The sequence below is a fragment of the Oceanotoga sp. genome (genome assembly GCF_030445905.1).
GTDB classification, from domain to species: Bacteria; Thermotogota; Thermotogae; order Petrotogales; family Petrotogaceae; genus Oceanotoga; species Oceanotoga teriensis.
Genome location: NZ_JASUSU010000019.1, coordinates 1 through 49488 on the forward strand (window position 1 = coordinate 1; position 49488 = coordinate 49488).

45 protein-coding genes and 1 pseudogene are annotated in these 49488 nt (G+C 26.5%); 23 read left to right on the forward strand and 23 right to left on the reverse strand.

Going from position 1 to position 49488, the window contains the following annotated elements:
• Positions 1-423 precede the first annotated feature (423 nt).
• The 5 genes from PWP28_RS07110 (at position 424) to PWP28_RS07130 (ending at position 5323) form a co-directional block, all read left to right on the forward strand.
• On the forward strand, positions 424-1326 hold the full coding sequence (locus PWP28_RS07110) for an ABC transporter substrate-binding protein (RefSeq protein ID WP_308644466.1): 903 nt from the start codon (positions 424-426) through the stop codon (positions 1324-1326).
• A 24-nt stretch (positions 1327-1350) separates the two neighbouring features.
• A complete protein-coding gene (locus tag PWP28_RS07115) occupies positions 1351-2358 on the forward strand; it encodes an iron ABC transporter permease (protein ID WP_109604874.1) in 1008 nt (335 codons plus the stop codon).
• Positions 2351-3385: an iron ABC transporter permease gene (locus PWP28_RS07120; protein ID WP_308644467.1), complete on the forward strand. Its 1035-nt coding sequence runs from the start codon at positions 2351-2353 to the stop codon at positions 3383-3385. Before PWP28_RS07115 ends, PWP28_RS07120 begins: the two co-directional genes overlap by 8 nt.
• Positions 3386-3390: 5 nt before the next feature.
• The gene (locus PWP28_RS07125; RefSeq protein WP_109604876.1) at positions 3391-4170 is read left to right on the forward strand and encodes an ABC transporter ATP-binding protein; all 780 of its coding nucleotides are present in this window, start codon (positions 3391-3393) and stop codon (positions 4168-4170) included.
• Positions 4171-4237: 67 nt separating this feature from the next.
• Positions 4238-5323: a hypothetical protein gene (locus PWP28_RS07130; protein ID WP_308644468.1), complete on the forward strand. Its 1086-nt coding sequence runs from the start codon at positions 4238-4240 to the stop codon at positions 5321-5323.
• Between the two features lie 38 nt (positions 5324-5361).
• On the opposite strand, the gene PWP28_RS07135 is transcribed toward PWP28_RS07130, so the two are convergent.
• The gene (locus tag PWP28_RS07135) at positions 5362-5907 is read right to left on the reverse strand and encodes a rubrerythrin family protein (RefSeq protein WP_308644469.1); all 546 of its coding nucleotides are present in this window, start codon (positions 5905-5907) and stop codon (positions 5362-5364) included.
• Between the two features lie 151 nt (positions 5908-6058).
• Between PWP28_RS07135 and PWP28_RS07140 the strand changes: the two genes are divergently transcribed.
• The 4 genes from PWP28_RS07140 (at position 6059) to PWP28_RS07155 (ending at position 11248) form a co-directional block, all read left to right on the forward strand.
• A complete protein-coding gene (locus tag PWP28_RS07140) occupies positions 6059-7000 on the forward strand; it encodes an ROK family protein (RefSeq protein WP_308644470.1) in 942 nt (313 codons plus the stop codon).
• Positions 7001-7002: 2 nt separating this feature from the next.
• The gene (locus PWP28_RS07145) at positions 7003-8529 is read left to right on the forward strand and encodes an HD domain-containing protein (protein ID WP_308644471.1); all 1527 of its coding nucleotides are present in this window, start codon (positions 7003-7005) and stop codon (positions 8527-8529) included.
• Positions 8530-8539: 10 nt separating this feature from the next.
• Entirely contained in the window at positions 8540-10663 is a 2124-nt protein-coding gene (locus PWP28_RS07150; RefSeq protein ID WP_374045485.1) for an RNA degradosome polyphosphate kinase, read from the forward strand.
• A gap of 63 nt (positions 10664-10726) precedes the next feature.
• Entirely contained in the window at positions 10727-11248 is a 522-nt protein-coding gene (locus tag PWP28_RS07155; protein ID WP_264149560.1) for a ClbS/DfsB family four-helix bundle protein, read from the forward strand.
• A 17-nt stretch (positions 11249-11265) separates the two neighbouring features.
• On the opposite strand, the gene lpdA is transcribed toward PWP28_RS07155, so the two are convergent.
• The 6 genes from lpdA to PWP28_RS07185 are packed head-to-tail and all read right to left on the reverse strand — an operon-like array spanning position 11266 to position 17056.
• Positions 11266-12642 (reverse strand): dihydrolipoyl dehydrogenase, encoded by a 1377-nt coding sequence (gene lpdA, locus PWP28_RS07160; protein WP_264149561.1) that lies wholly within the window; start codon positions 12640-12642, stop codon positions 11266-11268.
• Between the two features lie 13 nt (positions 12643-12655).
• Positions 12656-13864 (reverse strand): dihydrolipoamide acetyltransferase family protein, encoded by a 1209-nt coding sequence (locus PWP28_RS07165; protein ID WP_308644473.1) that lies wholly within the window; start codon positions 13862-13864, stop codon positions 12656-12658.
• Between the two features lie 13 nt (positions 13865-13877).
• Positions 13878-14852, reverse strand: coding sequence for a pyruvate dehydrogenase complex E1 component subunit beta (locus tag PWP28_RS07170; RefSeq protein ID WP_308644474.1), 975 nt, complete (start codon positions 14850-14852; stop codon positions 13878-13880).
• A 12-nt stretch (positions 14853-14864) separates the two neighbouring features.
• Positions 14865-15836: a pyruvate dehydrogenase (acetyl-transferring) E1 component subunit alpha gene (pdhA, locus tag PWP28_RS07175; protein WP_264149564.1), complete on the reverse strand. Its 972-nt coding sequence runs from the start codon at positions 15834-15836 to the stop codon at positions 14865-14867.
• A gap of 1 nt (position 15837) precedes the next feature.
• A complete protein-coding gene (locus PWP28_RS07180; protein WP_264149565.1) occupies positions 15838-16284 on the reverse strand; it encodes a pyridoxamine 5'-phosphate oxidase family protein in 447 nt (148 codons plus the stop codon).
• Entirely contained in the window at positions 16277-17056 is a 780-nt protein-coding gene (locus PWP28_RS07185; protein ID WP_308644475.1) for a lipoate--protein ligase family protein, read from the reverse strand. Before PWP28_RS07185 ends, PWP28_RS07180 begins: the two co-directional genes overlap by 8 nt.
• A gap of 123 nt (positions 17057-17179) precedes the next feature.
• On the opposite strand from PWP28_RS07185, the gene PWP28_RS07190 reads away from it, so the two are divergent.
• Positions 17180-18043: a DMT family transporter gene (locus tag PWP28_RS07190; RefSeq protein ID WP_109604889.1), complete on the forward strand. Its 864-nt coding sequence runs from the start codon at positions 17180-17182 to the stop codon at positions 18041-18043.
• 239 nt (positions 18044-18282) lie between these two features.
• Here the strand turns inward: PWP28_RS07190 and PWP28_RS07195 are convergent, their stop codons facing one another.
• From PWP28_RS07195 to PWP28_RS07225, 7 genes are all read right to left on the reverse strand, one after another.
• A complete protein-coding gene (locus PWP28_RS07195) occupies positions 18283-19497 on the reverse strand; it encodes an ABC transporter substrate-binding protein (protein ID WP_109604890.1) in 1215 nt (404 codons plus the stop codon).
• 29 nt (positions 19498-19526) lie between these two features.
• Positions 19527-20228, reverse strand: coding sequence for an ABC transporter ATP-binding protein (locus tag PWP28_RS07200; RefSeq protein ID WP_206050559.1), 702 nt, complete (start codon positions 20226-20228; stop codon positions 19527-19529).
• Positions 20221-20979: an ABC transporter ATP-binding protein gene (locus tag PWP28_RS07205; protein ID WP_109604929.1), complete on the reverse strand. Its 759-nt coding sequence runs from the start codon at positions 20977-20979 to the stop codon at positions 20221-20223. The genes PWP28_RS07200 and PWP28_RS07205 overlap by 8 nt, the downstream gene beginning before the upstream one ends.
• Positions 20976-21938 carry a branched-chain amino acid ABC transporter permease gene (locus tag PWP28_RS07210; RefSeq protein WP_109604892.1) on the reverse strand — a complete coding sequence of 321 codons (963 nt, stop codon included), beginning with the start codon at positions 21936-21938 and terminating at the stop codon, positions 20976-20978. The genes PWP28_RS07205 and PWP28_RS07210 overlap by 4 nt, the downstream gene beginning before the upstream one ends.
• 11 nt (positions 21939-21949) lie before the next feature.
• Entirely contained in the window at positions 21950-22807 is an 858-nt protein-coding gene (locus tag PWP28_RS07215; protein ID WP_158274837.1) for a branched-chain amino acid ABC transporter permease, read from the reverse strand.
• Between the two features lie 381 nt (positions 22808-23188).
• Positions 23189-23932 carry a hypothetical protein gene (locus PWP28_RS07220; protein ID WP_109604894.1) on the reverse strand — a complete coding sequence of 248 codons (744 nt, stop codon included), beginning with the start codon at positions 23930-23932 and terminating at the stop codon, positions 23189-23191.
• Positions 23933-23993: 61 nt separating this feature from the next.
• Complete coding sequence (locus tag PWP28_RS07225; RefSeq protein ID WP_158274838.1) at positions 23994-24986, reverse strand: DUF2804 domain-containing protein; 993 nt, start codon at positions 24984-24986, stop codon at positions 23994-23996.
• Between the two features lie 182 nt (positions 24987-25168).
• Between PWP28_RS07225 and PWP28_RS07230 the strand changes: the two genes are divergently transcribed.
• The 6 genes and pseudogenes from PWP28_RS07230 to PWP28_RS07255 all read left to right on the forward strand — a co-directional run bounded on the left by PWP28_RS07230 (position 25169) and on the right by PWP28_RS07255 (position 33104).
• A complete protein-coding gene (locus PWP28_RS07230) occupies positions 25169-26128 on the forward strand; it encodes an AraC family transcriptional regulator (protein WP_308644476.1) in 960 nt (319 codons plus the stop codon).
• A 180-nt stretch (positions 26129-26308) separates the two neighbouring features.
• A complete protein-coding gene (locus PWP28_RS07235; RefSeq protein WP_369426120.1) occupies positions 26309-27625 on the forward strand; it encodes an MATE family efflux transporter in 1317 nt (438 codons plus the stop codon).
• 25 nt (positions 27626-27650) lie between these two features.
• Positions 27651-29408 (forward strand): ABC transporter ATP-binding protein, encoded by a 1758-nt coding sequence (locus PWP28_RS07240; RefSeq protein ID WP_109604897.1) that lies wholly within the window; start codon positions 27651-27653, stop codon positions 29406-29408.
• A 1-nt stretch (position 29409) separates the two neighbouring features.
• Positions 29410-31134: an ABC transporter ATP-binding protein gene (locus PWP28_RS07245; protein WP_308644477.1), complete on the forward strand. Its 1725-nt coding sequence runs from the start codon at positions 29410-29412 to the stop codon at positions 31132-31134.
• Positions 31135-31509: 375 nt separating this feature from the next.
• A pseudogene (locus tag PWP28_RS07250) lies at positions 31510-31892 on the forward strand (cache domain-containing protein); the annotation flags it as partial.
• A gap of 159 nt (positions 31893-32051) precedes the next feature.
• The gene (locus PWP28_RS07255; protein ID WP_308644479.1) at positions 32052-33104 is read left to right on the forward strand and encodes a methyl-accepting chemotaxis protein; all 1053 of its coding nucleotides are present in this window, start codon (positions 32052-32054) and stop codon (positions 33102-33104) included.
• A gap of 47 nt (positions 33105-33151) precedes the next feature.
• On the opposite strand, the gene arcC is transcribed toward PWP28_RS07255, so the two are convergent.
• From arcC to PWP28_RS07275, 4 genes are all read right to left on the reverse strand, one after another.
• A complete protein-coding gene (gene arcC / locus PWP28_RS07260; RefSeq protein ID WP_109604900.1) occupies positions 33152-34093 on the reverse strand; it encodes a carbamate kinase in 942 nt (313 codons plus the stop codon).
• A 15-nt stretch (positions 34094-34108) separates the two neighbouring features.
• Entirely contained in the window at positions 34109-35098 is a 990-nt protein-coding gene (argF, locus tag PWP28_RS07265) for an ornithine carbamoyltransferase (RefSeq protein WP_109604901.1), read from the reverse strand.
• A gap of 34 nt (positions 35099-35132) precedes the next feature.
• The gene (gene arcA / locus PWP28_RS07270) at positions 35133-36350 is read right to left on the reverse strand and encodes an arginine deiminase (protein WP_109604902.1); all 1218 of its coding nucleotides are present in this window, start codon (positions 36348-36350) and stop codon (positions 35133-35135) included.
• A 147-nt stretch (positions 36351-36497) separates the two neighbouring features.
• Positions 36498-38267 (reverse strand): aminopeptidase P family protein, encoded by a 1770-nt coding sequence (locus PWP28_RS07275; RefSeq protein WP_308644480.1) that lies wholly within the window; start codon positions 38265-38267, stop codon positions 36498-36500.
• A 455-nt stretch (positions 38268-38722) separates the two neighbouring features.
• Between PWP28_RS07275 and PWP28_RS07280 the strand changes: the two genes are divergently transcribed.
• The 5 genes from PWP28_RS07280 to tusB are packed head-to-tail and all read left to right on the forward strand — an operon-like array spanning position 38723 to position 41009.
• On the forward strand, positions 38723-38962 hold the full coding sequence (locus PWP28_RS07280) for a sulfurtransferase TusA family protein (RefSeq protein WP_109604904.1): 240 nt from the start codon (positions 38723-38725) through the stop codon (positions 38960-38962).
• A 32-nt stretch (positions 38963-38994) separates the two neighbouring features.
• Positions 38995-39987, forward strand: coding sequence for a YeeE/YedE family protein (locus PWP28_RS07285; RefSeq protein ID WP_109604905.1), 993 nt, complete (start codon positions 38995-38997; stop codon positions 39985-39987).
• 17 nt (positions 39988-40004) lie between these two features.
• A complete protein-coding gene (locus tag PWP28_RS07290; RefSeq protein ID WP_109604906.1) occupies positions 40005-40361 on the forward strand; it encodes a DsrE/DsrF/TusD sulfur relay family protein in 357 nt (118 codons plus the stop codon).
• A gap of 11 nt (positions 40362-40372) precedes the next feature.
• The gene (locus tag PWP28_RS07295) at positions 40373-40729 is read left to right on the forward strand and encodes an intracellular sulfur oxidation protein (protein WP_264149578.1); all 357 of its coding nucleotides are present in this window, start codon (positions 40373-40375) and stop codon (positions 40727-40729) included.
• Positions 40730-40739: 10 nt separating this feature from the next.
• Positions 40740-41009 (forward strand): sulfurtransferase complex subunit TusB, encoded by a 270-nt coding sequence (tusB, locus tag PWP28_RS07300; RefSeq protein ID WP_264149579.1) that lies wholly within the window; start codon positions 40740-40742, stop codon positions 41007-41009.
• 88 nt (positions 41010-41097) lie between these two features.
• Here tusB and PWP28_RS07305 read toward each other — a convergent pair whose 3' ends face one another.
• Complete coding sequence (locus PWP28_RS07305) at positions 41098-41955, reverse strand: PhzF family phenazine biosynthesis protein (protein ID WP_308644482.1); 858 nt, start codon at positions 41953-41955, stop codon at positions 41098-41100.
• Between the two features lie 118 nt (positions 41956-42073).
• On the opposite strand from PWP28_RS07305, the gene PWP28_RS07310 reads away from it, so the two are divergent.
• Positions 42074-42841, forward strand: coding sequence for an EFR1 family ferrodoxin (locus tag PWP28_RS07310; RefSeq protein WP_109604910.1), 768 nt, complete (start codon positions 42074-42076; stop codon positions 42839-42841).
• A gap of 28 nt (positions 42842-42869) precedes the next feature.
• On the opposite strand, the gene PWP28_RS07315 is transcribed toward PWP28_RS07310, so the two are convergent.
• The 3 genes from PWP28_RS07315 to PWP28_RS07325 all read right to left on the reverse strand — a co-directional run bounded on the left by PWP28_RS07315 (position 42870) and on the right by PWP28_RS07325 (position 47522).
• The gene (locus PWP28_RS07315; RefSeq protein ID WP_109604911.1) at positions 42870-44228 is read right to left on the reverse strand and encodes an MATE family efflux transporter; all 1359 of its coding nucleotides are present in this window, start codon (positions 44226-44228) and stop codon (positions 42870-42872) included.
• A 171-nt stretch (positions 44229-44399) separates the two neighbouring features.
• Positions 44400-45077, reverse strand: a complete 678-nt coding sequence (locus PWP28_RS07320; RefSeq protein WP_308644481.1) for a DNA alkylation repair protein — start codon at positions 45075-45077, stop codon at positions 44400-44402.
• 108 nt (positions 45078-45185) lie between these two features.
• On the reverse strand, positions 45186-47522 hold the full coding sequence (locus tag PWP28_RS07325) for a DUF3656 domain-containing protein (protein ID WP_109604913.1): 2337 nt from the start codon (positions 47520-47522) through the stop codon (positions 45186-45188).
• Between the two features lie 123 nt (positions 47523-47645).
• Between PWP28_RS07325 and PWP28_RS07330 the strand changes: the two genes are divergently transcribed.
• The gene (locus tag PWP28_RS07330; protein ID WP_305081846.1) at positions 47646-48584 is read left to right on the forward strand and encodes an MBL fold metallo-hydrolase; all 939 of its coding nucleotides are present in this window, start codon (positions 47646-47648) and stop codon (positions 48582-48584) included.
• Positions 48585-48590: 6 nt separating this feature from the next.
• Here the strand turns inward: PWP28_RS07330 and PWP28_RS07335 are convergent, their stop codons facing one another.
• Complete coding sequence (locus tag PWP28_RS07335) at positions 48591-49343, reverse strand: hypothetical protein (RefSeq protein WP_109604915.1); 753 nt, start codon at positions 49341-49343, stop codon at positions 48591-48593.
• Between the last annotated feature and the right edge of the window lie 145 nt (positions 49344-49488).

Sequence of the window (49488 nt, forward strand, 5' to 3'; positions counted from 1 at the left end):
TATAGAAGTATATGAACAATTACTTGAAAAAAGTAATTTATTAAATTTCACAGAAAAATACTTTTATCTTTTTTCAAAAACAGGATTTACAGAAGAAATTATAGAATTTTCAAGAAATAATTCCAAAATTAAATTAATTACAATTAACGAGATTCTTTAAAATGAAAAATTTTATTGAGAAATAGCAATTTAAAATTTACGAATGCTCGTTTATTAATAAATTGAATAATCATCATGAAGTAATTATATTGCTTCATGATGATTATTTTTTTAAACTGTACCTAATTTGGGAGTTTTTTTATCTATTTGTTAGGTATATCTAAAAAAATTAGATATGTTGACAATTTTTGTCTTAGATGATATCATTAATTTTAGTTCACAAATTTACTATATGTATAAAAGACTACAAAAAGGGGAGATTAGATGAAAAAGAATATTTTAATTTTCACAATGTTTTCGGTTTTATTTATAAATTTATTTGCTGATTATAAAACTATAGAATATCGTGGAGAAGAATATAAAATACCAAAAAAAGTTGAAAGACTTGTAATAACAGGTGCAGTTGAAGCTGTTGAGGATGCATTGGTTTTGGGCTATGAGCCTTATGGAGTTATGACAGTTGGAGGAGAGATTCCAAAGCTTTTTGAATCAATAACTAAAGATTCATATACTATTGGGGATAAAAGAAGTCCTAACTTTGAAAAGATTTTGATGTTGAATCCAGATTTGATAATTTCTACTACTAAGGCAGATGAAGTAACTTTGAATAAATTAGAAAAAATTCAGATTACAATACCAGTTTCTCATTATACAGCAGATTGGGAAGATAATTTGATTTTAATGGGTCAAATAACTGATAAAGAATTAAAAGCAGAAAAAATAATAAAAGATTATAAACTTAAACTTCAAGAGAATCAAAAGTATTTAAAAGAGGTATTTAAAAATAAAACAGCACTTTTGATAAGAATAAGATCGGGAAATATAATGATATATGGAAAAGATAGTTATTTTAATGAATCATTATACTCTGAATTGGGTTTGGAAGTTCCAGAGATAATAGAGAAAACTAAAAGACAAGAGATGATTTCGATGGAGAAATTGAGTGAAATAAATCCCAATTTTATATTTTTACAATTTGAAAAGAATGAAAATTTAGATAGCCCAGAAGCTCTTAAAGATTTACAAAAAAATCCAATTTGGAAAAATATAAAAGCAGTAAAAGATGATAAGGTTTTTGTGAATATAGTTAATCCAATGGCACAAGGTGGAACAGCATATAGTAAAATATCTTTTTTAGATGCAATAATTGAAATATTTAAAAAATAAAAAAGAAAGGAAAGAAATTTTTTTATGATTGAAAATAAAAGAAAAAATATAATTTTGATTTTACTATTAATTATAGGAATAATAATAATTTCATTTCTTTCTATAATTTTAGGTTCAAAGAATATAGATATAAAAGTTATAAAAGAATCTTTTTTCAACTTTAATCCTGATGATGTTGATCATCAAATTATTATGTATTCAAGAGTACCAAGAATAATAGGCTCCCTTATGATAGGGGCCTTTTTAGCTATTTCTGGATCTATGATGCAAGGAATGACAAGAAATATAATAGCTTCTCCATCTATATTGGGAATACTTGATGGCTCTACTTTTTTTGTCACTCTTTGTATAATACTTTTTCCAGCATCTTCAAATATTTTGTTGATAGTATTTTCATTGATGGGTTCAGCTTTTGGAGCTTTTATAGTTTTTTTTATGAGTTCTATAATTCCAAATGGAATGACTCCAGTTAGACTTACTATTATAGGGGCTATAACCGGAACTTTTTTGAGTAGTTTATCTGTAGGTCTTTCCATATATTTTAGAACTTCACAAGATATAAGTTTTTGGTATTATTCGAGAATTAATCAACTTACACCAAATATGATAAAGTGGATAATTCCATTTGCAATAATAGGAATAATAATGGCTTTGATTCTTTCAGAGTCTATAACTGTTTTATCATTAGGAGAAGAGATTGCTATAGGACTTGGACAGAATATTAAAAAAAATAAAATTTTAATATCTTTAACAGTTATAATTTTGAGTGGTATTTCTGTAGCTATGGCGGGAAAAATAAGTTTTATAGGATTAATGATACCTCATATAACGAAGTATTTTGTGGGTCATGATTATAAAAAAATAATACCAATTTCTGGGTTGATAGGTGCTTTTTTCTTATCCGGAGCAGATGTTTTGAGCAGATTTTTAAATTATCCTTTTGAAACTCCTGTTGGAGTTGTAACTGCATTATTTGGAGTTCCTTTTTTTCTGTATTTAGCTGGTAAAAAGGGAGAGAAAAATTATGCATGATTTTTTAATAGAAGAAAAAAGAATATTTAGAAGAAATTTTTTTATTATATTGATTTTGAGTATTTTTATGGTTTTGATCAGTATAAAAATAGGAACATTTGAAATGACTTTTAAAGATGTAATTGAAACAATATTTAGGATAAATCCAAGTAAGAGTAGAGATCTTGTAATATTTGAATTTAGAATGCCAAGAATAATATTGAGTGGATTTATAGGTTTTGGTCTTGGTATTGCTGGATCAGTAGTTCAAACTGTAACTAAAAATGAACTTGCAGATCCAGGGATTTTAGGAATTAATGCAGGTGCTGGAGCATCTGTTATAACTTTTATGTTTTTTTTCAAAGATATAATTAATTTTAAAAATTTGGTTGGGATAATGATTATGCCAATTTTTGGAATATTTGGAGGTTTATTTTCTGCAATATTAATATTTTATTTTTCTTCAAAAAGAGGTTTTTTAAACATTGAAAAACTTATTTTAATAGGAATTGCTTTATCATCTGGTTTTGGTGCGTATACTCTTTTTATAAGTTTGAAAATGAATCCTGATGATTATGAAATGGCTATGACATGGTTGTCTGGAAGTACATATAATGCTAATTGGAATTATATTTTAGGAATGATCCCTTGGTTTTTAATTTTTATACCATATATCATTAAAAAATCAGATGTTTTGGATATAATGCAACTTGAAGATGAGAATATAATATCACTTGGTGTGGAGCTCAATAAAGAAAGAAAAAAAGTTTTAATATCTTCAATTGCTATAGTAAGCACATGTGTAGCATTTTCTGGAAGTATAGGTTTTGTAGGACTTATTGCGCCTCATATTTCAAGACGTTTGGTCGGGATAAAACATAAATATATGTTAAAAATATCAGGAATGATAGGGATGTTTCTTGTCATAATATCGGATTTTGTGGCAAAAAATATTTCGCCTGTATCTGAAGTTCCAGTTGGTGTTGTAATTTCAATAATAGGAGTTCCTTATTTTTTATTTTTAATGTTTAAATCAAAAGGGAGATAATAAAAATGATCATAAAGACTGAAAATTTAAAGACATGTTATGATAAATATATTGTTTTTGAAGATTTGAATATAAGTATAGAAAGTGGAACAGTAACAACTATAATAGGTCCAAATGGTTGTGGTAAATCTACACTTTTAAAGACTATAGGAAGAATATTAAAACAAGATTCTGGGAAAGTCTTTTTAGAGAATGAAAATATGAGAAAAATGCAAAGTAAAAAAATATCAAAAAAAATAGCTTTATTGCCTCAAAATCCAAAAGCTCCTGGGCAATTAAAGGTTAGAGAATTAATTTCATATGGAAGATATCCACATAGAAATAAATTTTCAACTATGAACAAAAAAGATTTGGATATAATAAATTGGGCAATGGAAGTTACTAACATAAAAGATTTTCAATATAGAAATATAGATAGTTTATCTGGTGGACAAAGACAAAAAGTTTGGCTTGCAATGGCTTTAGCACAAGAGACTAAAATTTTATTGTTGGATGAACCAACTACATATCTTGATATGGCCCATCAACTTGATGTTTTAAAAATAGTTGACAGATTAAATAAAGATCATGAAAGAACTATAGTTATGGTACTTCATGATATAAACCATGCTTCAAAATTTTCAACTAATATAATAGCTATGAAAGATGGAGAAATAGTAAAATCGGGAACACCAAAAGAAGTAATAAATCATGAAAATTTGAAGAGAATTTTTAATATAGATTCTAATATAATAATAGATCAGAAAACAGATAAGCCATTATGTATAGATTATGATATGTTTTAAAAAATATTAACTTTAATAATATAATATTAATAAATAACCGCCCGATAATATTTTGGGAGGTGAAAAAATGAAAATAGATAATTACAAATTGAATATGCTTTCTAATAGGGAGTATATTTATAAGAAGACAGAAACAAAAAAGTCTTTGTTTTGGGTAGGAAATAAGCCATCCGAAAAATCCAATAATGATTTTGCTAAAGATTTGATGAGCTCTATAAAAGAGAGAATGCAGGATATAAAAAATATTTTGAATGATATAAAGAATATTTCAAAAGATGAAGATATAGATGATTTAAATATAGAAGATAAATCTAAGATAGAGTTAAAAATGTTGATAGAAATGGTTGAAAAATTTACTGGAAAAAAACTTAATAGTTTTAAGGTTATTGATTCTGATGAGTTGAAAAATAAATTAAAAGATCTTGAAAAAAATAATTCTGAATTGAAAAATGACTTGAATTTAAATAGATATCAGAATATTAATAATCGTGAATGGGGTTTTGAATATAATTATGATCTTGAAAGATATGAATATGAGAAACTAAATTTTTCTTCCAGTGGAATGGTGAAAACCAGTGATGGTAGAGAAATATCTTTTGATCTTGAAATGAGTATGGAAAGAGCCATGTTTGAAAAAGAAAGTTTTAATTTTACTGTTGGAAGTGTTCAAGATCCGCTTGTAATAAATTATGATACTATGATTTCTGATCTTGATCAAGAAAAATTTGAATTTGACTTAAATTCTGATGGTATAAAAGAAAGTATTTCATATTTAAAAGATGGAATGGGATTTTTAGCTTTTGATAAGAATGAAAATGGAAAAATAGATGATGGTTCTGAGCTTTTTGGACCTGAATCTGGAAATGGTTTTAGTGAATTGAGTGTTTATGATCAAGATAAAAATGGTTGGATAGATGAGAATGATGAAATATTTAATGATTTAAGAGTTTGGGCTAAAACCTCCAATGGTACAGATATGTTGTTTACACTTAAAGAAACAGGTGTTGGAGCTATATATCTTGGGAATAGTAAAAATGATTATTCGCTTAAAACTTCTATAGACAATACACTTGGAGTTATAAGAAATACTGGAATATTTTTGAAAGAAACTGGTGAAGTGGGAACGATACATAATATAGATTTTTCGGTATGATAATGATAAAACCATTGAAATATTATATTTCAATGGTTTTATTTTATTTTTACAAAATAAGATTTATCATGACCACATGCAGGACATATTTCAGGTGGATTAGTTCCTTCATAGATATAACCACATTTTAAACATTTCCAGAATATTTTTTCAGAAGAAGAAAAAAATTCTTGATTTATTATATTTTCTACAAGTTCTTTCAGGACTTTTATATGGTATTCATGAGCTTTTGCAATTGTTTTAAATTTCACGCAGGCTTTTTGATTTTTTTCTTCATCGGCTATTTTGGAATATTTTAAGTAAAGATCTATTATTTTTTCTTTTTCATCTATCATCATTTTTAAGTTTTCAAGTGTTGAAGCAATTGGAATATGATTATAATTAAAATTTTCTAAAGTATCGGATGTATTTATTAATCTTAAAAAGTTTTTAGCATGGGACCTTTCATGAAAAGAAAATTCTTGAAATATATTTTCTATAGATATATAACCATCTTTTTTAGCTCTTGATGAAAAATAATCAAATAAGTTCATGTTTTTTGATTCAATAAAAAAAGCTCTTATGAGATTTTGATTTGTGCTCATATATATCACCTCTTTAATTTTTTATATTTATAATTATATCAAAATGATAAGTATATTTTGTTAAAATAATTAAAGATAGATTAAAAATTAAAATGGTAATTAAAAGTTACGTGATATAATTAAATTATAAAACTTCTAAGGAGGGTTTTTTATGGGAAAAATATTATCTCTTGATATAGGCGGAACGAAGATACTTGGAGCTTTATTCGACGAAAAAGGTGAGATATTAAAAAGAGAGAAAAAATCTTCAAAATCGAATAAAGGTATTGAAAAGGTTAAAAATCAAATAAAAAAAGTTATAGATATATTGATAGAAGGTGAAACAGATATAGAGGCTATTGGTTGTGGAGTACCTGGAATAATAAAAGAAGGAAAAATATTATTTACTCCAAATATGCCATTAAGTGGTTTTTCTTTGAAAGAATTTTTAGAAGAAAATTATAAGGTTGATGTATATGTTGGTAATGATGCAAATGTAGCACTTTATGGAGAATATAATACGGAGAGTATATCAAAATATGATAATATAGTTGGATTTTTTATTGGAACTGGATTTGGTGGGGGAATAATAATTGATAGAAAAATTTATAAGGGTTCTATAGGGGCATCTGCTGAAATAGGTCATATAACTGTAAATCCAGATGGACCTTATTGTGGATGTGGGTCTAGAGGATGTGTTGAAAGTTTTGCTTCAAAAGTTGCAATTCAAAAGAGTCTTTCCAATCAAATAAGAAAAGGTAGAGATAGTTCTATAAAAGAGTATATACTTGATGATTCTATAATAAAAAGTTCAATTCTTTTAAAGGCTTATGAAGAAAATGATGAACTTGTAGTTGAAATTATGGATGAAGTTGCTAAGTATATTGGTATAGTTTCAGCAAATATTATGAATATATTTAATCCTCAAATAATAATTCTTGGTGGAGGGTTGATTGAAAGTTTTTCTGACAAATTATTGGATACTATTAATGAATATAGTAAAAAATATTCATTAAAACAAAATTATGAATCTACAGAGTTTAAGATTGCTTCTCTTGGCGATGATGCATGTATATTTGGTGCTTATCAGATGGCAAAAAATAGGGTGGATTGATCATGGATTATGAAACATCGGCGGTTATAAATATAGCATCTAAAGCTATAATTATGAAAATAGCTTATTTAGATAAAGAAGATAATATAATTGAGTTAGAAAAGTTAGAAAAGCCTTTAAATTTAGGTATAGAGAGTTTTAATACGGGTAGAATTTCATATGAGATAGTTGAAGAAATATGTTTTATACTCAAAAATTTTAGAAATAAATTAAAAGAATATGGTGTAAAAAAAGTAAAAGTAATAGCAACTACTGCTTTAAGAGAAGCAAAGAATTCTAAGTTTATAATTGAACAAATAAAGTCGAGAACTAAGTTTAATATAGATGTATTGGATGATAATGAAGAAAAAACAATAATTTATAAACAGATGATAAGAATTATAGAAAATGATAAGAATTTTAAAAATTCTAATATAATACTTAGTTATATAGGAACAGGTTCTCTTGGAATAATGTATTATTTAAATGGTGAGATAAAGTTTAACCATAATATAAAAGTTGGTACTATAAAATTAGCTCAGATATTGAAGGAATTGAATAATGAAACTATAAGTTTTTATAGTGTAGTGGATCAATATTTAAGAAGTTTTGGAGTTACACTTCAAAATTCTTTTAAGAATGAAAATGTAAATTATTTTTTTATAACTGGTAGAGAGATAAGATTGATTTCAAAACTGATTGATAAACATTATGAACAAATATCAATAAATGATTTTAACACTTTTATTGAAGATATTAAAAATAAAACAATTAATCAGATCAATGAAAAGTATAGTATTATAAATGAAAAACCTGAAAATATACTCGCAACATTAGCGATTTATAAAATGCTTTTGAGTATATCTAAGGTTAATAATATGAAGATTTTTAATATAGGTCTTATGGATTCTATCTTATATGAAATTTTAAAAAGAAATGAATATACGAGATATGAAGAAGATTTTGAAGAAAAAGTAATAAAATCTGCATATTATTTTGGAGAGAAATATCATTTTGATAAGATTCATGCTAAAAATGTTGAAAAATATGCATTAATTATTTTTAATGAAATTAATAATATTCATAAGTTGAAACAAAGAGATAGATTTTTATTAAGAATAGCTTCAATACTTCATGATATAGGTAAATTTATAAACTTAAAAAATCATGCATATTATTCTTATGAAATAATAAAGGCATCAGATCTTCCGGGTTTAAATATAAAAGATATAGAAGTGGTGTCAAATATAGCGAGACTTCATTCAAAAAATAATATAGATATAAATGAAGAAACTCTTAAGATTCTTACCAATAAAGAAAGAATAAGAATAGCTAAATTGCTTTCTATATTGAGAATTGCGGATGCTTTAGATAGATCTCATACAAAAAAAACTAAAGAAATAGATTTGAAAAATACTAAAAATAAAATAATTATAAATGTTTATACGACTGAAGATATGACACTTGAAGAATGGACATTTAACAAAAAAAGTGAATTTTTTCAAGAAGTTTTTGGTAAGAAGATAATTTTACAAAAAATTGTTAAATAAATATTGAGAGGTGATTTTATTGGAAAATAATATTTATTTTAACAGAGAGCTTAGTTGGATTGAATTTAATAATAGAGTTTTAGAAGAAGCTATGGATAAACAAAATCCAGTACTTGAAAGATTGAAATTTTTAGCTATAACCTCTTCAAATTTAGATGAATTTTTTATGATAAGGGTTGCCGGATTAAAAGAACAAGTTGAAGCTGGATATGAAAAAAGAGATATATCAGGTAGAACACCTATGGAACAGTTGAAAGAGATATCTATGAATATACATACTATGATAAAAAAACAGTATGATTGTCTTAATAGGTCTATATTACCAATATTAAAAAAAGAAAGAATAAGAATTTTGAATTATGATTTATTAAAAAAAGAGCAATTGAAAAAAGTAAAAAAATATTATGAAACTATTGTTTTCCCTGTTATAACACCTATGGCAATTGATCAGAGTAGACCCTTTCCAAAATTACCAAATAAAAGTTTGAATATAGCTGTTTCTTTGTTTAAAGAAAATGAAAATGAAAAAATAGCAATTTTACAAGTTCCATCTATAATACCAAGATTTTATGAAATAGAAATTAGTGATGGAACTAAAACTTATATATTGCTTGAAGATATAATAATGAATAATGCAGAAAATTTGTTTCCAGGATATGTTATAAAACATATGTCTCCATTTAGAATTACGAGAAATGCGGATCTTTCAATAGATGAGGAAGGTGCAGAAGATCTTTTACAAGAGATAGAAAAGTCTCTTGTACAAAGAAAATGGGGAATGCCTGTGAGACTTGAAGTGTTTAAAAAAATAGATAAAAAACTTTTAGATATTTTAAAAACAATGCTCAACCTTTCGAATTCAGATATATACATGATAAATGGTCCTTTAGATATTTCAGCTTTTATGAATATAGCATTATTGAATGATTTTGGTTGTTTGAAGTATGAGAATTTTAAACCATCACCACATAAAGATTTTTTTAATAAAGATATATTTAAAGTTATAAAAAATAAAGATATATTGCTTTTTCATCCTTATCAATCTTTTGAACATGTAGTGAATTTTATTGAAAGAGCAGCCGAAGATGAAAATGTACTAGCCATAAAACAAACATTATATAGAGTTAGTGGAGATTCTCCTATTGTAGAAGCACTTATAAAAGCTGCTAAAAATGGAAAACAAGTTACAGTTTTAGTTGAATTAAAGGCAAGATTTGATGAAAAGAATAATATAGAATGGGCAAAAAAACTTGAAAAAGCTGGATGTTATGTTGTTTATGGATTAGTTGGATTAAAAGTTCATAGTAAGATACTTTTGATTGTTAGAAAAGAATATGAAGGTATAAAAAGATATGTTCATTTGAGTACGGGAAATTATAATGATAAAACAGCAAAATTGTATACGGATATAGGATTTTTTACATCTAAGGAGTCTTTTGGTTGGGATGCTTCAGCTTTATTCAATGTTCTTACGGGTTATTCTCAACCTCCGGAATGGAAAAAATTTATGGTAGCTCCAATTGGATTACAAGAAAATATAATAAAATTAATAGAAAATGAAATTATGTATGCCGAAAATGGGTTTAAAGCCAGTATAATAATAAAAGTAAATTCATTACTTGAAACACCAATTATAGATGCTCTTTATAAAGCATCTCAAAAAAATGTGAAAATAAAATTGATAGTCAGAGGTATTTGTGCCCTTAAACCTGGTATAAAAAATTTGAGTGATAATATAGAAGTTATAAGTATAGTTGGAAGATTTTTAGAACATACAAGAATATATTATTTTAATAATGGAAATGATTTTAAAATATATCTTTCAAGTGCAGATTTGATGCCAAGGAACTTGCATAGAAGAGTTGAAATATTATTTTCTATAGAAGAAAAGGAATTAAAGGATGAATTATATGATATTTTAAAACTTACCCTTGAAGATACTGAAAAAGCAAGAATTCTTAATTCTGATGGAATTTATAGAAGAATTGATAAAAGAGGTAAAAAAAGATTAGAATCTCAAAAAGAATTTATAAATAAATATAAGATAAATTTTAAAGAATCTTTGAATAAGGATATGAAAGATATGTTAAAACCAAAAAAAGATTTAGAAAGAGATGATAAATATAATATATAAATATATTGCATGACATAATATGTCATATTGTATATTTTATAATTATATTAAAGGGGTGATTTTATGTCAAGGCCAACTACAAAACCTGATTTAATAGAAGCTGCAAATGAAAGATTTTCAAAACTTTGGAGTTTAATAGATACTATGACAGAAGAAGAGCAAAATTCTTTGTTTTTATTTGAAGATAGAGATAAAAATTTAAGGGATATTCTCGTTCATCTATATGAATGGCATCAAATGGTTAATAGATGGCATAGAATAGGAACAATTGAGGGAGGAATTCCAGAAGTTCCAGGAAAAGGATATACTTGGAGAACTCTTCCCGACTTGAATCTTGAAATATGGAAAAAATATCAAGATGTATCTTTAGATTCTTCTAAAAAAATGTTGAAAGAAAGTCATAAAATGGTTTTAGATTTGATAGAAAGCCATACAAATGATGAACTTTTTTCAAAAAAAGTTTATAAATGGACTAAAAGTACTACTTTAGGGGCTTATTTTGTGAGTGCTACTTCAAGTCATTATGATTGGGCTATGAAAAAAATAAAAAAACATATCAAATCTCAAAAAAATAAGCCAAGTTGATAAACTTGGCTTATTTTTTATATATGTATTGCCCATCCTTCAACGGCTCTCATAGATTCCATAACGGCTTCAGATATAGTAGGGTGAGCATGTATCATATTTGCTATATCTTCTGGCAATAATTCAGATGATTTTGCAAGTAATATTTCATGTATTATCTCAGTTGCATTATATCCAGCAATATGAGCTCCTAATATTTCATGAGTTTGAGGTTCATAGAGTATTTTTATAATCCCATCACTTTTTCCTATTGCAACAGTTTTTCCAGCACCATAGTATGGGAAATAAGCTTTTTCATATTTTTTGTCATTTTCTTTTAAAGCCTTTTCTGTATATCCAAAACTTGCTATTTCTGGTTCACAATAAACTGCTGAAGGTATGGCATTTAAATTTAATTTGTTTTTTTGTCCTTTTATATGTTCAACCGCAATTTCACCTTCTTTAGAAGCAACATGGGCTAATTGTGGTGTTTTAACTACATCTCCTATGGCATATATGTTGGATTCATCTGTCTGATAATAATCATTAACTTTTATAAATCCTTTTTCTATTTTAATTTTAGTATTTTCTAATCCTAAATCATCTATTATAGGGATTCTTCCAACTGCTACAAGTATTTTTTCAACTTTTATTTCTGATATTGAATTATCTTTTATATTTTCTAATTTAACTTTTAAAAGATCTTCATAGTTTTCATAGCTTTTTGCTATAGTTGAATTTAATATTTTTATACCATCTTTCTTAAAGGCATCTTTTAAAATTTTTGCTGTGTCTTCGTCTTCTAATGGAAGTATGTTATCGAGCATTTCTGCTATTGTGACATCTACACCAAAACTTTTCATGACATATGCAAATTCCATTCCAATTGCACCACTTCCAATTATTAATATGCTTTTAGGTAATTTTTCTTGCATTAAAATACCTGTTGAGGATAGTATTTTTTCTTCATCGAATTCAAATCCTTTTAATTCTCTTGGTTTAGAACCAGTTGCAATTATTATATTTTTTGCTGTTATACTTTTATTTTCATATTTTATAGTATTTTTATCTGTTATTTTTGCTTGAGAATTTATATAAGTTATATTGTTTTTTTCTAATAAATATTTGACACCATTTGAAAGTGTTTCAGATGCTTTTCTTGATTCATGAAATACTTTTTTATAATCAAAAGAAGTCAAGTCCATTTTAACTCCTTTATCTATAAATTCGAGCATATTTCTGTATTTTTCTGCTTGACTTATTAAACTTTTTGAAGGAATACATCCAATATTTAAACATACTCCACCAGGTTTATCTTTTTCGAATATTATTGTTTTAATTCCGAGTTGACTAGCCCTTATTGCTGATACATAACCTCCAGGACCAGCTCCTATTATAGCTAAATCAAAATCCATATTTAAAACCTCCTTAGTATAACATTTTAAATGGATTTTCAATTATATCTTTTAAATATTTTAAAAATTCAGCTCCAGAAGCTCCATCAATTAATCTATGATCACAGGATAAAGTCATTTTCATTATAGGTTTTATCTTGATTTCGCCATTTTCAACAATTGGTTTTTCGTTTATAGAACCAATTGCCAATATTGCCGAGCCTGGAGGATTTATTATAGCAGTGAATTCTTCTATTCCAAAACTTCCAAGATTAGATATTGTGAAAGTTGAATTTGTATATTCTTCAGGTTCTAAACTTCCATCTTTTGCCTTTTCTATTAATTGTTTTAATTCGGTATCTATATCTTTTATTCCTTTAAATTGAGTTTGTCTTATTATTGGAGTTATTAAACCATCTTTTTGGGCAACCGCAATTCCAATATCTATATTTGAGTATTCGATTATATTTTCATCATTCCATGAAGAATTTATTATTTTATGTTTTAAAATTGCTTGAGATGCAATTTTTATTAAATATGAGTTTAAAGAAACTTTTTCGCCTTTTTTGTTCATTTCTTTTCTCGTGTTTAATATATTTTCCATATTTACAGATACTTTTAAATAATAGTGTGGAGAAGTGAATTTAGATTCTGAAAGTCTTTCAGCTATTATTCTTCTCTTATCAGATATTTCTATAATTTTATCTTCACCAACATTTTTAAAGAAACTTGTTTTTTTGTCTTTAAATTCTTCAATATCTTTTTTTATTATTCTGCCATTAGGTCCAGACCCTTTTATTTTTTTTATGTCTATATTATTTAATTTTGCTATTTTTTTTGCAAGAGGTGATATCTTTATATGGGAACCATCTTCATTATTTTGTTTTGTGTTTATATTATTTGTATCTTTTTCTTCAATGATTTTTTCAGTTTTTGTTTTTTCAGATTTATTATTCTCTCTTATTTCATCTTTCAATTCATCTAAAATTTCCTGTATATTTTCATTTTCTTCTCCAACTATAGCAATTGTTTGACCAACTGAAGCACGTTCACCAGAGTTTACTATTATTTTTAATATAGTTCCCTCATTCATCGATTCATATTCCATAGTAGTTTTATCAGTTTCTACATCACAGATTATTTGACCTTCTTTTATAGTATCACCTTGGTTTACTCTCCATTTAGTTATTTTTCCCTTTTTCATAGTTGGGGAAAGAGCTATCATAAATATTTTTTCAGCCATTTTAAATCCCCCCTTAAATGTACATTACTTTTTTTACAGCATTTAATATCTTTTCAACAGTTGGTTGTGCATGTAATTCGAGTTTGTGATTATAAGGCATTGGAACATCTTCTGAAGTTACGAGTTCTACAGGAGCATCTAAGTAATCAAAGACATTTTTATGTATTAACCATCCAATATGAGAGGCAACACTTGCATTTGGCCATGATTCATCAACTATCACGACTCTGTTGGTTTTTTTTACAGATTCATAGATGGTTTCTTCGTCAAGAGGTCTTAGAGATCTTAAATCTATTATTTCTGCGTTTATATTTAATTCTTTTAATTTTTCATTTGTTTCTAATACTGTTTTCATAGGTTTTGAATAAGATATTATAGTTATATCAGAGCCTTCGGTTCTTTTTATAGCTTTACCAAAAGGAATGAGATATTCATTTTCCGGTACTTCTCCTTCCCAACTGTACATCATTTCACCTTCAAGGAAAATTACTGGATTATCATCTCTGATTGCGGTTTTTAACATGCCTTTTGCATCTTCTGGAGTAGATGGTGCCATGACTTTTAAACCTGGAGTATGAAAGAAAAATGTTTGTAAAGCTTGAGAATGCTGTGAACCCAAAAATTCTGCAGGACCATTAGGTCCTCTAAATACGATGGGAACTTTTAACTGTCCTCCAGACATGTAAAGCATTTTTGCAGCATTATTAATTATTTGATCCATTGCTTGTATAGAAAAATTAAATGTCATGAACTCTACAATAGGTCTTAAACCTGCCATTGCAGCACCTATTCCTATTCCTGCAAAGCCCTCTTCTGTTATAGGAGTATCTAATATTCTTTTGTCTGTGTATTTATCTAAAAGTCCTTGAGAAACTTTATAAGCTCCATTATATTGGCCAACTTCTTCACCCATAAGAATTATATTTGTATCTTTTTCCATTTCTTCATCGATAGCGGCTTTTATGGCTTCTCTCATAGTTATTTTCATATGTTATCCCCCCTAAATAAGAATATCTGTGTACAATTCATTTAAGTCAGGTTCATCACTTTTTTCTGCATAATCAGCTGCTTCTTTTGCAATTTTTTTACATTTTATATCTATATCCTCAAATTCTTCTTCTTTGAGCAGATTATTTTTTATCATTTCATTTTTTAATATCAAAATTGGATCTTGTGATTTGTATTTTTCTAATTCGTCTTTTGATCTATACTTAGCTGGATCACTTGCAGAATGGCCTTTGTATCTATAGGTTTTTGCTTCTAAAAGAACTGGAATGCCATTTTTTGCTTTTTCTATAGATTTTTTTACTGTATCATATACTTCGAGTATATTCATTCCATTGACTTGTTCACCATACATTCCGTAAGAACCTGCCATTATTGAGAAATCTTGTATCGAAGAAACACGTTTAAAATCTGTTCCCATACCATATTGATTATTTTCACATATGAAAATAACTGGAATCTCCCATATTTTAGCCATATTTAACGTTTCATGGAAGCTTCCTTGATGTATAGCACCATCTCCAAAAAAGCATAGTACTACTCCATCTTCTTTTAAATATTTTATTTTTAGTCCAACGCCTGCTGCAATTGGAATATGTGCCCCAACTATTCCATTACCACCATAAAAATGTTTTTTTTCATCGAAAAAATGCATGGATCCACCTTTTCCTTTTGAACAGCCAGTTATTTTTCCATATAATTCTGCCATCAAAGAATTTGGAGTCAAGCCGCATGCTAATGCATGACCATGGTCTCTATATGTTGTTAATACATAGTCTTTTGATAGATTTAAATTTTGTATGGCACCAACTGCAACGGCTTCTTCTCCTATATAAAGATGAAGAAAGCCACCTATTTTTCTTAATCCATAGCTTTGAGCAGCTTTTTCTTCAAATCTTCTTATTAAAACCATTTTTTCTAACATATCCATCAATAATTCTTTATCATATTTTTTTATATCTATCATATTATTCCCCCCTTAGATCGAGAATATCGTATGCACCTTTCATTGGCTTAAAGTATTTGAAATATAAAATTTCTGTTTCTAAGACAACCATATCTGAAACATCTTCATTTATTTTCCAAAAAACTCCAAGTCTGTCTCCCATTATTTCAAGAATTTCTTTTTTTATAGAAGGATTGTCTATAACATTTATTTTTCCTTTTATATTCATTATTTCTCTAAGATCCTTTTTTTGAAATAACCATTCTACTTTTTGTGAATTGTTTATCTGATGTGTTTTTGGGAATGAAGATGCTGTTATTGCATATATATACTCGCCTTTTCCTGGTAATAATATTGGACTCATCCATCTCGAAGTAGGATATCCTTTATCATCGATAGTACTCAAAAGTGCCGTTTTAGATTCTTCTATAATTTCTTCAAGTTTTTCCATAAATGCTTTTTTATACATTAATTTCCCCCCTCTTTTCTGAATTATTATAAATCCAGTTGAAATTTTTTAATAATTTTATTTTTTTAGACATATAATTATTCAAATTATTTTCTATAAGTGTATAAGATATAATTTTTCCATAATAAAATTTTGAATTTATTAATATTTGCTTTTTTATATTTGTTTCATCTATATCATCCGAGATATCTTTTAAATTAGTTGTTTTTGAGTAATTTGAATATATATTTTTTTTATTATGATTTATATTTTTTATATTGATTGAATTATTTAATTTGGAAAGATTAGTATTTAAGAGTAATGTTCCATGATGTAAAAATTTATTTTTGGATAGTCTAAAAGCACTTCCTGATACTTTTAAATTTTTATAAAATAAACTATTTTTATCATCTTTTGTAAGGGAAATATTGAAGTTTTTTATGGATTTCATCAAAATATCAAAATTTTTTTCTTTATCATTTAAGTCTAAATATCCTATAAAGCTGTAATTTAAATTGCCAAGATCTTGAAAAACAGTTCCCCCGCCAGATTCTCTCCTTGCAATTTTTATATTATTTTCTTTTGTATAGTTTATATTGCATTCTAAGAATAAATTTTGATGTTTTCCAATTACTAAACAATCTGTATTTTTATAAAAAATTATGGAAAAATCATCTTTTTTTATGGTTTCGAATATATAACTTTCAAAAGCAAGATTATAATATATGTCTGTGTTTATGACTTCATATACTTTTATCCCATAAAATTCACCCCTTTTAAAATATTCATACAATATTAGAATTAATTTATTAAATTATACTATATTTTAACTTAAATAAAAAGTATGTTTTAACTTGACTTTAAATTTAAAAGGGATATAATATCATTTAATATTATAGAATAGAGAGGATTTAGTATGAAGAATAAAGGAATTTTGATGACCATGTTTTCGGCAATTTTATTTGGATTTATGCCGATTTTTGCTAAAATAGCTTATTTGGGAGGGATAAATTATTATAGTTTAGTATTTTTGAGAAGTATGTTTGCACTTATATTTATATCTATATTTATATTAATAAAGAAAATATCTATAAAAATAAATTTTAAAGATTTTATAAATTTATTTTTTCTTTCTTTGATTGGATATACATTAACACAATTGACTCTTTTTGCTTCATATACCTATATAAGTACAGGTGTTGCCACTACACTTCATTTTATATATCCTGTTTGTATAATGACTGCAAATATTTTGTTTTTTAAAGAAAGAGTAAATAAAAATAAAGTTTTTGCTCTTATTTTAGCTATTATTGGAATAAGTATGCTTTCTATAAATAAAAATATTAAAATAGATATTCGTGGTGTTTTTATAGCTATTATCTCTGGAATTTTGTATTCTTATTATATGCTTGTGATTGAGCATACAAAGATAAAAAACATGAATAGTGTTGTTATGACTTTCTATTTGCTTTTGTTTTCGATGATTTTTTTGGGTTTTGGTAGTTTGAAATTTGAATTAAATTTTAATTTTAATTACTTGTCTTGGTTTATGGGTATGATAATAGCTTTATTATGCTCCATTTTTGCAGTTATTTTATTACAAATGGGTATAAAAGAAATCGGTTCATCCACAGCTTCAATATTGAGTGCGTTTGAACCGATAGTGAGTGTTATTCTCGGGGTAATAATTTTTAGAGAAAGTATAACTATTAACATATTTTTAGGAATTGTTTTTGTAATAGTATCAGTATTAATAGTAAATTTTAATAAAAAATATTAATTTTAAAAATGTTTTTTTAAGAACATAGTGTTTTATATTGAAAAAAATTTCATCATTTTAATTTTTTATTACGAATTTTAAAAATAATAAAAATATAGTTTGATAATGCTCTGTTTTATGATACAATAAAGAAAAATAAAAGCGAAGAACGTCCGTAAGTACTTTTAAGATCCTACTACCTATAACATGAAAGCCGGCAGGCACAACTGCCGGCTTTCATCACTTTAATTCAAATATACTTACCAATTTATCCATTCAGGAACTAACCAATCCCCTGTTTTATATTCTAAAGGCCAAACAGCTTTCCATTCACCTTTTGTGTTCCATTGATATATTATACCATTTGCTCCATTTCCACCATATTTTAAGTCATGATTTTCTGTAAATATTACAGGAGCAACGCCTTTGTCTCCACCTAAAGGAAATTCTACTTTTTCTATGGCTTTTATTATTTCATCTTTATCATTTAAATTTTTAGTATTTTCAAGTGCTTCTTTTAAAACATATAAAGTGTTATATGAAGGGAATGCTATGAATCCAGGAGCATGTCCAAATTTTGTTTTATAATCTTCATACCATTTTAATGTTTTTGATGTTAAAGGAGCTGGACCGCCATTTGGATATGCAGATGTTTCATATATTGATTTTTGATTTGTTTGATTAAAAAATTCTGGTTTTAGTGCTGGGGCAATAGCACCTACTATTGCAGCATTTACTTTTAAATCATACCATTGTTTTGTGAATTGAATTCCATCTTCGGTAACTATGGCATCAATTATAACTTGAGCACCAGCTTCCTCAGCTCTTTTGAATGTAGCCGAAAAATCATTTGTTCCAGCAGGGAAATAATCTCTATAAACTATTTCTACACCTGCTTTTTCAGCTATTTCAGCGGCTTTTTCAGCTATACCTTTAGAATAAACAAGATCTAAAGATATTATTGCAGCTTTTTTTATGCCATATTCAGGAACGAGATAGTTTGCGATAAATTCACCGATAGATCTTCCTTGAGATATTGAATCAAGTGTTCCAACTCTAAAGTAATATTTGTATTTATTAAAATTTTCGGCAACTTTATTTGTTATATCTGGAGATGCTGCTCCTGTTCCAAGCCATATTACTTTATATCTTGCCATTGTATCCATAGCAGCAAGAACTGGTCCAGAACCAACTCCACCTATTAAGAAATCTATTTTATCTCTTGTTACAAGCCTTGTTATTCCTGAGATCATTTTTCCGGCAGTATTTTCATCATCTACGAATACTAATTCTACAGGTCTTCCAACTATTCCACCTTGTGCATTTATTTCATCTGCTGCCATTTGAACAGATTCTTTAATCCATACTCCATTTTCAGTTTGATAAGGACCAAGAACACCTATTTTCCAAGGATTTGCTGAAAATGCTGAAACAATAAGAATTATAATGAATATTAAACTTAAAGCTTTTTTCATAAAGAGAATCCCTCCTAATTTTATAATGCTTATAACCCCAGATAAGCACTTTTTATTGAATTATTTCCTGAAAGTTCTGAAGGATTACCTTCCCATACTATGTTTCCATGTTCAAAGATAGATATTTTATCTGCTATGGGAAGTATCATTGTCGCATCTTGTTCTACTATTAAAATAGTTTTTCCAGTTTCTTTTATTTTTTTAATACCTTCAAATATTTGTTCTTTTATTATATGTGCAAGTCCCATAGATGGTTCATCTAATAATAATATTTCAGGTTCTAACATCAAAGCCCTTCCTATTGCAAGCATTTGTTGTTCTCCACCACTCATAGTACCTGCTTTTTGATTTATTCTTTCTTTTAATCTTGGAAATATTTGATAAACAAAATCAAGATTTTTTTTAATATTTTTATTAATAGAGTATATAGTTGCAATTTCAAGATTTTCTTTTACAGATAAATCTCTAAATAACCTTCTATTTTCAGGAGAAAGAGATATGCCCATTCTTGCGATATTATGAGTTTTTTCATTTGAGATATCTTTGTCTTTGAATATAATTTGACCAATATTTGGATGAACAGTTCCAGTTATAGATTTTAATAAAGTTGATTTTCCAGCACCATTTGGTCCAAGTACGGCATGACATTGACCTTCAATTACACTCAATGAAAGATTTTCTAAAACAGTTGCTTTTCCATATCCTGCAGTGATCTGTTTAATATCAAGCATTGGCAATTTCTCCACCACCTTTACCAAGATAGGATTCAATAACTTGTTTATTTTCTACTATTTCTTTTGGAGTACCTTCGGCTATTTTTTTACCATAATCTATTGCTATTATTCTATTTACTATTTGCATGAACTCTTTTAATCTATGTTCTATTAATATTATTGTTGTTCCACTTTTTTCATTAGCTTTTATTATAACATTTGAAATAGGTTCTATTTCTGATGATGTGAGACCAGCAAAAGGTTCATCGAGTAATATTAATTCTGGTTTCACAGTCAAAGCTTTTGCAACTTCAAGTTTTTTTAAATATCCTTGTGGAAGTTGTTCTGTATCTGTATATAAAACTTCTTCAAGTTCGCAAATAGAAGCTACATGTTTTATCCAATCTATTTTTTCGGATTCATTTGGAAATAATTTATTCATCCTAGGAGTTAAAGATGCAACTTTTAAATTTTCGAATACACTTAACTCTTTAAAAGGTTTAACTATTTGAAAAGTTCTTACAAGACCCTTATGAGCAACTTTTATAGGATTCATACCAAAAATTGATTCATTTTGAAATATTATTTTTCCATTATCTGGTTTTATAAACCCTGAAATTAAGTTAAAAATAGTTGTTTTTCCAGCACCATTTGGTCCAAGAATTCCAAAGCGTTCACCCTTTTTAACATTAAAAGTAATATCATCAGTTGCTTTTAATCCACCAAAATTTTTTGAAAGATTATTTATCTCAAGAATATTATTTGTCAATTTTTATCACCGCTCTTTTCTATAACAGGTTTTATACTTTTTTTTCTTTTTATTAGATTACCAATGCTAACAAAAATACCTTTTGGAAGGAAAAGTACAGATAACATCAATATTACAGTATATATTATTTGATTCCATTCTCCAAAACCTCTCAATAATTCTGTTAATAAAGAGATAAAAAAACCTCCAAGAGCTGCAGGAATAATTCCACCAATTCCTCCAACAACAGACATTATAAGTGTGTTTAATGATAAAGGATATACTATATCTGGTCCTATATATCCATAAAAATGACCTATCACAGTACCAGCCATACCTGCAAACATTGCTGATAATGCAAAAGCAGTTACTTTATATTTTGTTGTTTCAATTCCTAAAGCTTTTGCAGCTTCTTCATCGGATTTTATAGATTTTAATATTAATCCAAAATTAGATTTGCCTAGATAAAAAAGTAATCCTATTGATATTACGGCAAATATGAGCATAAAATAATAAGAACCCATTGGACCTTCTGTTAAAAAAGGTATTCCAAAAATTCCTTCTTCGCCACCTGTGACTTCTGAATAAGAAATGGTCAATTTCTCAAATATGGAGGCTATTGCAAGAGAAGCTAAGGCGAAGTAAGGACCTTTAAGTCTTAAAGTTGGAATACCTATAATTATTCCAAATAATATTGAAAAAATTGCTGCAAGTGGAATAGACAACCAAGGTTTTATTGCAAAAGAAGAAGATATAAACCCAAGCATATAACCACCAATGGCTATAAATGCTGCATGACCCATATTTTCTTTACCTGTGAATCCTGAGAGTATATCCCAACTTCCAGCATAAACCATGTATATGAAAGAAACGGATAGAATGTTTATGAGATAGAAATCATTTGAAATCAATGGAAAAATAAATAAAAAAGCTGTAAATAATAGTATTATAATTCCCCTTATATCTTTTAAAAATTTCATAAAATCACCCTTTATATAGTTTTCTTACCCATAATTCCTGTAGGTTTAAATATTAGGAATATGAATACCAGAACAAGGAATACAACTTCTGTCATACTTGAAGTCCAAGTTATTGCGACAATACCTTCAATATAAGCCATAATAAATGCTGCAACTATACTTCCTCCTATACTACCAAGTCCACCTAATATAACGATTGAAAATGCTTTTAATAATGTTGGGAGCCACATATCAACTGAGATTGAAAGGAAAGGAGATATTACGATTCCTCCGATTCCAGCTAAAAGTGCTGATATTGCAGAAGTTAGTATAAAAACAGAACTTGTATTTATTCCAACTAATTCAGCGGCATAAACATCTTGAGATGTTGCAAGTATTTGTTTTCCAAAACTTGTTTTATTTATAAATAACATAACAGCAATTATTGTAATAATTGAAATTATGAAAGCAAAAACTCTTGAACCAGGAACGGTTTCACCCATAATATTTAAAGCGTTATCATAAAAAGGCATTATTGAATATCTTCTTGCACCGTATAGCATTGTGAATAAATATTGAGTAAAATATGCTGCACCAAGTGTGAAGATGAGTATATAAATGCTTTCTCCTTTTTTTCTTAAATAAAGTATAGGTCCTTTCATCATGAGGCCACCTAATCCAGCAACCAATAAAAGAGATATTATAGCTGCAAGCCAAGAAGGAAAATTTAAGCTTATAAATGTATAAGTTAAATATGCTGCAACCATGTAATAAGCTCCATGATAAAGGTTTACAACGCCGGCTACCCCAAAAGTCAGCGAAAATCCAAGTGCTATTAAAGCATAAATTGATCCATTAATAGTTCCGTTTATTAGGACATTTGCAAACAAAATCCACACCCCTTTTTTATGTGTTTTTATGTTTAAATAAACACTGAATCATTTCTCAATAAAAATTAATAAAAATAAAGATTTAAAGCTAAATAAAGAATAGGTGAATCATATCTCAATTAAATAATCTTTATTATATAGTACTATTAAATACTTTATTTTTCAAAACTCGAAGAATGACAGTTATAATAAATTAGGATTAATAATTTCGATTTATTTATATTTCTTATTGTATATCTAAGTTTTACTTTTTATTACGATGTTTTTCATTTTCATTAATTAAGTTAGTTTTTTCGCAATGAAATAAAAAATCTGAGAAGTACAGTTTTAGTACTTCTCAGATTTTTGATTGTTTATAAAATATTTTTGTATTGAATTGTATTAAATTTTTTCAAGTTTATATATAGTATTTTTTATAGTTTTCTTTTTTTTATCTAAACTCAATGAATTCAATTTCATATCATCAAAATGTTCTTGCATGATATTTTTTAATTCTGATAATTTTTTAAATCTATAGGTTTCATCTACTTTTTCAATCAATATTTTATCATATACTTCTATGTATTTATTGTATACTTCCATATCGAATATATTATCTTTCATCTCTTTTAAATTCATTATTAATTTTTTGTAATTTTCTTGATTGAATTCTTCAATTACATATGTTTTTTTCTTGTTAGAATCATTTAATTTTATAAATGAAATCAATATAGGAGAAATTGTTGAGAATATTATCATAAATAGTATGAGATCTACTATGTTTGGGAAAACTACTCTGCCAGGTATAAATATTGATATAGAAGCGTTTAATAAACCTATTATCAAATCGATACTGAACATTGAATTATAGATTATACTCAGTATTAAAAAAGTTATGTATATTGATATAAATTTTAATAAAGGAATTAATATAAAACTTTTTATAGGATCTTCAGTTTTTTTGTAGTTTCTTATTATACTCCATATAAAATTTAAATATATGAATATCATTCCTGTATAGCTTAAAATCGTTAATAATAAAGGATCATAATTGAAACTGAGATTATAAGATAATTCTCTCAATAAATCATTTGAAAAGGCTAATACTATTATTAAAAATACTATATTAGAAATATATTTTTTCATTTTGTTCCTCCCTATTTAATTTTCTTTGGCAAGAAATCCCTTTTCTTTTGCTAGATAAGACTTACCATTTAGCTTTATGTTCTTCAACACAACCATAAGTTTTTGTTATATTTATTTTTTTGTCGTTTATTTGGACATATCCATTAAAATATCCAAAAATTTGATCAAATTTAGATTTTATAAATAAAGCTTTTGTTCTATCTTTTCTTATATATAATGGAGTGAATTTTAGGTTTATGCTTTCATTTGAATTTTTTAAAGTCCAATTTGCCATTAAATTTTTTTTATCATATATAAATTTTATATCTTCATTTATTTTATAGATTTTGTCATTATAAGTTATGGCATTTTCATTCATACCAGTTCCATCAGTCCATTTTGCACCAAAGTTTATACCTATTTTATTTTTTGAAATATATGTCGAGAATGTAGCCCAATTCCAAAATGTTTCATAAGGCCATTTGCCTCTTCCAAAATCAAGGGAAGCCAAGGAACTATTTTTTTCGAATATTATAGTTTGATTGTTTGTATATAAAGCTCCTTCAACTGGGAGACAATTTTGTTTGGAAGTATATTGAAATCTTTTTTCATTCCATGGAATTACAACATTTAAAGATTCATAGTTTTCTGGATATTCTATAAAGAATTCACTTTTAAATTTTTTTGAACTCGCATTTATTATTACTTCTTTATTTTTATGGAGCATTTCTATTGTAATTTTTTTACCATTGAAAGAATTAGTTCCCAAAAGAGAGTCTGGAAGATATACATTCATACTGCCTGGAATAACCTCTTTATCTTCATAAAATTCATTATTTTTATAGTCCATTAAATATATAAACCCAACACTTGCATATTCGAATGTAGTTATGGCTATTGTTAAACTTAAGTTTGAATTATTTATAGCCCAATAATTCCATCTCTTTTTTCTAAAAGGGCTACCTTTTAAATTTATTTTGTGAACGGGATTTTTTGACCAACCTATGGCTGAATTGTTTAGATTACCTTGTGAATCACATAATTTAACTGTTTTCAAGATTTCTTTTTGAGCCATATATATTCCCCCCATAAATATACTTTTAACTAATTATACCTTATTATCTTGTAAAAAACTTTAAAATAAAAGAAATATGAGTAATTAACTGTTTTTTAATTTATTTGAAAATTTTATTATGTATTATTATATTATGTAGGTTTATCTACATAATATAAATTTAATTTATGGGGGAACTTTTTATGTTCTATGAAGAAGATAATATTTCAAAATACTATAAAAATCTTGAAAGAGAAAAGATAATAATAAAAGATAGCATAGAAAATAATATAGTATATTATAAAATAAATAATTTAATGGGTTCTGGTGATTTTATAAGAATAAAATATAAAAAAGGATTTGAATCCATATTATTTAAAAATGTAGATATGGCAAAAAATGTATTTAATTATAATTTTTTTAAAAATGGTAAGAATATGTTGGAATTTACTTATTGTATGGAAGGGTATTTTGAACTTGGTATAGAAGGATTTGATAATTCTTCTAGAATAGGAAAAGATGAATATTGTATTTTTTATATGCCTGAAAAATATAAAAAATTTAAGATGAAATACAATAATTTTAGTTGTTTTTCAATAGCTATGGATTTTGAACTGTTAAAAAATAATATAAATACTCCATTTAATGATGAAATAATAGAAGGTATGATAACTAATTCATATAAAAATTATGTTGATAATTTTTTATTAATAGAAAAATCTGATAAATCTTTGAAAGATATGGTTAATGATATTTATAATAATTCAATATTTAATTTTTCTAAACTAGAAGAAGATATTTTAAAGATATTTTTTAGTATTCAAAATAATAAAAAATTTTATGAAAGTTCAATCATGACTGGAATAATTTCAGTATTACTTAAAAATCTTGATGATCCGCCTTATATAAATGATTTGTCTCAAAAATTTAATCTCAGTAATTATAAGATTCAGAAATATTTTAAAGAAAGTACAGGAGGAACTTTTTATGATTTTATAAAAAAACAAAGAGTTGAAAAATCTAAAGATTTATTAAAAAATAAAAATTTAACTATAGCTTATATAGCTTCTGAAATTGGTTATGATAATGCAAGTAAGTTTTCTAATATGTTTAAAAAAGAGATGAATATAACCCCTAAAAAATATAGAGAATATATAAAATAAAAAATTCTTCATTTTAAAATGAAGAATTTTTTATTTTTTGGAGTAGATTTTTTTTTATATTGATAATATAATTGTATGATATTAAGTTAGGTAAAACTAAAATTTGTATAGGGGTGAAAGGATTTGAATAATAAAGATTATCAGAGAAATTTGATACTTAATGAAAATCTCTGGAAAGTCATGTGGAAAATGTCTTTGCCGGCTATAATAGCTATGATTTTATATGGACTGAATACTGTATTCGATGCTATTTTTGTTGGTCGTTTTGTTGGTGAAACGGCACTTGCTGGGGTTTCATTAGCCTATCCATTATCTCAAATTGTTCTTGGTATAGGTTCATTATTTGGAGTGGGAGCAGGTTCTGCATTGAGTATAGCAATAGGAGCTAAAGATAAAAAGACTCAGGAGAGAATATTAGGTAATGTCAATTACTTAAGTATAATTTCTACCGTTGTATATATGATCATTGGTTGGTTTTTTGCTGAAAGTTTTATAAAAATGATGGGTGGAAAAGGGGAAGCTATACTTCCTGCTGTCGAGTATTTTAGAATAACCATAATAGGAACTATTTTTTGGATACATGGATTAGCTTTGAATATGGTTGTTAGAGCAGAAGGAAAGATGAAATCAGCTGCAGTTATGATGGGTAGTGGATTATTAATAAATATAATAGCAAATTATTTTTTGATAGTTGTTTTTGGTTTTGGAGTTAAAGGGGCAGCTTGGGGAACTAATTTGGGTATGTTTATATATAGTTTAATGGGAATATTATATTTTTCAGGAAAAAAAGCCACATTTGAAGCTAATCCTTTGAAGATTTATAGAGATAAAAAAATAATAAATAGTATATTTTCTATGGGAATACCTTCATTTATAATGTCTGTTATGAGTGTTTTACAGGGAGTTGTAGTTTTTAATGCATTATCTAAATATGGAACTTTATTTGATATAGCTTTTTATGGTGTTGCTTTTAGAATATATACTTTTTTATTAACGCCAATTTTTGGTCTTATGAGGGCTTTACAACCCGTTACAGGTATAAACTTTGGAGCTGGTAATAATTTAAGGGTTATAAAATCTTATAAGGTTTTTACAGTTGCAGGTATTTGTTTTATGATTCCTTTTTGGATTATTTTGATGTTAATTCCCAGCTCAGTATTGAATATAATGATGCCAGGACAGATTTTTGATCCTTATAATATAATGAACTTTAGAATTTTGATGCTCGTAATACCTATACTTCCAATAATATTTATATGTATGACTTTTTTTCCATCTATTAATAAAGGAAAACCTGTTGCAATAATAGGTATAGCAAGACAAATTGTTTTTTATATTCCTGTTATGTATTTTTTTCCAAAATTTATGGGAATAAGAGGTATTTATTTCGGATCTTTTTTGATAGATGTAATTATAGTTATTTGGGCTTTGTTAATCTCTTTGAAAGAATTTAAAGTTCTTAAAAATAAAAATCTAAAAATACAAAATGAATATTAATTTTATATAGAAATGGAGGGATAAAATGCAGGATAAAGAAAAAAGAAAGTCAAATTTTAAGTTTTTACTTGAAATTTCTGGAAAAGAAAAAATTAAATTGTATACATCAGCTATTTTTAGTGTTTTAAGTACAGTTTTATCTATGGTTCCATATATAATTGTTTATTATATTGTTCTTGAACTTTTTAAACCGAGTATCGATTTTGAAAGAATAAAAAACTTGGCATTTATAACTTGTATATTTGTTATAATAAGAGTTATTTTATTTCTTTCATCGGGAGTATTTTCTCATATTGCGGCATTTACGATTCTTTATGAACTTAGAATGAAAGCTGTAAAACATATGGCAAAGCTTAATATGGGTTTTTTTACAACTAATACAACCGGTAATATAAAAAAAGCTATAAATGAAGATATAGAAAAACTTGAAAATTTTATTGCACATCAGATTCCTGATTTGTCTGCAGCAGCTGTTGCACCAATAATATTTTTGATATTTTTGTTTACATTGAATTGGAAATTGGCATTTATACTATTAATTCCAATCGTATTGGGTTTTTTATTACAAACTTTTTGGATATTGAGTGCAAAACAAAATATGATAGATTATCATAATTTATTGAGTAAGTTGAATTCTACAATTATACAGTATATAAATGGAATGAATATAATGAAAGCTTTTAATTTAACTTCAGAAACTTTTGAAAAATATAAGAATACAAATAAAGAATATGCAGATTATTGGTGTGAGTTATCTAAAAAACAAGCACCATCATATGCAATATTTAGTGTTCTTATAGATTCTGGATTATTGTTTATCATACCAATAGGTGGTTTGATGTATTTAAATGGTAGTGTCAATGTTTCTGTATATATACTTTTCATATTAATGTCAAAAAACTTTTTATCATCTTTTAAAAATCTTCTTGAATTTGGTATGACTTTTACTATGTTATTAGAAGGTGCTGGAAAAGTAAGAGATATTCTTGATAGAGAAGAACAGAGTTCTGGAGATAAATTATTGGATAAAGACATAAAAGGTGAAATAGAATATAAAAATATAAAGTTTAAATATGATAAAGAAGAAGTAATAAAGGATATTTCATTTAAAATAAAACCAAAAACAACAGTGGCACTTGTAGGTCCTTCGGGTTCTGGTAAGACTACACTTGGACAGCTTTTAGGAAGGTTTTGGGATGTTGATGATGGTTCTATCACTATAGATGGAGTTGATATAAGAGATATATCTTTTGAAAGTCTTATGAATAACACATCTTTTGTTTTTCAAGATGTTTTTATGTTGCAGGATAGTATATTTGAAAATATAAGAATGGGAAGTGATTCTTCTAAAGAAGATATAGAAAATGCAGCCAAGAAAGCTCAAATCCATGATTTTATAATGTCATTGCCTGAAAAGTATGATACTTTACTGGGCGAGAATGGCATAAAATTAAGTGGAGGAGAAAAGCAAAGAATTTCTATAGCAAGAGCAATTCTGAAAAATACTCCTATAGTAGTATTAGACGAAGTTACTTCTTATTCAGATATAGAAAATGAAAGTAAAATTCAAATTGCTCTCAGAGAATTACTTAAAAATAAAACTGGAATAATAATTGCACATAGATTATATACAATAAAGAATTCAGATAATATAATAGTTCTTAATGAAGGAAAAATTCAAGAAATGGGAACACATGATCAATTAATGAATAAAGAAGGATTGTATAAACATTTATGGAATATGTATGATTATGATTTAGTTAAAGATGAGGAGGAGGTTTAATATGTTAGGCAATATAAAACAACTTTTAGGAAAACAATCTAAAAAATTAAAAATGCCTATATTCCTTCTTGTTATAGATTCAGTTTTTTATGGCATTTTTATAGGAGTTATGTACTTTGTACTTCTTGATTTAATACAAGATACATTCAGTGTAGAAAAAATAAAAGAGTATACCTGGATAATGATAATATCTTTCATAATAAGAACTATAATTAGTTCTATAGGTTATAGTGGGATTCAAATTCAAGGTGCGAGAGCTATAGAAAGTATGCGTATAAAGATGGGAGATCATTTAAGAAATCTTCCATTGGGATATTTTAATAAAAATAGTATAGGTGAGATTTCTAATATAATGACTAATGACCTTCAAGATTTTGAAAAAGTTATCACTCATAATACTTCTGAATTAATAAAAATTTCTATAATAAGTATTTATCTTTTAATAATAACTTTTTTTATTGATTTTAGTCTTGGACTTATACAATTGATAATAGTTTTAGGATCATTACCTTTAATGTTTTATGGTGGAAAAAGGGCTTCAAAGATTGGAAAAGGTAAAAAGAAAATAATAGCCGTGGTTATATCAAGAATGGTAGAATATTTGAATGGTATAAAGGTATTTAAATCACATAATATGGTTGGAGAAAAATTTGAAAGACTTGAAAAATCTTTTAAAGATTTTAGGAAAGAAAGTATAAGAACAGAAGTTGCAATAGTTCCATATGTTTTAGCTTTTCAAACTTTGATAGATTTGAGTTTTCCTTTGATGCTTATTATTTCTACTACAAAATTTATAAATGGAAATATAAATAATATATATTATTTTACTTTTGTTATATTGAACTTGGCCTTGACTTATATTCTTCGCGGTTTTTCGGCACAATATGGAGAATTTAGATATTTAAAACTTGCATCTGAAAAGCTTATTAAAACTTATAATGAAAAAGAGATATCTTATGAATATGAGAATCATCAATTTAAAAATTATGATATTGAATTTGAAAATGTATGTTTTTCTTATGAAGAAGATGATCCGATATTAAAAGATGTTAGTTTTAAAGCAAAAGAAGGTACAATGACGGCACTTATCGGACCTTCAGGCTCTGGAAAGACTACAATTACAAGTCTTATAGCAAGATTTTGGGATATACAATCGGGAAAGATAAAGATTGGTGATATGGATATAAGTAAATTAAAGCCGGATAATATACTACAAAATGTAAGTATGGTTTTTCAAGAAGTATATCTTTTAAATGATACCATATATAATAATATAAAAATAGGAAATCAAAAAGCCACTAAAGAAAAGATAGTTGAAGCTGCTAAAATAGCTAATTGTCATGATTTTATAGAAAGTTTAGAAAATGGTTATGATACGATAGTTGGAGAGGGAGGATCAACTCTTTCTGGTGGAGAAAAACAAAGGATTTCAATTGCACGTGCAATACTAAAAGATGCTCCTATAATTCTTTTGGATGAAGCGACTGCTTCACTCGATGCCGATAATGAGCTTGAAATAAGGAAATCTATTGATAAACTCATAAAAAATAAAACGGTTATAGTCATAGCACATAGATTGAATACAATAAAAGATTCTGATCAAATAATAGTTTTAAATGAGGGAAAGATAGAAGAAATCGGGGATCATAATATATTAATGGAAAACAAAGCAAGGTATTATAATATGTACACAGAGATGGAAAAAGCCAAGTTATGGACTATTTAACTTTGAGGGGGGAAACCCCCTTTTTATTTTATTAGTTTCAAATGTTATTTTAAATGATAAATTTAATTAAAATTTCATATATATAAAACATTTATTGTATATAAATGAATCTATTTTTAACTTAAAAAATATATAAATTAGATGATATAAAATTCAAAATACAGTATAATGAATAAATGATATTTAAAATAATACTTAATGGAGGGGAATATGGATAAGAACAGGAATTCTTTAAAAAAAAGTCTTGTGAGATCATACACAAGTATTTTTTTGATATTTATTTTAACCATATTTATATTGTTGTTTCTCATATTTAGAGGTGCTACTAATGTTTTAAATGAACTTGGAGAAGCAGCTTTAAAAAACAAAATAAATATGGCTGTTGAATATCTTGATTTTTTAGAATCACAAGTCAATAAAGGGTATATTGATAGAGAACAGGCACAAGAAACTTTTAGAACGAGTATGCTCAATAAAGTTCAAAAAGATGGCAAAACGAGAGGACTTAATAATAAACTTGAACTTGGAATTGAAGCATATATATATGCAATAGATAAAAATGGTAAAGAAATGATGCATCCTTTTAAAGAAGGAGAAAACATATCAAATATTGTTGATGATAATGGTAAAATGTTGTACAACTTATCCTTAATGAAGGAAATAATCCTAAAAATGATGGTATAATAACTTTTTTTTGGAAAAATCCAAATGAAAATAAGACAAGAGAAAAAGTAAATGCCGTTAAATATTATGAGCCTTGGGGTTGGTATTTAAATGTTGGAACTTATTATGAAGACTTTTATGGTAATATTCAACAATTATTTTTTAATATACTTTTAATAGTATTTATAATAATTATTATTATTTATATTTTTATATTATTTAAAATAGATAAGAAAGCCAAACCTTTTACTAAATTGGTAAATACAATAGAAAAACTTTCAAATGGAGATTTAAAGGTTGAATTTGATTATAATAGAAATGATGAAATAAAAATAGTTGCTGATTCTTTAAAAATTTTAAAGAAAAAAATTAAAGATTATATAGAACTTTCAAATAGATCATCAGAAATTCTTCTTGAATCATCTGAAGAATTAAATGGTGCTTCTGATTATATCTCAAAATCTTCTATACAAATAAGTGATACTATAAACAATTTAGCTTATGATACTACAAAGCAACTCGAACATTCAGAAAAAGCAAATAAAAACATGGAAATATTAGATAATCTCATTTATGAATGTAAAGAAAAAATGATTATTGTCAGTGAAAATTCTAATGAAGCTGTTAAATCTGTGAGTCAAGGTCTTAAGGTTATAAAAGATCTCATAAGTTCAACAGATGAAAGTAAAGTTTCAAATGAAGAGATATTTAAGGCTATTACACAGGCAACAGATAAAGCTAAAAATGTTGAAAAAGTTAGTTCTGTTATAAGTTCAATAGCTGCCCAAACAAGACTTTTAGCTTTGAATGCTACAATTGAAGCATCTAAAGCTGGAGAGTTTGGAAGAGGTTTTTCTGTTGTTGCAGATGAGATAAGGACACTTGCAGATGAAGCTCAAAAATCATCAAAAGAAATAGAGAATGTTGTTAAAGAACTTATAGAGAATGTAGAAAAAATGAATGAAATAAGAGTCAATGTAGAAGACAATAATAAAAAACAGAGTGATAGTATAAATGAAACAGAAAATAAATATAAGAATATATATGAAAGTATTAAAAATTCTGAAAAATCTATAAGATCTTATGGAGATCTTGTAGAAGAACTTTTAAATAAAAAACAAGAGGTTATTGAAGATATAGATTCACTTGCCAGTATATCTAAAAATAATTCTGCAAAAACACAAGAAATAAATGCTTCTGTTGAAGAGCAAACATCTTCTATTGAATCTGTTGAAGAGTATAGTCAAAAACTTTTGGAACTTTCAAAAGAGTTAAAAAATTCTATAGATAAATATTTTAAATTATAATTTATAAAAAAGAGATATCCTCAGTATGAAGGATATCTCTTTTTTTATCATTTTATTATTTTAGTTCCAGTTTTGCCTTCTAAAGCTTCAGTTAGTTTTTCCATATCAGTTATTAAGGCTGTCTTTCCAGTAGATTTAACAAATTCAAGACAAGCTTCTATTTTTGGTAACATACTTCCTTTAGCAAAATGACCTTGTTTCATATATTCTTCAGCTTTTTCAACTGTTATTTCGGATAAATTTTCTTGATTTGGTTTCCCAAAGTTTATAGCGACTTGTTCTACAGCAGTCAAAATTATAAATTCATCGGCATTTAAATTTTTTGCAAGTAATGAAGAAGCTCTATCTTTATCTATAACTGCTTCAACACCTTTTAATTTATTATTTTCTTTTATAATTGGAATTCCACCACCACCACAAGCGACTACAAGGAAATCAGAATCGACTAATTTTTTTATTGTATTGTTTTCTATTATTTCAACAGGTATTGGAGATGGAACAACTCTTCGCCAACCACGTCCTGCATCTTCTTTAAAATCCCAGCCTTTCTCTTTTTGAAGATATTTGCCCTCTTCTTCAGAATAAAAAGGTCCTACAGGTTTACTTGGATTTTTAAATCCATCATCATCTTTATTTACAACAACTTGAGTTACAATTGAGGCTATTTCTTTATTTATTTTCTTTTCATTTAAAATATTTTTTAAAGATTGAATTATCATATAACCTAAATATCCTTGTGTCATTGCTCCATTTATATCCATCGGAAAAGGTGGGATTTTATCTTTTGCTATATCTTGTTGTATCAAAATATTGCCAACTTGAGGTCCATTTCCATGAGTTATTACGAGATCATAATTTTTTTCTATCATTTCTACCAAAAATTTCGCTGTGTTTTCAATATTTTTAATCATATTTTCAGAATTAGGTTCTTCACCAGGCCGGTTCACAGCATTTCCGCCTATTGCAATAACGGCTAATTTTTTTTCCATTAGAGAACCCCCTCATTAACCTATAAGAGTTGCAACCATAACAGCTTTTATTGTATGCATTCTGTTTTCAGCTTCATCAAATACTTTGGATGCTTTGCTTCTGAATACTTCATCTGTAACTTCCATTTCTTTTAATCCGAATTTTTCATATATTTCTTTTCCAACTTGAGTTTCTAAATCATGAAAAGATGGTAGGCAATGTAAAAATATTGCATCCGGGTTTTCAGTTTTGTCCATCATTTCTTTATTTACTTGATATGGTTTTAAAAGTTTTATTCTTTCTTCAAATTGATCTTCTTCTCCCATTGAAACCCAAACATCTGTATATATTACATCTGCATTTTTTACATCATCTATATTATCTGTTATAGTTATTGTTCCACCTGTTTCTTTTGCCACTTCTTTCATTTCATTTACAAGATCTTCATTTGGGAATAATTCTTTTGGACTTACTGTCATAAAGTCCATACCCATTTTTGCTGCACCAATCATTAAAGCATTTCCCATATTATTTCTTCCATCACCAACATATACGAATTTTACTTTATTTAAAGGTTTATCAATATGTTCCATCACAGTTAAGAAATCAGCTAATACTTGTGTAGGATGATCTAAATCTGTTAATCCATTCCAAACTGGAACTCCTGAATGCTCAGCAAGAGCATCAACAGTTTCTTGTTTGAATCCTCTGAATTCTATTCCATCATAGAATCTTCCCAATACTTTTGCAGTATCTTCTATAGATTCTTTTTTTCCCATTTGTGAATTTGTAAGGAATGTTACATTTGCTCCTTCATCGAAAGCTGCAACTTCAAAAGCACATCTCGTTCTTGTAGAAGTTTTTTCAAATAATAATACTATGTTTTTTCCTTCGAGAAGTTTTCCTTTTAACCCCATTCTTTTTTTTGCTTTTAAATCTTTAGCAAGATCGAGCATGTAGTTTATTTCTTCAGGTGTAAAATCTTTTAATGTTAAAAAACTTCTACCTCTTAAATTTACTGGCATATTATTCCCTCCCGATATTTGGTTTTTATATTATTTATATATCATCTCTTATGAGTGGCATACTCATACATCGTGGACCACCTCTACCTCTTGAAAGTTCACTTGCAGGAAATTCTATTACTTTTATTCCAGCATTTTTTAATTCTTTATTGGTTATATAATTTCTATCATAAGTTATAACAGTTCCAGGTTCTATTGCAAGGGTATTTGAACCATCATTCCATTGTTCTCTGGCTGCAGCTATCTCATCTCCATTGCCACATTTTAAAAGAGTTATTTTATCTACATCGAGATGTTTTTCAAGAATTTCTTTTAAAGTTCCTTTTTCTTCATTTATTGTGTATTCATCATGATCCTTTTTTTGTATTCCGAATATTTTTATCACTTCTTGCATTTCAGGATGAACTACAAATTTATCATAATCGAGCTGTGTAAAAACAGTATCGAGATGCATATAGGCTCTTTTGGCCGGTATTAGAAAACCAAGTATTGTTTCAAATGTATCATCATATTCATCAAAAATCTTTTTTGCAAGAATTTCTAAAGCTTCTGGATCTGTTCTTTGAGATATACCAACTGCCAATACTTTTTCATTGAATATTAATATATCTCCACCTTCTATAGCATAAGGTAATTTTTTATCATAATAAAGAGGAGTATTTTTAAAATCTTCATTATACTTCAAAACATATTCCATAAACATCGATTCTCGTCTTCTCGCTGGAGTTCTCATCCTGTTTATTGTAGCACCTTTTCCTATCATAGCCACTGGATCTCTTTGAAAATACAAGTTTGGCATTGGATTTAAGAAAAAGGGAATATCCATGTTAGATTTTCTGACTTTCACAGAAAAAACTTCTTTTTTTAGTTTCAATTCATTTGTTCTTATCCCAGAAGTTAACTTATCGATCATTTCGGAAATGTTCATATTTAAAAGATAATCTTTTAATGCTTCTCTTATATATTTATTATTTATATCCGATAGATCGAGAAATTCATTTAAAAATTGTTCTTTTAATTCATTGCTTTTTAGAGTATTTGAGAGAAGATGGGTTATATAATTTACTTTTACGCCGTTATCCCTCAAAAGTTGTGCGAATACATCATGTTCTTCTCTTGCTTTTTCTAAATATGGAATATCATCGAATAATAAATCTGAAAGGTATTTTGGTGCAAGGTTCTCCAATTCATTTCCAGGTCTATGAAGTAAGACACTCCGCAATTTTCCGATTTCTGAGTATACTTTAATCATTAACTCTTCCTCCTCTTCAGATGTTATTTATATATGTATTATAATATATTATTTCTTTTTGTTTAAATTTGATTGAAGCTGTTTAGAGATGATCTCAGAAGATAGTATGAAATCTTTTTCATTATACTATTTGTTTTTTAATTTTTTTCATAATGGATTTGTGGCATTTTTAAGCCATTCTTTCTCATCTTCTGTTAAGAATTCTTCAAGTTTATCATAGACATTTTTATGGAAATCGTTTAACCATTTAATTTCTTCTTTTGACATTAATTCTTTTATGATAGGCCTTGTATCTATTGGACAGACTGTTATTGTTTCAAATTCCATAAATTGTCCAAATTCAGTTTTTTCAGATTTTTTGACTAAAAGAGTATTTTCAATTCTTATACCATGTGAGTCTTTTATATATATACCAGGTTCATTGGTAACTATCATTCCATCTTCAAGCTTATATTTATTATATTGTGTTCTAATACCATGAGGTCCTTCATGAACGTTTAAAAAGAATCCTATTCCATGTCCAGTTCCACATTTATAGTCCAATCCATATTCCCATATAGGTCTTCTTGCGAGTATATCGAGATTAGTCCCTGTACATCCATATAAAAATTTTCCCATTGATAGATTTATCATTGCTTTTAAGACCAATGTATAATCGCGTTTTTCTGTTTCTGTTAATTCTCCTATCTTAATAGTACGAGTTATATCTGTAGTTCCATCGAGATATTGTTCGCCTGAATCTAAAAGATAGAAGCCTTTATTTTTAAATTTTTTATTAGAATTTTTAGTAGCTTTATAATGCATCATTGCAGCATTTTCTTTATAGGCAGATATATAATCAAAGCTTGAACCTTTAGAATATTTATCTTTAGATCTTAAAATTATTAGTTTTTCTTGTGCTTTTATTTCATCAAGTTCAGTTTTTTCTGATTCATCTATCCATTTTAGAAATTTAACCATATAAATACCATCTCTAATATGAGATTTTTTTAAGTTGTTTATTTCTATTTCATTTTTTTTAGATTTCATCAGAGTTGTTATGTTTATATCTTCTAGTAATTTTATGTTTTTATTTATAGACATATAAAGTAAATAACTTGTTTTATCCGGATCTATGAATATTTTTTTTGATTTTAAATTTTTTACAAAATCAAAGATTTTTATGTAATCATCTATTTTTATTCCATCATATTCTAATTTTTCGATTAATTCATTAGAAATTTTTTCTTTATCCACAAATAAAATAGTTGAATCTTTATTCAGAAAACAATAAGAATAAAAAACAGGGTTATTATTTACATCATGTCCTCTTAAATTGAGTAACCAAGCTATATCATCTAAAGAAGAAAGTAATAAAGAATCACATTCTCTTTTCTTCAATTCAGTTAAAACTTCTTTTTTCTTTTCAGTTCTGGATTTTCCTGCGAATTTTATATCATGATCCATTATATGATCATTTGGAATTATTGGTCTATCATTCCAAATTTTATCTATTAAATCTATATCATATATTAATTCTATGTTTTTTTTATCTAGAATATTTTTTAATTCTCTTATTTCATTCAATGAAAAAGTTCTGCCATCAAATCCAATTTTTGAATTTTCTTCAAGATTATCAAAAATCCATTCTTTAAAATCAGGAGTATCTGGTTCTCCCATTTTAAAAAGTTCTATTGTAGAATTTTTTAATTGTTTTTCTGCTTGTATAAAATATCTTCCATCAGTCCAAAGACCTGCTTTTTCTTTTAAAATAACAGCTGTACCAGCAGATCCGGTAAATCCGGTTATAAATTCTCTACATTTCCAGTATTCTGCAACATACTCGCTTTTATGAGCATCAAAACTTGGTACTATATAAGCTGAAATTTCATTTTCTTGCATAAGTTTTCTTATGTTTTTTAATCTTTCTTTTATCAAAATGATTCACCCCCATATTATTTTTTTCATATTAAATTTTACTATATTATTTTTAACTTCCAAAATGTTTATTTAATTTTTTTATATTTATATTTTTTTTAATGAACAAAAGTTAACCAAATTGAAAGGATAAAGAAAGTGTTGCTTTAAAATTAAAAACTATAATTCATATTGAGAGGACAAAAAAATTTAAAAAATTAAAAACTTTTTAAAATTAATATATCATGTGAAAAATTTATTTTGATTTTTACATGATAAAGATAATTCTTTATTAATAATCAAAGTCTTTTTCTTGTTTAACCAAACTGTAATAAATAATCAAACTTGAGTTTAGGAAATAGATTTATAATCATATTGAAAGTCATAAAAAATTGTGTTTATCATAACACGATTGTAATTTAAAACAATATGTGAAAAAATTCATAATATTTCACAATAGTATGGAGGTGTTATATATGGCAGATTACAATGTTACTAAAACACTTGATGTTATGGGAGAAGTTTGTCCTGTACCTGATGTTGAAACAAAGAGAGCTTTGAAAAAGATGAAAGCAGGAGAAATACTTGAAGTATTAATAGACTATCCGATGTCTAAAGAAAGAATTCCAGAAACTGTAAAAAAAATGGGACATGAAGTTTTAGAAGTTAAAGATGCTGGAACATCAGAATGGAAAATTTATATTAAAGTAAATTAAAAAATCGGGATGATAATAAGGGGGTTTTTTAAATGACTTGGACAGGATTACTGATGGGTTTTTTGTTTGGTATATTGTTACAAAGGGGTAGGGTTTGTTTTAATTCTGCATTTCGTGATATAAAACTTATGAAAGACAATTATTTATTTAAAATAGCTGTTTTATCTGTTGCAATTTCAATGATATTATTTCATTTTTTTGCACAATTTGGTTGGATAAGAATGAATCCGGCTGCTTTTAACTGGATAGGAACTGTACTTGGGGCATTTATATTTGGTATGGGTATGGTTCTTGGTGGCGGTTGTGCTTCCGGAGTTACATATAGAATTGGAGAAGGTATGACAACTGCATGGTTTGCAGCAATTTTTTATGGTTTAACTGCTTATGCTACTAAAAAAGGTTCTTTGAACTTTATAATTAAAGCTTTAAAACCATATGATGTTAAAGTAACAGGACAGAGCGAACTATATGCAGAAACTACAGGTATTACAGTATCTTCTATTTTAAATATAAATCCTTGGATACCTGCAATTATAATAGCAGCATTGTTATTATGGTATGTTTTTGGAACGAAAACTACACATAGAGAATCTAAAATAAATTGGATAACTTTATCTATATTACTTGCAATTCTTTCAGGTGTTGCTTATATAGTTAGTTATGCAGCTGGAAGAAATTATGGTTTTGGTATTACAGGTCCATGGGTTAATCTATGGAATAGTTTCTTAACAGGTGTTAAACTTGATTGGGGTGCATTGTCTATTATAGGTATAATCTTAGGTTCTGCAGTTTCAGCTATAGCAGCTAAAGAATTTAAACTTAGAATGCCAAAGGATCCTATGACATATGTAAGAGTTATGATTGGTGGAGCTATGATGGGTTTTGGTGCTTCAATAGATTATGGTTGTAATATAGGTCATTTCTTTGTTGGATTGCCTATGCTTGGTATAAGTTCAATAGTTGCATCAATATTCTTTATTTTAGGAAACTGGACAATGACATGGTTCATGTTTGAAAGAGATTAATTCAGGAGGTTTTTTATATGAAAATCACTATACAGGTGATGGCTCAACCTTATACTTATGAAGATATAGATTCTGCTATAAAAATTGCAGATGCAGCCTTAGATAAAGGCCATGACGTGAGCATATTTTTATTTTGTGATTCTGTTTTAGCTATAAATTCACTTGTTAAACCTATAAGAGTTGATAGAGATATACCTAGAATTCTTGAAACTATGATCGAAGAAAAAAAATTGAATGTTGAAATTTGCGGTATATGTATGGATTATAGGGGAGTTTCTAAAGAGAATATAATTAAAGGTTCAAGAATAAGTGGACTTCCAGAATTAGCAGAACTTGTATATAATTCAGATAGATTTATAAATTTCATGGCGTGAGGTGGAGTTTAATGGATAAAAAAATATTATTTGTTGTCTATCAGGCGCCAGTTGGATCGATTTGGACTAATGAAGCTTTCAGAACAGCGTTTGGTATGTATGGAGAAGATATAGAACCATCAGTTTTATTTGTTGATGAAGCAAGTATATCTTTAAGTAAGAATACAAAACCTGAAACTCTTGGTTTGCTTCCTATAAGTATGGTTCATAGATTTGTGAAAAGATATGAAACGGAAGTTTTTGGAGTTAAAGAACATTTTGAAAAATTTGGTGTTTCTGATATAGATGAAAATTTTAATGCGAAAATAATGAAAGAAGAAGAATTAAATGATTTTTTTCATTCTTTTGATAATGTAATCTTTATGTGAGGTGTTTTAAATGGCACTAGTATTGGTAAAGCATGGTCTTGATAATCCTGCTGCAAAAATTCTCATATCTAATACAAAATCAGATGATTCTGTTGTATTTATTCAAAATGGAGCTTTTTGGGCAAGGGATGAAAAAGTTAATGAAATAAAAGGTAAAAAATATGTTTTAAAAGATGATTTTTTGAGTAGAGGTTATGATGAAAGTGCTTCTAAAGTTGATTTGATAGATTATTCAGAGTTTGTAGATATTCTTGAAAAAGAAGAAAAAACAATAGGATAATAGATGTATAATATTTAAAAATAATACCTCCAGAGTGGATTATAATTTATAAAAATTATAAAACTACTTTGGAGGTTTATTATTTATTTTACATATATATAGAATCTAAGTATATAGCTTTACCTCCTACTTTTACTGCATTTATTGTTGTTGTTTTTTCTATTATTACTTTTATTTTTGATGGTTTATTCATACTCAAACCTTGTTGAAATAATAATTGTTTATTTGCTTCATATATTTTATGTTTTATTAAATAACATCCCAATGCACCACTTGCAGTACCAGTTGCTGATTCTTCTGGTATTCCAAGATGTGGAGCAAAATTTCTTGAAGATGCGTGAAATTCATTTTTTGGAATACAAAATAAATGAAAGCTTGCAATATTATTTTGATTACAAATATTTTCTATTTTTTTCATATTTGGAGTTATTTGATTTAATGCCTCTAAAGATTTTATAGGTATCATTAAGTCATTTAATCCAGTCGATACTATCTCTATTGGTATATCTTCTAAAAGTTCATTTTTATCTATGTTTAATGCATTTGTTATTAATTCTTGATTCAATTTTTCTTGGAAATTTGGAAGATTTTGATTCATAAAGATTTCAGAGTTTTTATTACATTCAATTTCTAATATACCAGCTTTTGTTTCTTGAGTATATTTACCTTGAGATATTATTTTTTCTTTTATTAAAAGTGAAAAAGCAGCAATTGTTGCATGGCCACATAGATTTACTTCTTCTTTTGGAGTAAAAAATCTTATTTTAAAATCTGCTTTATTTGAATTAGAAACAAATGCAGTTTCTGAATATCCAACATTTTTAGCAATTAACTTCATCTTTTTTTCATCAAAGTTATCTGCATTTAATACTACACCAGCAGGGTTTCCACCATTGATTGTTTCTGCAAATGAAGAAAGTCTGTCAACTTTTATTTTCAGAATAATTCCCCCTTTTAATAATTATTATAACAAATTATTTACTTATCACTAATTTTTTTAATAATATTATAATAATTTTTATGCAATAATGGTATTGTGAGTATAAAAAATTTGGAGATGATTTATGGATAAAAAAGTATTGAATATAATTTATTTTTCTGGAACTGGAAATACTAAGACATTGGTAGATGAAACGATTTCTTTTTTTGAAGAAAAAGATTATACAATAAATAAATTTAAGTTAGAAAACTTAAAGGATGTATCTTTTTTGAATGAAGATGATATTAATTGTATAGCTTTTCCCGTGGCGGTTCATACTACATATCCTTTTGTTAGAGAGTTTATAGAGGAATTACCAATTGGAAAGTTTAATTTTTTTGTTTTTACTACACTTGCTGGTCCATATAGTGGTGTTCCAAAATATATTAAAAATGAATTTTCTAAAAAGGGATATAATATTTTAGGAATAAAAGAAATAACAATGCCAAGTAATTTAGTTCCTAAAAGTATAGATGAGTTAAAGAATAATAGTATAAAAACAAAAGCTATAGATAAATTAAAAGATTTTTTAGAAAAAGTTATAAATCAAAATAAAGATATACCGAAGAATAAATTTTTGACAGATATGTTTATTCCTGTTGCAAATAGTAAATGGATATGGAATTTTATGCAAAAATTTTTAAAACTTCATATAGATGAAAATGAATGTATAAATTGTGGATTATGTTCAAGAATATGTCCAGTTTCTAATATAATAAAAGAAGATTATCCTAAAATAATGGATAATTGTCAAAGTTGTATGAGATGTATTTCTTATTGTCCTAAGAAGGCTATAAAATCAGGTAAAAAAGATTTTATGCAGTATAAAGCATTACCAATTTCAAAATTATGAGAAATGAGATTATCTTTTTTAGATAATCTCATTTTTTTGTTGAGTATATTATTTGTTTGTTTTTAAATATTTTAGAATTTTGAACATCTTTTATCATGAATAATAAACTTGTTATAAAAGTTATGAATTCTGCAAAGGCAGTTGTTAACCATAAACCATCTGCTTCAAAAAGATTTGTCATTATTATTAATCCCATAACTATAAATACTAAACTTCTGTTTATAGATATTATTATGGATTTTAAACTTTCTTTTAAAGCTGCATATGTAGAAGCATTTATTATATTAAACCCACTAAATAAATATGCAAATGATATAAATTTAAATCCATGTTCTACTAAATTTTTTAGAGCCGGATCGTCTTTTGAGAATAGGTTTATTATCAATGAATTATAAAAATAAGTGAATAAAAAACTTATTATTGCAAATGTGAAACCTATTATCATTGCAAAATTTATCACTCTTTTTATATTGTCATAGTTTTTAGAACCAAAATTATAACTTATGACTGGTTGCATACCCGTTGACATACCTATCATTACAGAAAATACCATGAAGTTTATATACATTATTATTGATATTGCAGCAACACCGAGTTCACCATAGTATTTTAAAGCTATATTGTTAAATAAGAGAGTAGCAATACTTATAGAGAATTGATTTACAAAGTTTGAAGCTCCTATGTAAATACTTTCGATTATGAATTTGAAATTAAATTTAAATTTTGATAATTTTAATATTTTGGGTTTTAAAAAATATAAAAATCCTGCTATAAAAGCAAATAATAGACCTAAAACAGTTCCCCAAGCTGCCCCAGCTATTCCCCAACCATATACGCCTATGAATAAATAATCGAGTATTATATTTATAACTCCACCTATTACACATAAAAATAATGAATATCCTGCATTTCCATCTGTTCTCGTTGCATATTCAAAAAATATTTTTGGAACATATATTGGAAAAAATATTGCATATATCATTATATAAGTTTTACTGTATTCATAGAGTTTTTCATTTACCCCCAATAGACCTAATATTTGATCTATGAATAAAATCGTTAAAACAGCCATTATAAAACCCGTTATTATAGTTAGAAAAATAGAATAAGTAAAAAGTTCACGGGCTTCTTTTTCTTTTTTTTCTCCAAGTTTTATGGCTATTATCGTGTTTGTTCCAGCTGAAAGCATCAATGCGAGTGCAAGACTTGTAGATACTACTGGTAATACCATATTTAGTCCCGCAAGAGCTTCTTTACCAACGTATCTTGATATAAATATTCCATCAACCATACCATATAATGCTATGAATATTAGTGTTAGAATTGATGGAAAAACGAACTTACTGAATTTTGTAAAAGTCCATTTTTGACCAAAAATCTTTTCCATTTAATCACTCCTTAATTTCTTAATTTAATTTCCTATATGATTATAAACATTATAGTAACTATAAGGTCAAGGCTATTTTTGTATTTGAAGTTAATAAATGATTAAATTTCACTATTTATAACATAGTATATGATAAGTCAATATAAAAATAAAACTAAGGGTTTTAAACCCTTAGTTTTTGAATTTTTTAAATTTTTCTTTTTTTGTAAGATATTCAAAGGCATTGTAAGTTTTACATTTTGTTTCACCATGATCTATTTCAATATTGCCGATTTTTTTTGCAGCTTCAATGGCCATATTTTTTAACTCTGGAGTAAAAAAACCGATTGAGATTAAAGCATTATTCATCATTTCTTTGGCTCGATTTTTTGAATTATGTATTTCAGCTTCTATTTTTATCAAATAAGCTTTTAGAAAGTCTATATCTTTTTCTTTAGAATCTTTGCAGTAATTTGATATTATTCCATATCCACATCTTCTTATATATTCTTTTTCTGAATTTGTCCATTGTTTTACTTTTTTCATCCAAAAAGGTGTTCTTGATATTAATGATGAAAAATAATCAGCAAGTACATAATAATTTATATCTTTTATCCATTTGTTTATTTGATATTCAGTCATTAGTTTAGGATCGGCTATCATAGTTGCCAGTATTTGAGCATCAGGTATTTCTGTTTTCCAAAGCTCCCAAGATAATTCATGGTCTTTTTTTATATTTTTTTGAATTTCTTTCATATCTTTAAAACTTACACCCAAAGTTTTATTTCCAGAACCATGTTTTATATATATTTTTTTGTTTTGTTCTGTGCCTCTTTCTTGCATTATGGCTAAAACATCTCCGGAGGTCATTTTTATCCGCTCCTCATATTATGATAATATTTTAATATTATCTTAAATATATTATAACATATTTTAGCCTTTATTTTTATCTTTAATTAACAAAAAATATTTATGGATTTATATATCAGAAAAGTAATGTCCTTTTGTTGTGCTTGCCAATATTTCTTCTTCATATTCTAAATTATAATTTTCATTGAATATTAAATCAGAGAATAATGAATAAGTTTTTTCTATTTCGGATTTTTTTTCATTTGTAAAGAATAATCTGTATTTTTTTATGCCTTTTTCTTTCATTTCATTTATTTTATTGTATAAGTTTAATGGGAATGAATTTAATACATGCATTCTACATTTTAAGTCTGTTATTATTGGAAATTCATAATATTTTTTATCTATTAAAGAATAGTCACTTTCCTTACATAAGTTGCATTTTGGTTTATCTGGACCTGATTGACTTGATATTGCACAATACTTACTTATCATTGCTGGTATTCTTCCATAAATTATTACTTCATAGTCTATGTCGGTGTTTTCTACAAATCTTTGCATTTGATAAATATTCATTTCTGGTGATAAAGTTATTTTTTTGATGTTTTCATTGTTCCATATTTTGTGTGAATAACTATTGAATATGTTAAAAGAATAATCAAGTATTATTTGTTTGTTTTTGAATATGTTTATTAGTCCTGGATTTCCAACCATGATTTTATCTGAATTTATATTTTGTTTTTTTATTTCTTCTATTTCATCATTTTCTGTTATTCTGGAATATGCTGGAATTGTATTTTCTTTTAAGTTATAGTTTTTGAAATTATATAAATAAGTATTTCCTCTATCATTATTTATAAACTGTTCTGGATTTATTATGCTCATGTTTAATTCTAAGGCATTTTCAGATCTTGATTTTTTTATAAGATTAAAATTTTTAATTTCTTTTGAATAAGATAATCTTTTTTTGTCGAGTTCTTCTATGGCATTTCTTCTCAATTCATTTATTTTAGATATTGGTATGAATATATCTTCATCGCCTTTTATTATTATACTGTTTGCGAAATAAGGTGTGTTTCCAAGTTTAGAGATATTTTTTTCAATATTTTCTTTTGAAGTAGGTTTTTTTTCTGATTTTTCAACTATAAAATCACTTTTTTGATTTATTTTTAAATTTTTGTATTTTAAAATTAATTCTATGGGATTATTTTTTATTATTGTCATTTCTATATTTAAAGGTACTTTTAAATCTTCATCATAACTTTTTTTTGCTTTATCATTTAGTTTTTCATCGTATGTCTTGTTTATAATTAAATTTTTGTCCATAAAAAATTTGAAAGGTATTTCAACTATTTCATCTTTTTGTGCATTTTGAACTTCTTTATCATCTATATAGATTTTATCTATACGAGTTCCTTTGTTTGTATTTATAGGATCTATAACTTCTATGCCATCTTTTAGATTTAATTCTCTTATTAATTTTATTTTTAAAAGTTTTTTATAGCTATCATAAGAAATTGTTCTGCCTAATTCTAAGCCTCTATTATCTGGTCTATTTGTGTTTACTATTTCATTTCCATATTCATTGAAAGTATATCCTTTTGTAAAGGTTCTATTGAATATTTGAGTGATATCCTCTATATCTTTGTTTGAAAGTTTATTTGTGTTTTCATAATATGAATCGATAGCTTTTCTATAAGCATTTACTACAGTCGCTACATATTGTGGTTTTTTCATTCTTCCTTCAATTTTAAAAGATTTTATACCACTTTTTATTAATTGAGGTATTTTATCTATTGTGTTTAAGTCACGAGTTGAAAGTATATAAGCATCTTTTATTATTTTATCTTCTTTTAATTTTACAAGTGAATATTGCATTCTACATGGTTGGGCACATTTTCCTCTATTTCCACTTCTTCCACCTATTAAACTGCTCATTAGACATTGACCAGAGTAACTTACACATAAAGCTCCATGAATGAATGTTTCTATTTCTATATCTACATTGTTTATTATATTTTCTATATCCCTTAATGATGTTTCTCTAGCGGGTATTATTCTTGTAAAACCGGCTTCTTTTAATAATTTAGCTGTTTGAGTGTTGTGTACAGACATTTGAGTACTCGCATGTATTGGAAGATCTGGATATCTATTTTTTATTATATAGGCTATAGTTGTATCTTGAACTATTATTGCATCTGCATTTATTGAGTAGATATAATCAAGATATTTTATTGCTTTATCGATTTCAAAGTCATTTATTAATGTATTGAATGTAATATGTACTTTTTTATCTCTTAAATGGGCATAATTTATTGCCATTTTTAATTCATCATCATCAAAATTATTTGCAGAAGATCTTGCATTAAAAGATTTTCCACCAAGATAAACGGCATCAGCTCCATTTGAAAATGCAGCTTTCATAGATTCAAAATTACCTGCAGGTGCAAGTAGTTCAACTTTCATTAAAATCACTCCTATTAATAAATATACATATTATTATACATCAAAGAAATTTTATTTTAAAGATATTATTTTAAGTTTTTCTGTTATTATTAATATGATAATATTTTTTAGGGGGCGCTTTAAATGAATGTTGAAAGAATTGGAAATCGAGGTTATATATTTGATTTTAATGAATATGAAACGACTTTAACTGATACAATAGTTTATGGAATAAAAGGTGAGACTTATTTTTTTATTTGCGATACCCAAACAGGTCCTAATACTATGAAATATGTTTTAGATTATTTAAAATATGAAATTATTGATAGAAGAATAGTTGTTTTCAATTCTCATGCAGATTGGGATCATATATGGGGTAATTGCATATTTGACAAAAATTCTGTAATAATATCTTCAGAAGCCTGTAGAGAGGATATTTTATTTAAAGGAGAGTATGATTTAAAATATAATTATGATTTTATAAATGGTGATGTTGTTTTAAAACTTCCAGATATAACTTTCGAAAGTAAGTTATTTTTTGATTCTGAAAGTATTGAATTTTTTTATTTGCCAGGCCATACTATTGGAGATTCGGTTTGTTTTGATAAGAAAGATAGAATAATGTATATAGGTGATTTAGCTGAGGTTCCTATTCCTTGTATTGGCTATCATGATTTGAAAAGATTTAAGAGTAGTCTTGAATGTTTACTTGATTATGATGATGTCATCTATTTAACTACTCATTCTAAAATTGTTGATAAAAGCCTTATAATGCAAAATATAGATTATATAGAAAGTTTAATAAAAGGAAAAGATATAAGTTCAAAAATTATTGAAGAATATCCAGATGTTGTCAATATTGATAAGATCAATAGAATCAATGTTCTCATGGATGAATTAATTGAGAATGAAAAGATAAAAAAGAAAGATGGGGAAGATTTTGATCTATTTGAGTTTGAATTATCTGTTTTTAAAGATATGGGGTATACTGATTTAAAGAAAGTTGATCACAATTTCTTGATCAATCTTGATTATGATGAGTTTAAAAAATTTATTATCAATAAAATAAAAAAAGGCCTTTAAGGCCTTTTAAATTTTGCTGAATTTTATTATTATATTATTTGTGATTAGTCCCAATACAGGATCTGTTCCTCTACCTGTTTTAGTTACAAAAACATCTTCACAATTTTTTAATGATTTCATGGCATTTTTCGCATCGAGTAGATTATCATTTAAAGCAACGAAGTTATAAGAATTATCTAGCATATCTTTTATATATTCATTTTTATCTTTTTCATCGATAAAATTTTTGAGAGTTAATTTTTTGACATCAATAGTTTCATCCCTCAATTTGTCGGCTATAAAATTTGTGAACGTACTTCTATGTATTACATATTTGAATATGTTGTTTTTTTCTAAGAATACAAATCTATTATATCCACTAAATAATTTATCATTCAATATTTCTAATATAGTTCTATTTAATTGCGTTTCATCATAATCTATATGAGTTATATTGTTTATGGGTGTCATAACATCGTCTACAGGTATTTTTTCCATTTTTTCTTCTGAACTTAAATTGTTTATAACATTTTCATAAGTTTTAGCAACTGAATCAAAATTAGCTTTTCCAAAATAAAAGGCTAGTACGGTTCCAAGCCAAGTACCCCATAATGGCAATAAACTTTGTCCTATAAAATCAAAATCAGGTTTTTCTGGAAGAGTTAAAGTACATATTGCAACTATTATAGTTATTGTAATTACTGCCAAAGTTATTATTAAGGCAATTATATTTCTTAAATCAGTTGGTTTTGAGTTTTTTGAAGGTTTTTGATCATTCAATATAATCCCTCCTCTCAATGTTTTGAATATGATGTTTATATATTATAAATTATATTCTTTTAAATTAGAAATTACCACTATTTTTTTATATTTATTATAAAATTAACATAAAAAGTGCAAAAAAAGAGCAATTCTTAAGAATTGC

What these genes read in the sequence shown, in the direction of transcription:
- PWP28_RS07310 (WP_109604910.1), top strand. Translation starts at nt 42,074, where the DNA reads ATGGATAAAAAAGTATTGAATATAATTTATTTTTCTGGAACTGGAAAT.
- PWP28_RS07140 (WP_308644470.1), top strand. Translation starts at nt 6,059, where the DNA reads ATGGGAAAAATATTATCTCTTGATATAGGCGGAACGAAGATACTTGGA.
- PWP28_RS07245 (WP_308644477.1), top strand. Translation starts at nt 29,410, where the DNA reads ATGTTAGGCAATATAAAACAACTTTTAGGAAAACAATCTAAAAAATTA.
- PWP28_RS07225 (WP_158274838.1), bottom strand. Translation starts at nt 24,986, where the DNA reads ATGGCTCAAAAAGAAATCTTGAAAACAGTTAAATTATGTGATTCACAA.
- PWP28_RS07315 (WP_109604911.1), bottom strand. Translation starts at nt 44,228, where the DNA reads ATGGAAAAGATTTTTGGTCAAAAATGGACTTTTACAAAATTCAGTAAG.
- PWP28_RS07110 (WP_308644466.1), top strand. Translation starts at nt 424, where the DNA reads ATGAAAAAGAATATTTTAATTTTCACAATGTTTTCGGTTTTATTTATA.
- PWP28_RS07195 (WP_109604890.1), bottom strand. Translation starts at nt 19,497, where the DNA reads ATGAAAAAAGCTTTAAGTTTAATATTCATTATAATTCTTATTGTTTCA.
- PWP28_RS07220 (WP_109604894.1), bottom strand. Translation starts at nt 23,932, where the DNA reads ATGAAAAAATATATTTCTAATATAGTATTTTTAATAATAGTATTAGCC.
- PWP28_RS07125 (WP_109604876.1), top strand. Translation starts at nt 3,391, where the DNA reads ATGATCATAAAGACTGAAAATTTAAAGACATGTTATGATAAATATATT.
- PWP28_RS07200 (WP_206050559.1), bottom strand. Translation starts at nt 20,228, where the DNA reads ATGCTTGATATTAAACAGATCACTGCAGGATATGGAAAAGCAACTGTT.
- PWP28_RS07120 (WP_308644467.1), top strand. Translation starts at nt 2,351, where the DNA reads ATGCATGATTTTTTAATAGAAGAAAAAAGAATATTTAGAAGAAATTTT.
- PWP28_RS07130 (WP_308644468.1), top strand. Translation starts at nt 4,238, where the DNA reads ATGAAAATAGATAATTACAAATTGAATATGCTTTCTAATAGGGAGTAT.
- PWP28_RS07180 (WP_264149565.1), bottom strand. Translation starts at nt 16,284, where the DNA reads ATGTATAAAAAAGCATTTATGGAAAAACTTGAAGAAATTATAGAAGAA.
- lpdA (WP_264149561.1), bottom strand. Translation starts at nt 12,642, where the DNA reads ATGGATTTTGATTTAGCTATAATAGGAGCTGGTCCTGGAGGTTATGTA.
- arcC (WP_109604900.1), bottom strand. Translation starts at nt 34,093, where the DNA reads ATGGAAAAAAAATTAGCCGTTATTGCAATAGGCGGAAATGCTGTGAAC.
- PWP28_RS07285 (WP_109604905.1), top strand. Translation starts at nt 38,995, where the DNA reads ATGACTTGGACAGGATTACTGATGGGTTTTTTGTTTGGTATATTGTTA.
- PWP28_RS07190 (WP_109604889.1), top strand. Translation starts at nt 17,180, where the DNA reads ATGAAGAATAAAGGAATTTTGATGACCATGTTTTCGGCAATTTTATTT.
- arcA (WP_109604902.1), bottom strand. Translation starts at nt 36,350, where the DNA reads ATGATTAAAGTATACTCAGAAATCGGAAAATTGCGGAGTGTCTTACTT.
- PWP28_RS07320 (WP_308644481.1), bottom strand. Translation starts at nt 45,077, where the DNA reads ATGACCTCCGGAGATGTTTTAGCCATAATGCAAGAAAGAGGCACAGAA.
- pdhA (WP_264149564.1), bottom strand. Translation starts at nt 15,836, where the DNA reads ATGATAGATATAAAAAAATATGATAAAGAATTATTGATGGATATGTTA.
- PWP28_RS07155 (WP_264149560.1), top strand. Translation starts at nt 10,727, where the DNA reads ATGTCAAGGCCAACTACAAAACCTGATTTAATAGAAGCTGCAAATGAA.
- PWP28_RS07230 (WP_308644476.1), top strand. Translation starts at nt 25,169, where the DNA reads ATGTTCTATGAAGAAGATAATATTTCAAAATACTATAAAAATCTTGAA.
- PWP28_RS07295 (WP_264149578.1), top strand. Translation starts at nt 40,373, where the DNA reads ATGGATAAAAAAATATTATTTGTTGTCTATCAGGCGCCAGTTGGATCG.
- PWP28_RS07135 (WP_308644469.1), bottom strand. Translation starts at nt 5,907, where the DNA reads ATGAGCACAAATCAAAATCTCATAAGAGCTTTTTTTATTGAATCAAAA.
- PWP28_RS07280 (WP_109604904.1), top strand. Translation starts at nt 38,723, where the DNA reads ATGGCAGATTACAATGTTACTAAAACACTTGATGTTATGGGAGAAGTT.
- argF (WP_109604901.1), bottom strand. Translation starts at nt 35,098, where the DNA reads ATGCCAGTAAATTTAAGAGGTAGAAGTTTTTTAACATTAAAAGATTTT.
- PWP28_RS07210 (WP_109604892.1), bottom strand. Translation starts at nt 21,938, where the DNA reads ATGAAATTTTTAAAAGATATAAGGGGAATTATAATACTATTATTTACA.
- PWP28_RS07170 (WP_308644474.1), bottom strand. Translation starts at nt 14,852, where the DNA reads ATGAAAATAACTATGAGAGAAGCCATAAAAGCCGCTATCGATGAAGAA.
- PWP28_RS07325 (WP_109604913.1), bottom strand. Translation starts at nt 47,522, where the DNA reads ATGAAAGTTGAACTACTTGCACCTGCAGGTAATTTTGAATCTATGAAA.
- tusB (WP_264149579.1), top strand. Translation starts at nt 40,740, where the DNA reads ATGGCACTAGTATTGGTAAAGCATGGTCTTGATAATCCTGCTGCAAAA.
- PWP28_RS07290 (WP_109604906.1), top strand. Translation starts at nt 40,005, where the DNA reads ATGAAAATCACTATACAGGTGATGGCTCAACCTTATACTTATGAAGAT.
- PWP28_RS07165 (WP_308644473.1), bottom strand. Translation starts at nt 13,864, where the DNA reads ATGGCTGAAAAAATATTTATGATAGCTCTTTCCCCAACTATGAAAAAG.
- PWP28_RS07115 (WP_109604874.1), top strand. Translation starts at nt 1,351, where the DNA reads ATGATTGAAAATAAAAGAAAAAATATAATTTTGATTTTACTATTAATT.
- PWP28_RS07240 (WP_109604897.1), top strand. Translation starts at nt 27,651, where the DNA reads ATGCAGGATAAAGAAAAAAGAAAGTCAAATTTTAAGTTTTTACTTGAA.
- PWP28_RS07145 (WP_308644471.1), top strand. Translation starts at nt 7,003, where the DNA reads ATGGATTATGAAACATCGGCGGTTATAAATATAGCATCTAAAGCTATA.
- PWP28_RS07235 (WP_369426120.1), top strand. Translation starts at nt 26,309, where the DNA reads ATGTGGAAAATGTCTTTGCCGGCTATAATAGCTATGATTTTATATGGA.
- PWP28_RS07330 (WP_305081846.1), top strand. Translation starts at nt 47,646, where the DNA reads ATGAATGTTGAAAGAATTGGAAATCGAGGTTATATATTTGATTTTAAT.